At 39.8% G+C, this 57,671-nt stretch carries 57 protein-coding genes and 2 pseudogenes (1 of these 59 running past the window's edge); 30 read left to right on the forward strand and 29 right to left on the reverse strand.

Annotated features, from left to right (window positions below):
• The first annotated feature begins 374 nt into the window (after positions 1-374).
• A complete protein-coding gene (locus tag ACE1CC_RS05080; RefSeq protein ID WP_413269386.1) occupies positions 375-788 on the forward strand; it encodes a hypothetical protein in 414 nt (137 codons plus the stop codon).
• A gap of 55 nt (positions 789-843) precedes the next feature.
• On the opposite strand, the gene ACE1CC_RS05085 is transcribed toward ACE1CC_RS05080, so the two are convergent.
• The 3 genes from ACE1CC_RS05085 to murD form a co-directional block, all read right to left on the reverse strand.
• Positions 844-1,185 carry a hypothetical protein gene (locus ACE1CC_RS05085; protein WP_413269387.1) on the reverse strand — a complete coding sequence of 114 codons (342 nt, stop codon included), beginning with the start codon at positions 1,183-1,185 and terminating at the stop codon, positions 844-846.
• Positions 1,186-1,280: 95 nt separating this feature from the next.
• The gene (locus ACE1CC_RS05090; RefSeq protein WP_413269388.1) at positions 1,281-2,852 is read right to left on the reverse strand and encodes a PAS domain-containing sensor histidine kinase; all 1,572 of its coding nucleotides are present in this window, start codon (positions 2,850-2,852) and stop codon (positions 1,281-1,283) included.
• Between the two features lie 137 nt (positions 2,853-2,989).
• Positions 2,990-4,339, reverse strand: coding sequence for a UDP-N-acetylmuramoyl-L-alanine--D-glutamate ligase (murD, locus tag ACE1CC_RS05095; RefSeq protein WP_413269389.1), 1,350 nt, complete (start codon positions 4,337-4,339; stop codon positions 2,990-2,992).
• Between the two features lie 122 nt (positions 4,340-4,461).
• Here murD and ACE1CC_RS05100 point away from each other — a divergent pair, with 122 nt between their 5' ends.
• Complete coding sequence (locus ACE1CC_RS05100) at positions 4,462-4,713, forward strand: hypothetical protein (RefSeq protein WP_413269390.1); 252 nt, start codon at positions 4,462-4,464, stop codon at positions 4,711-4,713.
• Positions 4,714-4,812: 99 nt separating this feature from the next.
• Positions 4,813-5,094, forward strand: a complete 282-nt coding sequence (locus ACE1CC_RS05105) for a hypothetical protein (RefSeq protein WP_413269391.1) — start codon at positions 4,813-4,815, stop codon at positions 5,092-5,094.
• Between the two features lie 432 nt (positions 5,095-5,526).
• Here ACE1CC_RS05105 and pruA read toward each other — a convergent pair whose 3' ends face one another.
• Positions 5,527-8,499, reverse strand: a complete 2,973-nt coding sequence (gene pruA / locus ACE1CC_RS05110; RefSeq protein ID WP_459563803.1) for an L-glutamate gamma-semialdehyde dehydrogenase — start codon at positions 8,497-8,499, stop codon at positions 5,527-5,529.
• 590 nt (positions 8,500-9,089) lie between these two features.
• On the opposite strand from pruA, the gene ACE1CC_RS05115 reads away from it, so the two are divergent.
• Positions 9,090-10,037 carry an RNA polymerase sigma factor gene (locus ACE1CC_RS05115; protein WP_413269393.1) on the forward strand — a complete coding sequence of 316 codons (948 nt, stop codon included), beginning with the start codon at positions 9,090-9,092 and terminating at the stop codon, positions 10,035-10,037.
• Here ACE1CC_RS05115 and ACE1CC_RS05120 read toward each other — a convergent pair.
• A pseudogene (locus tag ACE1CC_RS05120) lies at positions 10,012-10,413 on the reverse strand (Uma2 family endonuclease). The gene ACE1CC_RS05115 and the pseudogene ACE1CC_RS05120 overlap by 26 nt on opposite strands.
• 541 nt (positions 10,414-10,954) lie before the next feature.
• Between ACE1CC_RS05120 and ACE1CC_RS05125 the strand changes: the two are divergent.
• From ACE1CC_RS05125 to ACE1CC_RS05150, 6 genes are all read left to right on the forward strand, one after another.
• Positions 10,955-12,904 carry a phosphatidylinositol-specific phospholipase C domain-containing protein gene (locus ACE1CC_RS05125; protein WP_413269394.1) on the forward strand — a complete coding sequence of 650 codons (1,950 nt, stop codon included), beginning with the start codon at positions 10,955-10,957 and terminating at the stop codon, positions 12,902-12,904.
• Between the two features lie 288 nt (positions 12,905-13,192).
• A complete protein-coding gene (locus ACE1CC_RS05130; RefSeq protein WP_413269395.1) occupies positions 13,193-14,677 on the forward strand; it encodes a flavin monoamine oxidase family protein in 1,485 nt (494 codons plus the stop codon).
• Positions 14,674-15,612: a 2-hydroxyacid dehydrogenase gene (locus ACE1CC_RS05135; RefSeq protein WP_413269396.1), complete on the forward strand. Its 939-nt coding sequence runs from the start codon at positions 14,674-14,676 to the stop codon at positions 15,610-15,612. The genes ACE1CC_RS05130 and ACE1CC_RS05135 overlap by 4 nt, the downstream gene beginning before the upstream one ends.
• Positions 15,613-15,690: 78 nt before the next feature.
• A complete protein-coding gene (locus tag ACE1CC_RS05140; RefSeq protein ID WP_413269397.1) occupies positions 15,691-16,827 on the forward strand; it encodes a D-alanine--D-alanine ligase family protein in 1,137 nt (378 codons plus the stop codon).
• A gap of 49 nt (positions 16,828-16,876) precedes the next feature.
• Complete coding sequence (locus ACE1CC_RS05145) at positions 16,877-17,728, forward strand: class I SAM-dependent methyltransferase (protein WP_413269398.1); 852 nt, start codon at positions 16,877-16,879, stop codon at positions 17,726-17,728.
• Positions 17,729-17,752: 24 nt separating this feature from the next.
• Positions 17,753-19,507: an ABC transporter ATP-binding protein gene (locus ACE1CC_RS05150; protein ID WP_413269399.1), complete on the forward strand. Its 1,755-nt coding sequence runs from the start codon at positions 17,753-17,755 to the stop codon at positions 19,505-19,507.
• A 235-nt stretch (positions 19,508-19,742) separates the two neighbouring features.
• Here the strand turns inward: ACE1CC_RS05150 and ACE1CC_RS05155 are convergent, their stop codons facing one another.
• The 3 genes from ACE1CC_RS05155 to ACE1CC_RS05165 all read right to left on the reverse strand — a co-directional run bounded on the left by ACE1CC_RS05155 (position 19,743) and on the right by ACE1CC_RS05165 (position 20,868).
• Positions 19,743-20,177, reverse strand: coding sequence for a type II toxin-antitoxin system VapC family toxin (locus ACE1CC_RS05155; protein WP_413269400.1), 435 nt, complete (start codon positions 20,175-20,177; stop codon positions 19,743-19,745).
• The gene (locus ACE1CC_RS05160; protein ID WP_413269401.1) at positions 20,177-20,473 is read right to left on the reverse strand and encodes a hypothetical protein; all 297 of its coding nucleotides are present in this window, start codon (positions 20,471-20,473) and stop codon (positions 20,177-20,179) included. The genes ACE1CC_RS05155 and ACE1CC_RS05160 overlap by 1 nt, the downstream gene beginning before the upstream one ends.
• A 68-nt stretch (positions 20,474-20,541) precedes the next feature.
• Entirely contained in the window at positions 20,542-20,868 is a 327-nt protein-coding gene (locus ACE1CC_RS05165; RefSeq protein WP_413269402.1) for a hypothetical protein, read from the reverse strand.
• Positions 20,869-21,208: 340 nt separating this feature from the next.
• Here ACE1CC_RS05165 and ACE1CC_RS05170 point away from each other — a divergent pair, with 340 nt between their 5' ends.
• The 3 genes from ACE1CC_RS05170 (at position 21,209) to ACE1CC_RS05180 (ending at position 22,262) form a co-directional block, all read left to right on the forward strand.
• Complete coding sequence (locus tag ACE1CC_RS05170) at positions 21,209-21,406, forward strand: hypothetical protein (RefSeq protein ID WP_413264399.1); 198 nt, start codon at positions 21,209-21,211, stop codon at positions 21,404-21,406.
• Between the two features lie 104 nt (positions 21,407-21,510).
• On the forward strand, positions 21,511-21,927 hold the full coding sequence (locus ACE1CC_RS05175) for an element excision factor XisH family protein (RefSeq protein WP_413269403.1): 417 nt from the start codon (positions 21,511-21,513) through the stop codon (positions 21,925-21,927).
• On the forward strand, positions 21,915-22,262 hold the full coding sequence (locus ACE1CC_RS05180) for a XisI protein (RefSeq protein ID WP_413269404.1): 348 nt from the start codon (positions 21,915-21,917) through the stop codon (positions 22,260-22,262). Before ACE1CC_RS05175 ends, ACE1CC_RS05180 begins: the two co-directional genes overlap by 13 nt.
• A gap of 2 nt (positions 22,263-22,264) precedes the next feature.
• Here ACE1CC_RS05180 and ACE1CC_RS05185 read toward each other — a convergent pair.
• From ACE1CC_RS05185 to ACE1CC_RS05200, 4 genes and pseudogenes are all read right to left on the reverse strand, one after another.
• A pseudogene (locus tag ACE1CC_RS05185) lies at positions 22,265-22,369 on the reverse strand (type II toxin-antitoxin system HicA family toxin); the annotation flags it as partial.
• Entirely contained in the window at positions 22,366-22,605 is a 240-nt protein-coding gene (locus ACE1CC_RS05190) for a type II toxin-antitoxin system HicB family antitoxin (protein WP_413269406.1), read from the reverse strand. The gene ACE1CC_RS05190 and the pseudogene ACE1CC_RS05185, both read right to left, overlap by 4 nt.
• Before the next feature lie 106 nt (positions 22,606-22,711).
• Positions 22,712-23,347, reverse strand: a complete 636-nt coding sequence (locus ACE1CC_RS05195) for a Uma2 family endonuclease (RefSeq protein WP_413269407.1) — start codon at positions 23,345-23,347, stop codon at positions 22,712-22,714.
• Positions 23,348-23,395: 48 nt separating this feature from the next.
• On the reverse strand, positions 23,396-23,992 hold the full coding sequence (locus tag ACE1CC_RS05200) for a Uma2 family endonuclease (RefSeq protein WP_413269447.1): 597 nt from the start codon (positions 23,990-23,992) through the stop codon (positions 23,396-23,398).
• Between the two features lie 59 nt (positions 23,993-24,051).
• On the opposite strand from ACE1CC_RS05200, the gene ACE1CC_RS05205 reads away from it, so the two are divergent.
• Positions 24,052-24,423, forward strand: coding sequence for an RpnC/YadD family protein (locus ACE1CC_RS05205; protein ID WP_413269408.1), 372 nt, complete (start codon positions 24,052-24,054; stop codon positions 24,421-24,423).
• 259 nt (positions 24,424-24,682) lie between these two features.
• Here the strand turns inward: ACE1CC_RS05205 and ACE1CC_RS05210 are convergent, their stop codons facing one another.
• From ACE1CC_RS05210 to ACE1CC_RS05220, 3 genes are all read right to left on the reverse strand, one after another.
• Entirely contained in the window at positions 24,683-25,501 is an 819-nt protein-coding gene (locus tag ACE1CC_RS05210; protein ID WP_413269409.1) for a prohibitin family protein, read from the reverse strand.
• Between the two features lie 33 nt (positions 25,502-25,534).
• Positions 25,535-27,433 (reverse strand): PAS domain S-box protein, encoded by a 1,899-nt coding sequence (locus ACE1CC_RS05215; protein WP_413269410.1) that lies wholly within the window; start codon positions 27,431-27,433, stop codon positions 25,535-25,537.
• Between the two features lie 492 nt (positions 27,434-27,925).
• Positions 27,926-30,196 (reverse strand): bifunctional serine/threonine-protein kinase/ABC transporter substrate-binding protein, encoded by a 2,271-nt coding sequence (locus ACE1CC_RS05220; protein WP_413269411.1) that lies wholly within the window; start codon positions 30,194-30,196, stop codon positions 27,926-27,928.
• Positions 30,197-30,370: 174 nt separating this feature from the next.
• Here ACE1CC_RS05220 and nfi point away from each other — a divergent pair, with 174 nt between their 5' ends.
• Together nfi and ACE1CC_RS05230 are read left to right on the forward strand one after the other, a co-directional pair.
• Positions 30,371-31,054, forward strand: a complete 684-nt coding sequence (gene nfi, locus ACE1CC_RS05225; protein WP_413269412.1) for a deoxyribonuclease V — start codon at positions 30,371-30,373, stop codon at positions 31,052-31,054.
• A gap of 49 nt (positions 31,055-31,103) precedes the next feature.
• A complete protein-coding gene (locus tag ACE1CC_RS05230; protein ID WP_413269413.1) occupies positions 31,104-35,564 on the forward strand; it encodes a PAS domain S-box protein in 4,461 nt (1,486 codons plus the stop codon).
• A 417-nt stretch (positions 35,565-35,981) separates the two neighbouring features.
• Here ACE1CC_RS05230 and ACE1CC_RS05235 read toward each other — a convergent pair whose 3' ends face one another.
• The 11 genes from ACE1CC_RS05235 to ACE1CC_RS05285 form a co-directional block, all read right to left on the reverse strand.
• Positions 35,982-37,091 carry a DUF3102 domain-containing protein gene (locus ACE1CC_RS05235; RefSeq protein WP_413269414.1) on the reverse strand — a complete coding sequence of 370 codons (1,110 nt, stop codon included), beginning with the start codon at positions 37,089-37,091 and terminating at the stop codon, positions 35,982-35,984.
• A gap of 331 nt (positions 37,092-37,422) precedes the next feature.
• Entirely contained in the window at positions 37,423-38,157 is a 735-nt protein-coding gene (locus tag ACE1CC_RS05240) for an HAD family hydrolase (RefSeq protein ID WP_413269415.1), read from the reverse strand.
• 151 nt (positions 38,158-38,308) lie between these two features.
• Positions 38,309-39,454: a 30S ribosomal protein S1 gene (locus ACE1CC_RS05245; protein ID WP_413269416.1), complete on the reverse strand. Its 1,146-nt coding sequence runs from the start codon at positions 39,452-39,454 to the stop codon at positions 38,309-38,311.
• A 294-nt stretch (positions 39,455-39,748) separates the two neighbouring features.
• Entirely contained in the window at positions 39,749-40,312 is a 564-nt protein-coding gene (gene nrdR / locus ACE1CC_RS05250; protein WP_413269417.1) for a transcriptional regulator NrdR, read from the reverse strand.
• 241 nt (positions 40,313-40,553) lie between these two features.
• Positions 40,554-40,652, reverse strand: coding sequence for a photosystem II reaction center protein T (locus tag ACE1CC_RS05255; protein WP_413269418.1), 99 nt, complete (start codon positions 40,650-40,652; stop codon positions 40,554-40,556).
• A gap of 261 nt (positions 40,653-40,913) precedes the next feature.
• Positions 40,914-42,449 (reverse strand): photosystem II chlorophyll-binding protein CP47, encoded by a 1,536-nt coding sequence (gene psbB, locus ACE1CC_RS05260; protein ID WP_413269419.1) that lies wholly within the window; start codon positions 42,447-42,449, stop codon positions 40,914-40,916.
• Between the two features lie 275 nt (positions 42,450-42,724).
• The gene (locus ACE1CC_RS05265) at positions 42,725-43,060 is read right to left on the reverse strand and encodes a hypothetical protein (protein ID WP_413269420.1); all 336 of its coding nucleotides are present in this window, start codon (positions 43,058-43,060) and stop codon (positions 42,725-42,727) included.
• 177 nt (positions 43,061-43,237) lie between these two features.
• Positions 43,238-43,732 (reverse strand): hypothetical protein, encoded by a 495-nt coding sequence (locus ACE1CC_RS05270; RefSeq protein WP_413269421.1) that lies wholly within the window; start codon positions 43,730-43,732, stop codon positions 43,238-43,240.
• 34 nt (positions 43,733-43,766) lie between these two features.
• Entirely contained in the window at positions 43,767-44,252 is a 486-nt protein-coding gene (locus ACE1CC_RS05275; RefSeq protein ID WP_413269422.1) for a DUF3368 domain-containing protein, read from the reverse strand.
• On the reverse strand, positions 44,245-44,496 hold the full coding sequence (locus ACE1CC_RS05280; protein WP_413269423.1) for a UPF0175 family protein: 252 nt from the start codon (positions 44,494-44,496) through the stop codon (positions 44,245-44,247). Before ACE1CC_RS05280 ends, ACE1CC_RS05275 begins: the two co-directional genes overlap by 8 nt.
• A 9-nt stretch (positions 44,497-44,505) precedes the next feature.
• Positions 44,506-44,823, reverse strand: a complete 318-nt coding sequence (locus ACE1CC_RS05285; protein ID WP_413269424.1) for a type II toxin-antitoxin system Phd/YefM family antitoxin — start codon at positions 44,821-44,823, stop codon at positions 44,506-44,508.
• 151 nt (positions 44,824-44,974) lie between these two features.
• Here ACE1CC_RS05285 and ACE1CC_RS05290 point away from each other — a divergent pair, with 151 nt between their 5' ends.
• The gene (locus ACE1CC_RS05290; RefSeq protein WP_413269425.1) at positions 44,975-45,169 is read left to right on the forward strand and encodes a type II toxin-antitoxin system HicB family antitoxin; all 195 of its coding nucleotides are present in this window, start codon (positions 44,975-44,977) and stop codon (positions 45,167-45,169) included.
• Between the two features lie 161 nt (positions 45,170-45,330).
• Positions 45,331-45,543 (forward strand): DUF433 domain-containing protein, encoded by a 213-nt coding sequence (locus ACE1CC_RS05295; protein ID WP_413269426.1) that lies wholly within the window; start codon positions 45,331-45,333, stop codon positions 45,541-45,543.
• A 1-nt stretch (position 45,544) separates the two neighbouring features.
• On the opposite strand, the gene ACE1CC_RS05300 is transcribed toward ACE1CC_RS05295, so the two are convergent.
• The 3 genes from ACE1CC_RS05300 to ACE1CC_RS05310 are packed head-to-tail and all read right to left on the reverse strand — an operon-like array spanning position 45,545 to position 47,632.
• A complete protein-coding gene (locus ACE1CC_RS05300) occupies positions 45,545-45,790 on the reverse strand; it encodes a DUF4926 domain-containing protein (protein WP_413269427.1) in 246 nt (81 codons plus the stop codon).
• Between the two features lie 28 nt (positions 45,791-45,818).
• Positions 45,819-46,508, reverse strand: coding sequence for a hypothetical protein (locus ACE1CC_RS05305; RefSeq protein ID WP_413269428.1), 690 nt, complete (start codon positions 46,506-46,508; stop codon positions 45,819-45,821).
• Positions 46,508-47,632 carry an AAA family ATPase gene (locus ACE1CC_RS05310; RefSeq protein WP_413269429.1) on the reverse strand — a complete coding sequence of 375 codons (1,125 nt, stop codon included), beginning with the start codon at positions 47,630-47,632 and terminating at the stop codon, positions 46,508-46,510. Before ACE1CC_RS05310 ends, ACE1CC_RS05305 begins: the two co-directional genes overlap by 1 nt.
• Positions 47,633-47,759: 127 nt before the next feature.
• On the opposite strand from ACE1CC_RS05310, the gene mnmG reads away from it, so the two are divergent.
• From mnmG to ACE1CC_RS05370, 12 genes are all read left to right on the forward strand, one after another.
• Positions 47,760-49,664 (forward strand): tRNA uridine-5-carboxymethylaminomethyl(34) synthesis enzyme MnmG, encoded by a 1,905-nt coding sequence (gene mnmG / locus ACE1CC_RS05315; RefSeq protein WP_413269430.1) that lies wholly within the window; start codon positions 47,760-47,762, stop codon positions 49,662-49,664.
• A gap of 148 nt (positions 49,665-49,812) precedes the next feature.
• Positions 49,813-50,052 carry a hypothetical protein gene (locus tag ACE1CC_RS05320; RefSeq protein WP_413269431.1) on the forward strand — a complete coding sequence of 80 codons (240 nt, stop codon included), beginning with the start codon at positions 49,813-49,815 and terminating at the stop codon, positions 50,050-50,052.
• Positions 50,053-50,307: 255 nt separating this feature from the next.
• Positions 50,308-51,777: a hypothetical protein gene (locus ACE1CC_RS05325; RefSeq protein ID WP_413269432.1), complete on the forward strand. Its 1,470-nt coding sequence runs from the start codon at positions 50,308-50,310 to the stop codon at positions 51,775-51,777.
• 141 nt (positions 51,778-51,918) lie between these two features.
• Complete coding sequence (locus ACE1CC_RS05330; RefSeq protein ID WP_413269433.1) at positions 51,919-52,491, forward strand: TIGR04376 family protein; 573 nt, start codon at positions 51,919-51,921, stop codon at positions 52,489-52,491.
• A gap of 134 nt (positions 52,492-52,625) precedes the next feature.
• A complete protein-coding gene (locus ACE1CC_RS05335; protein ID WP_413269434.1) occupies positions 52,626-52,961 on the forward strand; it encodes a cation:proton antiporter subunit C in 336 nt (111 codons plus the stop codon).
• The gene (locus ACE1CC_RS05340) at positions 52,958-54,400 is read left to right on the forward strand and encodes a cation:proton antiporter (RefSeq protein WP_413269435.1); all 1,443 of its coding nucleotides are present in this window, start codon (positions 52,958-52,960) and stop codon (positions 54,398-54,400) included. The genes ACE1CC_RS05335 and ACE1CC_RS05340 overlap by 4 nt, the downstream gene beginning before the upstream one ends.
• Complete coding sequence (locus tag ACE1CC_RS05345) at positions 54,385-54,774, forward strand: Na+/H+ antiporter subunit E (RefSeq protein ID WP_413269436.1); 390 nt, start codon at positions 54,385-54,387, stop codon at positions 54,772-54,774. Before ACE1CC_RS05340 ends, ACE1CC_RS05345 begins: the two co-directional genes overlap by 16 nt.
• On the forward strand, positions 54,771-55,031 hold the full coding sequence (locus ACE1CC_RS05350; RefSeq protein ID WP_413269437.1) for a hypothetical protein: 261 nt from the start codon (positions 54,771-54,773) through the stop codon (positions 55,029-55,031). The genes ACE1CC_RS05345 and ACE1CC_RS05350 overlap by 4 nt, the downstream gene beginning before the upstream one ends.
• A gap of 3 nt (positions 55,032-55,034) precedes the next feature.
• Positions 55,035-55,313, forward strand: coding sequence for a monovalent cation/H(+) antiporter subunit G (locus ACE1CC_RS05355; protein ID WP_413269438.1), 279 nt, complete (start codon positions 55,035-55,037; stop codon positions 55,311-55,313).
• Positions 55,306-55,890 carry a DUF4040 domain-containing protein gene (locus ACE1CC_RS05360; RefSeq protein ID WP_413269439.1) on the forward strand — a complete coding sequence of 195 codons (585 nt, stop codon included), beginning with the start codon at positions 55,306-55,308 and terminating at the stop codon, positions 55,888-55,890. The genes ACE1CC_RS05355 and ACE1CC_RS05360 overlap by 8 nt, the downstream gene beginning before the upstream one ends.
• Complete coding sequence (locus ACE1CC_RS05365; RefSeq protein WP_413269440.1) at positions 55,890-56,549, forward strand: Na(+)/H(+) antiporter subunit B; 660 nt, start codon at positions 55,890-55,892, stop codon at positions 56,547-56,549. Before ACE1CC_RS05360 ends, ACE1CC_RS05365 begins: the two co-directional genes overlap by 1 nt.
• Positions 56,550-56,634: 85 nt before the next feature.
• Positions 56,635-57,671 carry the 5' portion of a cation:proton antiporter gene (locus ACE1CC_RS05370; RefSeq protein ID WP_413269441.1) on the forward strand. 430 nt of this gene lie beyond the right edge of the window, so the window shows 1,037 of its 1,467 coding nt (coding positions 1-1,037); it begins with the start codon at positions 56,635-56,637; its stop codon lies beyond the right edge, outside the window.

Genomic DNA, 57,671 nt, shown 5'->3' on the forward strand with positions numbered 1-57,671 from the left:
TGTCCTACAAGATGCCTGTCCTACAAGATGCCTGTCCTACAAGATGCCTGTCCTACAAGATGCCTGTCCTACAAGATGCCTGTCCTACAAGATGCCTGTCCTACAAGATGCCTGTCCTACAAGATGCCTGTCCTACGGGACTAGGAAATATAGGAATGCTATTTAATTTGTAAACTCCTCCTTTTCTTCTCTTTTTCTTTCCTTCGCGTCCTTCGCGTCTTTGCGGTTCAAAAAAAATCTTTGTCACAAATCGATAAGATTGCTATAGATTTAAGATGAAAAGGGATCAAAAGAAGAATATAAATTTCTCCTAGTCCCCAGTCCCGTAGGACAGGCATCTTGCCTGTCATCCCGAATCCCCAATCCCTAAGATTATGGAAAGAGGTTTATTTTGGTTGCCTTTGCTGGCATTATTTATTTGGTTAGCTTGGGCGGGTTGGAATGAATACCAAAAGTTAGAGGCTTACCGGATTTGGGCCCAAAAGTTCGATCGCGCCAAGTATGATATTTATGCTGTACTTGGACAAAAGGGTTGTGATTTAACTTGGGGAAAACCGACGCGCCAGGAACCAGTAAATCTGCAAACTTTTTCGCTCAAAGATGTAGGAGATATTCGGTTAATTGTGGACGATCGCGCCTACAATTTAGCACAACCCCCAGAGAAAGGTCGTACTATTTCTTTGGAATTTCTCTTTTCTAATTCTCTTAATTCGGTGCGAATTCCCTTTACACAACTTGCTTTAGCGGTGCAGTGGGGAAATGCTTTACAGCAAGATTTGTCTGGTTAGTTAATCGACACAAAAAGAGGACTAAAGTCCTAAATTTAGTCCTAACTACGAACTGTTACTGTCCAGTGACTTTTTCTACAATTGATTTGGCTTCTTGAATTATTCCTTTATCTGGTTGAGTTTCTTCGTAAGCTTCTAGGTTTTCTTCGTATTCTTTTTCTATTCCTTTGGGATCGTTAAGGGCCTTAATTTCTTCTTCGTAACTTTTTTCCCGTGGAAGTTTTGGTTGATTAGAATTGTCAATTTGTGTTTGCATTGGCTGTCTCAGTGAGGGTGCTTCTGCTAAACTTTGCTGAGTTGGGAAAAGTACCAAAGCTGATACACTAAGGAAAACTATTAAAGTTGAAACCAAAACTTTATGCCAGGTTTTTTTTAAGGTATAAATAATCCGGCTCATACTAATCGACTCCTAATTTCTTTGTCCAAAATAATAGTATTTTTGATTTAAAAACCTGGCTTCTACCCAAAGGTACATTCAAATAGTCTCGAAAATTACAGATTGTTAACTAAGGGCAGTTTTACGGTGAAGGTTGCGCCTTTTCCTTCTCCTTCACTTTGGACGTAAATAACGCCGCCATGTAATTCTACGATATGACGGACGATCGCTAATCCTAGCCCTAAACCACCGTAACATCTAGTAGTTGAACCATCAGCTTGACGAAAGCGATCGAATACAAAAGGAAGAAATTCTGGTTTAATACCTATACCTGTATCTGTCACTTCAATGATTGCGAATTTGAGGAGAGAAGATGCACAAGAAAGTTTTTGTTTTTCCGTTGTCTTTTCCCATTCTTCTATTCTCAAGTTAATGTCAATGCAGCCGCCAACTGGTGTAAATTTAATGGCGTTGGCTAGTAAGTTCCAAATCACTTGTTGTAAGCGATCGCTATCTCCTAGAATTTTCTCGTTAACTTGATTTTGTCCAAAGTTCAGTTGAATTTCCTTGGCAACAATAGATGGTAGAGAAATGTTAATTACTTTCTCTATGATTGGAACAATATCTATTAAGCTAATTTGTAAATGTAGTTTTCCGGTGACAATTTGTGAAACATCAAGGATATCTTCTATTAATTGTTTTTGTGACCTAGCGTTGCGTTCGATTGTTTCTAAAGCTTTAGCGACAATGGTATCACTAAGTTTACCACTACGCAAGACTTGTGACCAACCAAGGATGGCGTTTAATGGGGTGCGTAATTCATGGGAAACTGTGGTTAAGAAATCATCTTTAATGCGATTTATTTGGGCTAATTCTTCGGCTTGTTTAATTAAAGCTTCTTGCATGAGTTTGCGATCGCTAATTTCTGTAGATATACCACAAATTCCATAAGGAATTCCTTCGCAATTATAAAGGGGACATTTTAAAGAAATAACTGTCACAGGTTGAGAGTTAATTATCGCAAATTCTTCAAATTCTAAAGCCTTTCCCAATTCAATTACTTTTTGCTCATTCCGACGATAAGCTGCTGCTGTTTCATCAGGTAAAAAATCATAATCTGTTTTGCCTAACACTTGTCCTCTAGAAACATTAAAAATCGTTTCACATTTATGGTTAAATAGTAAATATCTCCCATCTAAATCTTTAATATAAATTGCAGAATAAGAGTTTTCCACTATTGTTTGTAACCAAGATTGAGATTGCCATAAAGCTGCTTTTGTTTGCTCAAGTTTAGTGATACAATCAAAATATTGTTCTTGATATTGCGGGATTTCTACTGGGGTTTTTAAGGTATTTTGGCTTTTTAATAGAGTTACTGGAGTGATAAATAAAAAGCTTTGAATTAAGAAAAGAGAAGCTTGGATAAATTCTTCTCCGCCTAACAGTAAGGAGTTGATAGGAGGTAGGAAAAAATAGTTAATTGCTAACGCTGTTAATGCAGTAGCAAAAATTGCTGCTTTTAGGCCACCATACCAAGCAGTAATAATTACTGGGGAGAAAAACAGTACAAAAGCACTTGTTGTCACATCAATTACCTGATTCAGCAAATACATGAGTGACAAAACAAGTATCTCTATTAAGAGAGTAAATCCATATAGGTGAAAGCCGGAAGCAGCGATTTTTTGCATAAATCTCTCTGTAATAATTTGTGTTATTTCATCCCTTACAATTTATGTTTTCCTAAACACAGAGAGATTTTGCATCAATCATAAAGGTGATTTTTTATTCGGGCTTTATCTTCCTATGGGGAGATTGATTAATAAATTTATTGAAATGTTGCTTGGCAAATTCGTCGGAAATGTTCGCCTCTTTCTTCAAAACTTTGGTATTGATCGAAGCTAGCACAAGCCGGAGAAAGGAGTACAACTTTAGCCTGATATTGTTTTGCTAGTTCGGCGGATTTAGGAATAGCACGTTCCATCGTTTCAACTATTTCATAACTAGTATAGCCTATTTCATCAAGTCGTTTAGCAAAGGCGTTTGCAGCATCACCAATGAGTAAAACTGCGGCTGTTTTAGCTTTAATCATACTCATCCAACCTGTGTCATCTCCAGCTTTTGCTTCCCCACCTGCGATGAGTATTGCTGGGGCTAAAACGGCATTTAACCCCACTTCGGCAGCATCATAATTTGTGGCTTTACTATCATTAATAAAGTCAATTCCTTGCCAAGTGCAAATGTGTTCTAAACGGTGGGGAACTCCGGGGAAGTTGTTGATTGCTTTGGCGATCGCATCTTTTTCAATTCCCGCCAAACAAGCCGCCGCTACTGCCATTAAAAGATTTTGTTGGTTATGATCTCCCACCATTTTTAAAGCATTAGCTGGAAGAATCTTTTCTTCGGCAAAAATCACCCAACCATCTTCTATATAAGCACCTTTACCATTAATTAACTCAGCTTTTCCTTTAACATTTGTCCAGTAAGCATTGGGAAAACGATTTGGTGCATTATTCTGTAAATAAGGATCGTTACCGTTAAAAATTTGGTTCTCGGATTGCACTAATAAATGTGCCTTAATGTTAAAGTAATTTTCTAAGGTTTTGTGGCGACTTAAGTGATCGGGGGTAAAAGTTGTCCAAACACCAATGCGAGGTGCAACTGAGGCGGAAGACTCGATTTGATAACTGCTAATTTCGGCAATTACCCAATCTGGAGGAGTTTCGGCTAAGGCTAATTCACAAGCAGCAAAACCGATATTACCGCAAGCGGGGGCATTAAATCCAGCTGCTTGAAATATGGCTGCAATTAAAGCGGTAGTAGTAGTTTTGCCATTAGTTCCGGTAATAGCTACCCAAGGAATATTTCGCAGATATCGCCATGCTAATTCCATTTCGCCGATCGCTTCAATCCCTAATTCTCTGGCGCGGAGTAAAAGTGGTGCATCCCAAGGAACTCCGGGACTAACTACGATTAGTTTTGGTATTTCGGGACTATCTAATTCTAGGGAATAACCTAATTTAACGTCAATTCCTTCACTAATTAGTTGTTCTGATTGCTGTTGTAAGTTGGGGTTGTTGTTGCGATCGCTTACTGTAACTTGCCAACCTTCTCTTTTTAGCAGTCTTGCAGCAGCATTTCCCGATCTTCCCAAACCAATGATATGAGCAATAGGCATAAGTTAAAAGGTTATTCCCTGATTTTTCCCGTTTATAATATTACAACCTAATGCGCTTTTGCAATTCACTCTGTTGAAACTGAAGTGAAAACCTCTAACTTTTTTAGGGATAAGCTGTAACTATGAATACCAATCGTCCAAAAATTACCCCGATTCTCAGTACCATTTTCCAGCAATTAGCTTTGGTGTTGCTGCTGATTACCTCTGCAAATACTGTATTAACAGGATGTACAAATCCATTGCAAAAGCAGCCGGAATTAAAGGAAAACTCTTCTGAAGGAAAGTCGGTTAATCAACAACAGCAAAATAAAGATGATGATGATGATGATGAGAAGAAGGAAAAGTCACAAGGTAAAGATTCAGATGATGATTAATCAGTTTTTTGCCTACGTCTTAAGACTCTTGGCTGTTGCTATAACCCTCTTTAAATTGAGGAGAAAACCGCTAAGTTTTTTTCAGGATAAGCTATAACTATGAGTACAAATCATCCAAAGATTACGCCCATTATCAGTAGCATTTTCTACCTATTTAGTTTAATGTTGCTGCTGAATACCTCTGTAACTGGCGTATTAGCAGGAGAGGTAAATCCATTGTCAAAGCAGCCAGAGTTAAAGGAAGATTTTTCTGAACAAATGTTAGTCAATCAAGTAAATCGCAACAAAGATGAGGATGACAAGAGAGAAAATTCACGAGGTACAGATGACGATAATGATGATGACAATGACAATGACAATGATGATAAAAATGATGATTAAAAACCGCTCCTGACGCAGAGGACGCAGAGAAGAAATAGAGAAGAATGTAGAGACGTTTCATGAAACGTCTCTACATTTTTTTGACGTAAAAATTAAAGAGGAGTCATCAAGGCAGATTTAGGATTAAGGTAGGTCTAAATAAATAAGTGATAATAGTTATATTTAGATGGGGCGGGGCGGGTGCCCCCCCCCCAACAGATAAACGTTTGGTGTGGGGGGGGCAGACAACCCCCCCGGGGTGTTAAAATTAAAAAAAAATTTTTATTTTGTGGGGGGTGTTCACCCCCCCCGCCCCATTCTTAGATAACTATTATCACTTTATTTATTTGCACCTACTTAAACCGCAAAGAACGCGAAGGAAAGAAAGAGAAAAAAACAGGGTGAGCATTGCCCACCCCTACGGAGTTGATAGACTAGCAAGGGAAACTTAGATTATTCTGCCCCTTCGATCGGTGCGAAACCTTGACGTTGGATATTTTCCGTCACCACGCGGGGTTCCAGGAATTGTAGCAGATAATCGGGCCCTCCGGCTTTAGATCCGACACCAGAAAGTTTAAATCCTCCGAAAGGCTGACGCGAGACGATCGCACCTGTAATTCCTCGGTTAATATAAAGATTACCCACCTCAAACTCTGCGGTTGCTTGTTCGATGTGCGAAGGTGTGCGCGAGTACAAACCGCCAGTTAAGGCGAAGTTCGTACCGTTGGCAATTTGCAAAGCTTCCTGAAAATCTTTGGCGCGAATGCAGGCGAGCACAGGGCCGAAAATTTCCTCTTGGGCAATTGTAGCAGTTGGCGAGACTTCGCTGAAGATGACGGGGCCGATGAAATATCCCGCTTCTGAAGAAGGCATTTCTAAAACTAGTTTACTTTCTTCTTTGCCTTTGGCGATGTATTCCCGAATGCGATCGCGTGCCTTAGAATCAACTACAGGGCCGACTTTTGTACTAGGATCTTCAGCATTACCGACGTTTAAACTGCGGGTAACTTCCACTAAGCGATTCACAAAGGTATCGTACACCGAATCGACGGCAATTACACGCGAACAGGCGGAACATTTTTGTCCACTGTAACCGAAAGCGGAATGCACAACCCCGGCAACGGCTTGATCTAAATCCGCACTTTCATCGACAATGATGGCATTCTTGCCACCCATTTCCGCAATTACCCGTTTGAGATGTTTCTGACCGGGTTGTAAAATGGCAGCATTGGCGTAAATGCGACATCCGACTTCTTGCGAACCTGTGAAAGCTATCATGTTCACATCGGGATGCTTCACCATGTACTCGCCAACAATTGAACCTCTTCCGGGTACGAATTGGAAAACTCCCGGAGGCATTCCCGCATCGACGAGGATTTCTGCTAGTTTAGCAGCAATTACGGAAGAAACTTCCGCAGGTTTCAAAAGCGTGCAATTTCCGGCGACTAACGCTGCTACAGTCATTCCTGTGGCAATGGCAAAGGGGAAATTCCAAGGAGAAATTACCAATGCAATACCCAAAGGTTGATAAATGTAACGGTTAGTTTCGCCAGCGAGGTCGTAGTTGTATCCTTGATCTAAGCGTTCGATTTCGTTAGCGTTGTAACGACAAAAATCGATCGCTTCTGAAACTTCTCCATCTGCTTCTTGTAAAGGTTTGCCAACTTCTAATACAATCCAAGCACAAAGTTCGGCGCGACGTTGTTCCATTAAATCACCTGCTTTCCGCAGAATGTCGGCGCGTTCTTTGGCAGATTTTTTGCGCCATTGGGGAAATGCTGCTTTTGCTGCTTTCAGTGCTTGTTCTGCTTGTTCAACAGATAATAAACCGATTTTACCAACAATTTCCTTGGGATTGGAAGGGTTAACCGAATCAAAACTTTCGGAAGTATTTTCGTACTTCCCATTAACTAAAGGTAAGTAAGTTTTCCCTAATTGTGATCTCACAATGCGATAAGCTTCTTGTGCTTTCTCCCGCTTATTTTTGTCAGCATAATCTGTATCTGCCACATTGGGAAATGCGCGTTTTGCCGCCAAATCTGATACAGTATTATTAGGAGAAGGCGCAGCTAAGAGTTCTTCAATCGGACGGTCTTCTAAGTTTTGTCTGAGGAAAGAACTGTTAGCAGTATTTTCCAACAAACGGCGAATCAAATACGCCATTCCCGGAAGTAATTCCCCATAAGGACAGTATACTCTCACCCGATAACCTTTATCAGCTAAAGCTTTAGCTAACTTATCTCCCATTCCGTACAGCACTTGCATTTCAAAGCAACGCTTGGGAACATTGAGAGTTTCCGCAATTGCCATTGCGCGTGCTTGAGTTCTGACGTTATGACTACCAATTGCTGTATATATATATTGATAGTTTTCTAACAGCATTTGGGTGAGTTTTTCATAATTAGCATCAGTCGCCGCTTTATCATTATAAACAGGTTGTTGCCAATCTCTTTGAGCAGCTTTGATGGTTTCTTGATCCCAATATGCGCCTTTTACCAAACGAACTGTTACCGGATATTCGCGCAATTTCGCCCATTCTATTAAATCTTTCAGGTCTTTTTCACTATCACGCAAGTAACCTTGAATGGTAACACCAATATCGGTACGAGAACGAAATTCCTCTTCCAACAAAACTCGTTTTAAAATTGCCAGAGTCAAATCTTTGTAAGCATACTGTTCCATATCAAAATGAACAGCCGCTCCCAACTCTTGAGCGCGACGGAGTAAAATACGAATACGATCGCTAACTTTCTCCTCACTTCCCCGATCGTCCAAAGGGTCAAACTGGGAGTAAAATGCAGTTAACTTCACCGAAACTTGTACTTTGGGAATTGCTTGTCCGTCAGCTTCATCAATTTGAGGAATAGTTTTCCAACTCTTAGAAGCTTCCGTCAACTGCTGCATCAATTCCAAATACTTTTTCAGATACAGTTGTGCTTCCGACTCAGCAATTACCGCCTCACCAAGAAGGTCAATGGTAAAAGCCATTTTATCCTTTCTGAGACGTTCGATCGTCTTAATTACCTGCTGAACATTTTCCCCAGCAATGTACTTATGCGCCAACGCCTCCACCGCAGTCGAAACAGTTGTCGCCGCCAGCTGTCCCGGCATAGAATCAGCAGAAGCAAAATTTAACATTCCCTTCAATGCGCTGGGAAGTTCCACCGACTCATCACTGAGGTATTCTTGTAAATGACGAGCAACTTCAGTTTTGCTACGCAGTGCCGGAAGACAGTCAATGAAGCGAAACAGCTGCACGCGCAAACCTGGATTACTCATCGCCCATGCAAGCAGTTTATCATCCCAGCGCATTTGGTCGAGCACATGGCCAAAAAACGATCGATTTTCCTTAGTTGCTGCTAAAAGTTGTTTAGCAATCTCTTGGGTTTTAGGTTCGTAAGTGTTATTATTTTGTGCAACCACAATTGTGGACTCCTATTATCGGCAAAAATAGGGATAAAAATCCCGTATCCTCTATTCTTACGTTTTGGGGTGACATTTGCGATCGCATCCCCTCCCAAATATACCTCCACATCTGCGTTCATCTGCATTCATCTGCGTACTAAAAAAAGAACTCAAGCAAAAACAGATAGCTTACATATACCATCTGTGTTCATCTGTGTTCATCTGTGAACATCTGTGGTAAAAAAACACAGGCATCCCCTACTAACCTCTACATTTGCGGAATTTCTGTTAATTGCGGAAATATATTAAGTTCGGGGGCTAATTAATTTCAGTATTAATACGGTTGTGTTTTATGGGGTTGGCTAAGTATATGCAAAACATACTTTTACAGTTCCTATAAAAATTTTGTATGTTTTTTTATAAATGCAGCTAAAAAGTATTGACACTCTTCACTGAGCATAGTCTACAATTAAAATATATCAATAAATTGCAGCTACTAAACAATTTCAATTATTCGGCAAAGCTTATCCCTTTATCAAAATGGGATGTCGCTTTTGCATGGTCTAAATCAGGGATAGATTGTAGTGTCAGAGGAGTTTCTCAGTAAATAAATGTTAGCTTCTGATTCAACATTAATTGATCTTCCTAAAGATAGAGATTCAGCTTTTTGGCAACTATGGCAGCAACATCAAGATTATCTTTACCGTTGCTGTGTGAAGTGGATGGAGGGGAATACAGCGGAAGCAGAAGATGCCCTCAGTCGGGCGATGCTCAAAGCTTGGGAGAAGCTTAGAAATGGTAATCATGTTATCAATAATTTTAAGGCTTGGTTGACCCAACTTACTCGAAATCTCTGCGTGGATATTCATCGAGAACGCAACAGAAGTTCTCGGAAATTTGAAAGTTGGGAAGAAATTGCTCCTAAAAAGGAAGAAGAATTTGCTAGCCAAGAAGAAACACCAGTTCTTGCCGCTACGCGGCAAGAACTCGATTTATTTTTACGTAATATAATTGATGAGTTACCAGATAGATTGCGCCAGACTTTTGTTCTGCATTTTGAAGCAGATTTATCTTATCGAGAGATTGGCGAACAGCTGAATATTTCCTACGATAACGTTCGTAAACGAATTTCTCAGGCGCGGGAAATTTTGCGAAAGCGGTTGAGTGAAGATTTTGTTGGGGAGGATGAAACTAACTGTGATTTGTCTGAGTTTAAGTCAAAGGTTTCTCCCGAATCTCCCAAACAAAGGAAGTCTAAGAATACTGCACGAAAAGAACTAGTTGCAGAAGAGAATTTGGCATTATCTGAGGAATTAGAAAAAGCCGAAACTGTTGAGGATGAAAAAACCGATGTTTCTAGCTTTGAGGAACAAAATTCCAGTTGCAATTATACTGTAGGGACACGGCATCATCAAATCATGTCGGTCATCCAAAATTTTAATTATGCCGTGTCCCTACAAAAATGTTCACGTTGGCACACCAGTATCATAATTCTTAAAGACCCAGAAATCCGATTTCTGAGGGCGAATACTTTTAATAAAGAGATAGATTCAAGCTAAATCCGGGCAATACATTTTCACCTGATAATTCTTTAGGAAGATTTCGCACTTCTACCTCTTCTCCTTGGCGATAAATTTCTACTTGTTGTTGGGGGTTAATCAACCATCCCAATTGTACCACTGCATCCGTATCAGATCCCCGACTTCTTTAAGAAGTCGGGGATCTATAACCCAATTGCAGATTCCCAAATCGGCAATTAATTCCGCTTCTCGATTGGCGGTTTCGCCGCCAAAGGGTGGCATAATAATTAATTCTCCTGTAGCCGTTCGTTCAAACTGTAACTCGCGGTTATTTTGACATAACTGATAGAACTGTTAATTGTTCATCTGAGAGGTGAACAGTGTTGATGTTTAGGTTTAAGGTAGTGGCAACCATAGAGTTTAGTTTGAATAGTTTTTTTGACCTTGTTTTAACACTTGTTACGGGAATGAACTATAAAAGTGCCGCTCAAAATAGGGTTTGAGGGATTTGAAAAAATTTGTTTTGTGGAATAATTCACAAATTGGATTGGGGGAGCGTCTTATTTGTAGATGAGAAAAAACATCTTGAACAGCGTAAGTTACTTAATATGATTAAATTTCCAGATCTGAAGGGCGAGCCACCTTGCCTTCCACAGCCACAACAGGTAAAGACTGCATTAAGTGGGGATGATCAGCTAAACAGGGAAAAATCTCGTTGGCGAAGCTAACAGTGTGCGGTAGTTTATCCGACCATCCGACTTTTTCGACTTTACGATCCGACTTTTCCGACTGACGCGGGAGGGGGATAGAAGGCATGATGGAGATAAGGATGCAGTAGAGAAACGTTGATAGGATTTTGTGCCTTAAAAAGGAATTGGGTGCAATTTATCGTAGTCGCGGATATCACGAGTTGAGCTACGGTCAAATGAATCAATCTCACCTTTCGGAGGAATACTATGGAACTAAAATCGACAATATCTATTAATACCAACTGGCTGACAAAGAGCAAAGTAGCTTTAGTGTTATGGAACAATAAACTCTGGATGGCTCACCAAGGAACTGATAGCAAGTTGTATTTGGGGGCAATCAATCCCGATACCCTAAAGGTTGAACTTTTAGAGGTTAAGGAGGATTGGAAAACTAATCACGCTCCCGCATTAGAGGTTCACGATAACAAACTCTATTTGTTTCACGTAGGCATCGAGCAACCATATGTCTGGGTTGCAACCTTCGACTGTGAGCGCAAGTGGTCTAATTTGAAAACGCTTACTAAGAGAACAAGGATTGAGGAAATTCCAAGAACATCCGCGCAAAGGCACGAAGACAGAAAACGCGGAAGGACAGAAGTGAATAGGGAGGTGGAAACACTCATCACGCCCATCCTGGTGAATTGTGGACACGGAGAAATAATGGTGTTTACGGCACACTCAGATACATTAGATCAGTTTCTGATCTATGGTGATAATATTTCAGAGGTGATTCCTCCACCGATACAAAAACTGTTTTCTCGCACAGCAGCAATAGTATCGTATAACGGACAATATTATCGAGTGTTTCGCAAAGATGATGGAAGTTTGGTTTGGGATTGTCACCGCATGGTAGAAAGTAGTGCGATCAATTCACAGCCAGTTCCTCTTCTTCGCGGCATTAAAATGGCATCCGATACCGATGCTCCCGCGTTAGCTGTATATAAAGACCGTATATATTTAGCATTTAGAACAACAAACAACTCAATCTACATAGTAATATTAGATCCCAAACTGAACAAGTTCACACAATTAATGGAGATTCCAAACATAAATGATGCTCAAACCCAACCATCTTTGGTAATAGATAATGATCGAGTCTTCCTAGCATACGCGGGAAAAAATAATGAAATACGTTGTCTATTAATATCCCGTGTCTCGGCTAGAGTAATACAATCGTCACCTATTGTTGAGCAAATTAAACCATCAGGTGTGGAAAAAAAAGAACCAAATGACCGACGTAATTGGATGGAAAATCTTTATCCAATTATCCAGAATCGTTGTCTCAATGAAATCATTATTCCAGGAACGCATGATAGTGGATGCTACCAATTTCATTCAGTTTCAATCAAAACTCAAAGCAAGCCGATTTATCAACAGTTAGAAGCTGGAGTAAGATATTTTGACCTTCGGTTTGCCTGTCTTGAAGTAGGATATTGTATTCATCATGGTTTGGCGCTAAGTTTGGAGACAACTTTGACAAGCATCATAGGACTGTTCAAAATATTTCTGGAGACTCATCCAAAAGAGATAGTAATACTCCACATAACCCATTATCAAAATTTCAACAAAAATGATTACGAAAAGTTCTTAAGTGAAATATGTTATTCCTTGGGTTCATTTATGGCAAAAAGACCCGTAGATTCTAATAATCTGCCAACAATCAAAGAAATGGTAGACGCAAATCAACGGGTTATCATATCATCAGATTACAAGGACACACCAAACAAATACAAGCACTTAATATGGGATGATATCGAATCTCCTTACAATGAAGAAGTCTATATGACAGGTAATCCGGACAATATCGTCAATTACCTGAGTAAACTGGTGGAAGAAAAAGGGAGAGAAAAGTTGTGGGTACTTCAAGGCGTAATGACACTAGATCATGTCCGTACAATTAGCGGTGTACTAATCGACGATCTGATTGCTGTTTCAGCACCACTAAATATTGCAGCTACTATAGCGGGTGCAGAGGAAAGTATAGGAGGGGCATTAGACGTAAGCATTAAGAACTATGCAGAAAGAATAAACCCAATAATAGCAACCAATTTACTCAGCAATGCCTGGAGAGGAAAGTACAACATCTTCATCAGCGATTTTATCAGCAGTAATTTGATAGAGACAGCGATCAGAATCAATGAACATTTGGGAAACTGATAAGCCGCTGCAAATAACCGCATTACCCAAAATGTGCCAGATATAAAAGGAAGAGTGAGGATAAGCGAGTCATCAATTCCTCGAAAACGGAATCAAAGCAAAGTTTTCCGTGAATCCAATACACTGCACAAAAATTGTTTACGAATTGTAGGAAGGCGATCGCTCCACAACCTGATTAAATTTCCACGTCAAAAGAGCGATCGCCCCTTCACCTGATGAAATTCTCATATCAAAAAGGCTTACGCCTCTCTAGCAAACTTTTACTGTCTATTTAATATTCAACCTACTATGGGACTTAAAACTTTACTGATCGACAAAATAGATAAAATCCCAACAACTTCCAAAAATCTTCATGTTGTGATTGTGGGGGCGGGGATTGCAGGTTTATGTGCGGCTTATGAACTAGAAAAAAGAGGACATACCATAACTATCCTAGAGGCTGATCCTAACCATATTGGAGGAAGGGTGCGTACTTTACGCTTTGATAATGGCCTCTATGGTGAGCTTGGAGCTATGCGGATTCCTCAAAAACACGAACTCACTCTACATTATGTGAATAAATTCGGTCTGCCTTTACGAAAGTTTGTCGATCGCAATCCTGATGCCTATTATTATATCCGAGGACATAAAGAACGGCGCAAAAATGCCACTAAGCTAAATCAGTATTTCAAGCTAACCGGGTGGGAAAAAACAGCGACACCTAATGATTTGTGGCAAAAAGCTATTGGGGAAATTTTAAGCGCACTCTCAACCAAAGAACAGGCAGATCTTTTCGCTTTAGGTAAGACAACACAAGATATCGATCGGTTATCTATGCACCAGCTTTGTGAAAGAGCAGGGCTTTCCCAAGAGGCGATCGCTTTTTTGGCTATCACCCAAGGGATTGAAACTCTTATGCCAAATGCTGCTACAGAGCATTTACGTGAAGCTATCCAGGAACTCTTTAGTAATCAATTTTATGAAATTGTGGGAGGTTTCGATCTTTTCCCAACGGCTTTTGTTAAAAGGCTACGTTCAAAACCTGTTTTGGGTTGTGAAGTGGTGCGCTTAGAGCAAGATCCAATCAATAAGTGTGCTAGTGCTATATATCGGTATAAGGGCAAATTAAAAAAAGCAGAAGGTGATTTTGTTCTATGCACCCTGCCTTTCTCTGTCTTAAATCGTCTGGAAATTAATCCCGCTTTTTCTGCATTGAAACAAAGAGCCATTCAAGAATTAAAGTATCAACCAGCCACCAAGATTCTGGCTATTACCAAAAAGCGTTTCTGGGAGATAGACGATAAAATCTTTGGCGGTGGCACTTTTACAGATTTGCCCACAGGAATGACGTATTATCCTTCTGATAATGCTCAAGCAAAAAATCCGCTAGTTTCCCATAGCCCTAGCGTAATGTTGGCATCCTATACTTGGGGTGAGGTAGCACTTCAATTAGATCAACTTGATCCTGAGAAACAAAAAAATTGTGTAATCAAGAATCTAAGTCATCTCCACCCGCAAATTACTCAGCTAGATATGTTGCAAAAAATTACCAATTGGAGTTGGAATAATCATGAATGGTCTAAAGGGGCATTTGCTTTTTATTTACCCAGTCAACATTCTGATTTGTACGAAGCTATTATTGCACCTGAAGGACGAATTTATTTTGCTGGCGAACACGCATCTTTGAAGCATTCATGGATGCAAGGGGCTTTAGAATCAGCCTTGCAAGCTGTTCAAGAAATGTTAATTTTAGCAAGATCAGTGAATGATTGTCAAGGAATTTATACATTATGAAAATAGCTAATCTAACAGCTGATTTTTTAGATTTTTCAGCATCAGAAAAAAAACAAATAGAAGCACTAGGAGAATATATTGAATTTCCTTCTCCAAAAAATGAATCAGAATTGATTGCTAACATTAGTAACGCTAATTATGCTATTATTTCACCTTTAGAAAATTATATTATTTCTCATCATTTTTTTGATGCTTCACCGCATTTGAAAGGAATTTCTATTACTACGACTTGGTATCATTGGATCGATACTAAATTGGCTCAAAAACGCGGTATTATTGTTTCTAACCTTGGACGTTATTCAAAAGTTCCGGTAGGTGAATTAGCTATAAGCTTAATATTTGCTTTAGCTCGAAAAATTCCGGCTGCTGATCGAGCAACTAAAGAAGGTTATGGTCGATCATCTGGTTTAAAAGGTTTTGAGCTAAAAGGAAAAGTCCTTGGTATCATTGGTCTAGGTTCCATTGGTTCTTACATAGCTCAACTTGGTCAAAGTCTTGGGATGCAAGTTATTGCTTATAATCGAACTACTAAAGAAACCGAACTTTCTTTAGTATCGCTAGAAGAACTACTGCAAACAGCAGATGTCATTGTCATTTGTTTAGCTTTAAACGCTGAAACAGAAAATATCCTCAATTTAGAGAAGTTATCATTCGTCAAGCCTAATTCGATTATTGTGAATATTGGGCGAGAAGGTCTAATTGACCAAGAAGCTATTTATCAATTAGCACTACAAAATAAAATTGGAGGGTATGCTTTTGAAATAGATGAACCCAGAAAAATGCCAATTAAACAAGAACTAATCAAACTTGATAGCGTCATTGCTACGCCTTACATTGGTTGGTATACTCCTGAAACAATGCAACGTATTAAGCAAGTAACCATTGCCAATATTCGAGCAATGATAGAAGGAACACCGATTAATATAGTTGTTTAATTACTTACTCAACTTTTTGAATTTAAAATAGCTTCGAGTAAGTATAAAAATCTGATACACACTTATATGGAGGCAATTATGATGTTAGAAAATTTATCAATCCCTAGCAGTCAGATTTTTGTCTGGGCTTTTATTCCCTATAAAATTACACCCCAAGGATTAATTGGAGAATTTTATGACAATGAAGGTTATCGTCAAGATTTAGCAAACGTTTTTCACGAACTTGGCATTAAATGGAAATGGCAGCCAATTACCCTAGAAAATATGCAATCAGTAGTTGAGGAAGTATTAGCTTCTAATAAAGACTATACTCCGGTGGTGCTGAATTATTGTAATGGTTTTGATGAAGTTGATGGTTATCCAGGTCTTTCTGTAATCAAGTTGTTGGAAGAGAAAGGGATTATTTTTACAGGGGCAGATTCTAATTTTGAATATCTTACAATCTCTAAAATCAGAATGAAGCAGGCTTTGGTTGAAGCTGGTGTATCTACTGCACCTTATGAAGTAATTTCAGACATGAACTGTATTGCAGGAATTTGCCAGCGTCTTCCTACTCCTTTGATTGTGAAACCATCAATTTCTAGCGCCAGTCAGGGAATTTGGCTGAATTCTGTTGTTCAAAATGATGAACAGATCGGGTTACAAGTCCAGCGTTTGGTAAACAAACAGCATAAGAAACAATGCCCATTAAATAACATTTTTGTAGAAAGATTTATCAATGGCTCAGAGTTTGCTGTTTTCCTGATAGGAAATGCTAGACACCCAGATAATATCAAGGTTTATCCAGCAATAGAACGAGTGTTTCACCCCAACTTGCCTGAAACTGAAAGATTTTTATCTCATTATCGCTACTGGGGACAAAATGAAGGAGAAACTTCTTTATTACCAGAAGAAAAGTTTTGCTCTTACCAACTGGCCGAACCAGAACTGCATAAGAGGCTTGGCGAGTTAGCCAAACGTGCTTACTGTGCGATAGATGGCAATGGTTATGGACGGATTGATTTGCGTATGGATAAAGCATCCCAAGAAATATTCGTTCTGGAGGTGAATTCTAACTGCTCCATTTCTTCTAAGCCTCTGTTTGATTTTACCGATCCCAGTGCTACCTCTGTGGGTACTATCTTATACCTTTCCGGTATGGCGTTTACGCAAGTGATGATTGAGATTATTGCTGGAGCTTTTACTAGGCATAATAGTTTGTGTTTGCGGTATTAAAAATCAACATAAATCCTTGTGTTTCTGAGAATATAAATAGGAAATGATAATGAATATTAATTACAAATGGCTCATAGAAGCTGCTCCTGATTTGCCATCTTTTGAACAAGAAAAAGCTATATGGAATAAGATTCATGCTGAATATTCCAAATTCACTTTCAGTATGACTCAAAATCCTAAAATATGTGAAAAACTCATACACCCTTCTACTGATTATGATAGTTTTGTTATCCCTAACTCTCCTGAAACAAAAGTTTTGATTCCCGGTTGTGGTTCGGAGATTTACCTTCAAAAAACATTATTAGGCTTTTGTCCGCAGATTGGACAAATTTACTGTACTGATTTCTCAAAAACCGCTATCGAACAAGCTAAAAGAAATTGGCAAGAAGTTGATGGAAAAAACAGATTAAATAATCATCAATTAGTTTTTGAGGAAATTGATTCTACAAAGCTGACAAAACAAAAACCTGAATTGCAGGAGCAATTTAATTATGTCTTAGTTGTTAATTCGGTGTTATCAGGTGACGATCGAATAAATCGTCAGATGCTTGCTGAATTTTATCAAGTGCTTAAACCCGGTGGTAAATTATACGGTTTTTTTCCCACTATATTTTGGGATTTAGAAGTAGCCTATTTAGATAAATCTAAAGCACATTGGTTAACAGATGGAACAATTGACTTACCCCATAGTGCTTGGCATGATAAAGAATGGAAAGATCGACAAATCTATTATACTCCCTTGCGGTTGAATCGAATCTTTAAGGAAATAGGCTTTAAACGACTAAGTTTTGAAATTGATTTTGATGATTCTGCTACGGCAATGAATAATCTAAAAAATATTTATAATATTGAAGAGCCTGATATTTACAATTGGGAATTTATAGTGCGGCTTGAAAAATAACTGAAAATATATGAACATAATCAGATGAATCTAATTTGGTTTCTCAAAGAACTGAATAAATACATCGCCCCCTACCAATGGTTAGCTATTCTTCTGATCGCTCGTGGTCTTTTTGAGGCAGCTTTTGAATCCTCAATCAGAATGAGCTTAAAATTTATTATCGACGCAGCCATTATTCCCCAAAATTACCGTCTTCTGGTTTTAATTATCCTATTGCTGGGTGGAGCAGCAATTTTATTTGTATTCGTCGGTTTACTAGGAGATTTTTGGGCGACGCGGTTTAACATTTCAGTCATCAACAATATCCGCCACTCTATGTTCGTTCGCCTGCAAAACCTATCTATGGAGTTTTTTGGGCGACGTTCAGCCGGAGATATTGTCAACTGTTTTTCAGCCGATATCGAAAAAATAGAAAATAGCTTGGCTTACGGATTAATAATAATCTTAGAATTAGGCAGCATTCTATTTTCTGCTATTTTAATGTTTTCCCTCAACTGGCAGTTGGGTTTAATTAGTTGTATTGGTTTAACCTTCTGCACCCTAGCACCCGCCAAAATTGGTCAAACAGCGACAGAGCAAACCTATCAACTGAGAGACAAACAAGGACAAATTGCCAATGTCGTTCAAGAAAATATTGTCTCCCAAGCAGTTGTTAAAATGTTCGGCTTGCAGCCCCGAACGATTAACAATTTTTCCAAGGATTTGCAGGCTCTAAAAAAAGTTTATGTAAAAGCCAAGTTTTCCTCTTATTTAGTCCAAAGGATTCCCACTTTAGTCTTTGTATTTGTCCAGCTTGCCGTCATCAGTATCGGCGCAGTAATGACCTACAAAAACATAATTACAGTAGGTACGCTCGTCTCTTTTCAGGTTTTATTAGTCGGTTTAAATCTAAATATCCTCAGCTTTACTTTTTCCCTGCCCTACCTAATAGAAGGAATAGCCGCGATGCAGCGCATCTCCGTTCTGTTGGCTGAAGTTCCCCAAGTCCAAGACGCACCAGATGCCATTGAATTACCCCATTTTTACCGTGAAATTCGATTTGATAACGTTATCTTTAACTATTCTTCAGAGCGAAAAGGAGTTAATAACCTATCCCTAATCATCCACCAAGGCGATTTTGTCGTTTTTGTTGGACATTCAGGTGCGGGTAAAAGTACAATAGTTAACCTATTAACCCGACTTTATGACCCCGATAAAGGTAGCATTCTCTTTGATGGCATTGATTTGCGTTCCTGCACTCAAAAATCCCTGCGGGAGCAAATTGGACTGGTTTCGCAAGAAGTAATTTTATTTAACACTTCAGTCCGAGAAAATATCAGAATGGGATATTTAGAAGCCACCGATGAGGAAGTAGAAACCGCCGCTAAAGATGCGGAAATTCACGATTTTATTTTAACTTTACCTCAAGGTTACGATACCCCTGTCGGTGACAGAGGCGGACAATTATCGGGTGGACAACGCCAAAGAATTGCCCTTGCTAGAGCATTAGTGAGAAATCCTGCTATTCTCATTCTGGATGAAGCCACATCAGCACTCGATTTGACAACAGAAGCGGGTATTCTGGCGACGATCGATCGCATCGCCAAAGAACGCACAGTAATTATGATTACCCACCGCATTACCCATGCGTTGCGGGCTAATAAAATCTTTGTGCTGGAAAACGGAACCATTGTGGCATCAGGTAGCCATGCAGATTTGATTGAACAAAAAGGAATCTATGCCACACTTTGGCAACAAAGTAATCAAGGCAATAATCAGAAAGAAGTTGCTGTTTCCTAAGATGAGATCCCCCCTAGCCCCCCTTAACAAGGGGGGAATTTGTCTTAAAGTCCCCCTTGTTAAGGGGGATTTAGGGGGATCTCATCTGTGTTGCATTCTTTTTTCAAAGTGCGATCGCAAACAGGTAAATTAATGGGGATGCGATCGCTATTTTGTAGTTTTCTGGGAAATGCGATCGCTAAAATTGCAACCAAGTTATGAGATGTTAATGTATAAATTACGAGGCTCTATCGCCCTAAATCGGCACTTGCACCAATCGAGCCACATCATCACCCAATCGAGTAAAATCATGAGGATTTAAAGTTAATAATATATCAACTTCTGCTTTAAGCGCAGCCTGAGCAATTAAACTATCAAAAATCCCTCCTCCTGGTAAATTTAAACTCACCATTTTCGCCACCGTCTCTTCATAATCTTCAACAGTTAAAGCAACTTTCTTAAACTTATTCAAATTTTCCCTAATTAATTGTTGTGCTAACCCCGGATTAATTCTTGGAGTGCGAGGAAAGCGAGTAAGTACAGAATAAAGTTCAGCTATACTGTGAGTTGAAATAAATCCTTTTATTTCTTCTGTTCTAACTCGCTGTAACCAAGCAAAACATTTAGAGTGATGGGGATGTTCTTCCAGCATCGTTGCTACTAGCACAGATGTATCAAACAAAACTCTCATCACGGCATAAATTTCCTAATTCTTTCTTCTCGCATTTCTGGGACAAGATTTTCCCATTTAACTTCTTCTCCCGCTTCTCTTGATGCAGCTTTTACAACTAACACTCCTTCTACATAATGTACCATAGAATCATCGATCGCTGATGATTCCAAATTAGAATCTTTTTCAGGTGAGATTGTGTCCTTTCGTTTGCTGTTTCGCCATACCAAAAAATCAACAAAATCTAGAACTTTTTGAAGTTCACCTTCTGGCAGTCGTTCTAAATTTTCCGCTATCTTTTGTTTCAAAAATTGCATAAATTTATTAACCTTTACTAATCCAATCTCGAAAATCAGCTTTCCCCGTTCCTCAAAGCGACCCGAAATCATATTAACCCACAATAACCATCTTCATTCAGCCGAAAAGCAGTTAACCTCACTTTACCATTAGACGGATAATGCACTTTTACTTTTTGCATTAAACTATCGAACTTTTCATCAAGCAAATAGTTACCCGTTTCTGCATCAATAGCGATGAACCAATTGTAATGAGTTGGCATTAGTTGTGGGCGAATTTGCTCGAAAATTTGGCGACATTGCTTACCTAATTCTTCCCTTTGGGCAATGCGTTTGGCGCGACTTTCTGGACTGCTTTGGTATTCGGGAAAAATGCGACCTCGACGAACTTGACGTTTTTGGGTTGATTCTGTCATTTGAGTAAAGGGACGGATTAATTTTGAGATATTCTTATTGTATGGCTCAGAAATCGGGTTCTGCTCGTTCCCACGTTCTACCTGGGAACATAGAGGTGATAATGTTCGTAAGAGAATTGGAGTATTATACTATGTCATCCCGGCTCTTTCGGGTTAATGGGGAAAAATGTTCATATATGTTACAAACCAGGGAACGGTGCGTTAGGCACGGGAATTTATTGATGGATTGGAATGCTGAATTTATCGCCCGTGCCTAACACACCCTACGATTAAATAAGATTTTGTTATCACCATAAATCCGGTAGAGCCGTCATCCCCAGCAATTACTACCGTAATAGCTATGATGGAGTCTTTACCGAAAACTTTGCAAGAGCAAGTTGCAGAACATTTACGAGAATATATTGCCGATTTGGAAGATGAAATTAAATGGGATAAATCTTTTCAGAAAACGCAACAGCAACTAATTAAAGCAGCACGACGCGCCAAACAGGAAATTGCAGAAGGAAAAGCTAATTTATTAGATTACGAACAGCTATGAATTCTGCAACTCTTCAGTGTTTTGTAGTTTTTTGGGAAATGCGATCGCTCTCGATCGCTCAATGTGATACTTTTAAATTGCACCTCTAGATCGAATCGTCTATTGTGGCTAAAGATCGTTTTCATCAAGTTGTTAAGACGGCTCTTACTAAGGATGGGTGGAATGTTACTCATGATCCACTTAAGATTAAAGTAGGCGGTGTAGAGATGGAAATTGACTTGGGGGCAGAACGATTACTAGCAGCAGAGCGAGGAGATGAGAAAATTGCGGTAGAAGTCAAAAGTTTTTTGGCTAGTGCATCAGCAATTTCAGAGTTTCATACAGCACTGGGGCAATTTATTAACTATCGCGCTGCATTACGTCGTGAAGAACCCGATCGCACTCTCTATCTAGCCATCCCCGATCTAATCTATAATAGCTTCTTTCAACTTGATTTTCCAGCATCAATGCTGCAAGAAAATTCCGTAAAATTGATTATTTACGACATTGAATTGGAGCAAATTTTACAATGGAAGGACTAACGGATAAATTAACCAACTATCAGCAAATTGTCCAGCAATTATTGATGGATTATGCAGAAATTAAGCCAGCTTATGGTGATATTGAAGTTGAAACTATCTTTGATACACAGCGAAATCACTATCAAATTGTGCATCTGGGTTGGCAACATAAACGCTGGGTGCATCATTGTATAATACATCTTGATATTCGCAATGATAAAATCTGGATTTTTTACAATTCAACAGAGCATGATATTGCAGCAGATTTAGTTAATTTAGGCGTACCAAAACAAGATATTGTGTTAGGTTTTTATCCTCCTTTCATGCGAGAAATGAGTGATTATGCAGTGGGCTAAAAATTCTTGTAAATAGCATGACTCCCCTTTTGACGGTCAAGATAAAAACCTAAATTTTCGATGACTTTGATAAAGTCTTTAGCCTTGACGCTGGGAAAATTACTCATGCCAATATCCTTAAAGGCTTAACAATTAAATCTTCAGTAGGAATTGGCTGATTATCAGCCCTTAAACTTTCAATATATAATTCTATAGCTTCTGTGATATTAGCGATCGCTTCTTCAAAAGAATCTCCTTGAGAATGACAACCTTTTAGTATAGGACAAAAAGCGTGATAACCTCCATCTGATTCTTTTTCCAGAATAACTGTGTAATTGTAAATTTCTTTAGTGTTGTTATCCATAAGTTTTCAATTTGTTGGTAATCTACCTACTTTTAGCTGGGCATGATTCCATAGTAACTCACAATTAGTGTAAAGTGAGGCGAGTTAAAAGTGTGTTGGATCGCACTCATTCCCCCTCATCTTCGTGAAAATCTTCTGGATATTCTTCAACTTCCACTTCCGCAAAATCAACCTTATCATAAATATCTGCCAGAGGTACTTCCACCTGAAAAGAACTGAAAGTTAATACCGGATCTTCTTCATCATAAACACTATAAGACCAACGTTTATTTTCTTGTTTAGAATACTGTTCGATAAACATTAGATTCTGAGCGATCAAAATATATTCTTGAAAGCTAGGGATTGTTTGATAGAATCTAAATTCATCACCTCTATCATAATTATTAGTTGATTTCGATAAAACTTCAATAATTACTTGAGCATTGGTAATAGTATCTTTCCGATTATTGTAATATTCCGGTTGACCTGCGATTACCATTACATCAGGATAAGTAAAGCGTTTCACTTTCGGTATCCATAAGCGTACATCACCGATGAAGACTCGGTAATTTTGTCCTTTTAAAGCCAGACTTAAAGCGATGTAAATATTTCCAGCGATTTGATTATGATTTGTAGTTCCACCCGTCATTGGTACAATCTCCCCATCGTGATATTCACTTTTAAATTCTGCGGTTTCTTCTCTTGCTAAATATTCCTCTGGGGTGTAGTGTTGCCGTTCTGTTGACTGTAGAGTAGCGGTCATAATTATTTTCCCCCAACTTAATTCTTGCCTTGTGGCTATTTTAACATTTCAATGCCCTACATCTGCGGTTAGAAAATTCATAAAAGCATTCACCGCATCATATTGATCTGCCATGCGAGAATAGAACTCTAGCGATCGCAAATCCAATTCCGGCAAAACTTCACTATTACTCACTAATTCATATCCCGTTTCCCGCAAACAATAAACCGAAATTACACCATCTTGCCAAAACCAAACTTCCCGAACTCCCACTCGTCGATAAATTTCTAAAACGTCAATTCCCCCGCTAGTTACTATCACTTCAATTGCTAAATCTGGGACTGATTTGCGCGTACCCAAACAATAAGATTCATCTGGTTCTTTCCTTGCGCCTAACTCTTTTTTTCCGATCGTTGTACTCCCTCGTCCGTAAAAACGAATGTTTTTCATCCGCAGATAAATCTCTAAAAGCTGACCTAAAGTGTTTCTAGGTTCTTCGTGTTCTTCAGATAAGGGAGACATAATTTCTAAATACCCATCCAAATAAGTTAAACGTGCGCCTGTTCCTGTCAAATCTACATCCAACTTTTCCAGCGTTTCCCATGTTACATTTGAAAGCAAAGCTCCCTTTGTAACTAATCCTAATTGAGAAGTTGCGACAAACATACAAGTCACCTTTTGCGATCGCATTTCCAGTTTAACTCGTTCTCGAAATTTAAAATCTAATGACTCGACAACCACACGATCAATTTGCCAAACAATATTTAGAAGAACTCCTAGTGGAAAGGAAAGAAAATTTAACTGAAGATGAGAGGGAATTGATTATGAATTTAACACCAGCTTATTTGGAATGGCGGGAAAATACTTTACGTGAAGGAATGCGCGAAGGAATACAGGAAGGAATACGAGAAGGAAGTTTACAGGAACGTCGCCTTGTTGTGGGAAATTTGCTGAGACTAAGATTTGACTCTGTGGATGAGGAACTGGCGAAGGTAATTGAACCTTTACTACAGTTACCTCCAGAGGAGTATTCGCGCTTGATACTTCAATTATCCCGTGAAGAATTGTTGGCTAGGTTTGGTATTAGTACTAATTAATATACTGTTCACGGTCATAGAGTAGGGGCGAAGCATTCCGGCAATAATTTGTTGGTTATCGCCAAATATATGTACCGGAATGCTTCGCCCCTACAAATCAAAACAACAGTTTGTGACCGCGCCGAGTATATTAAGTCTTTGTCCGGTGTAGGGTGCGTCAGAAAAACTAAAACTTCGCTTAGTTTAACAATTTTAGATCTGACGCACCCTACTTGTTTACCCAACAGGAAAAGATTAGTTATGCCGTGACTTGGTGCGTTCACTGTTGAACTGTGGGTGGTAATTCATTGGGGGCAATATTAATAAATGGTAGCGCACCATTGCCACCTAAAACAGTGGGGAAATGTCCGTCCCATTTGTCGATCGCTCTTTTCTGCAAAATCTCTGCTGTTAAATTTTCTCGAAGTAATCTTTGCGCTTCTGCTTGTCCTTTAGCACGGTTAATTTCTGCTTGTGCTTCTTGGGTAGCTTTTAAAGCTAAAAACTCGGCTCTTTTGGCTTCTTGTTCAGCAATTTGTTTGGCTTCCACTGCTTCGCTAAACCTTTGAGAAAAGCGAATATTTACCAAAGAAATATCATCAACTGCGATGTTATACTGAGCTAATCTTGATGTCAATTGCTCGTCAATACCAGCTTTGACTTCCCCCCGTTTGGTAATAATTTGTTCTGCTGTATAAAGCGCCATCACTGCTTTTAAAATCTCTTCAATTGCCGGATTAATAATGCGTTGTACTACTTCATCTTCATCCCCAATTTGTTGAAAAACAATATTAGATTTATCTGGGCTAATATGCCAGTTAAGTGCTACATCTGTAAATACATCTTGCAAATCTTTAGAAGAAGCTTGGGCGGGAATTTGATGTTTTTGCACTCGGACACTGAGAGTTTTTACGGTGTTAACTATGGGGATAATTGGGTGTATTCCTTCAGTTAATACCTGCTCTTGAACTTGCCCAAATTTCATGACAACGCCTCGTTCGCCAGCATTAATAATTACAAAAGGTTTAAAAAAAATTGCGACTACTAAAAGCAATATGGTGATACTTGCCAAGATGTAAGAACTATGGGAAGATTTCATTGGCTATTTACCTGACTTTTTTACCTGTTATTGCTAATATAGCGAAGAAATGCTGGGGCGAAAGATGATTTTAAAAGATGTCCCATTACTAGAATCTATGGTGAGATTACCGCCAAGCTGTTCAGTTAAGTTATAGACCAACTGTAAACCTAATGATTCTGTTTCTTCAAGTTGAAAATCTGCTGGTAAACCAATTCCATTATCACTAACTTTTAAGTATAATTTCTCTTGACCAAGTAACTTAAATTCTATATTTATTTCTCCAGATTTGCCATCAGGGAAGGCATATTTTAGGGAATTGGAAAGTAGTTCGTTAATAATTAACCCACAGGGAATTGCTGTGTCAACATCTAAAAACAACTGAGCTACAAAAATATTTAATTTGATATTGTTGGCTTTTAAAGCATAAGAGTTAACTAAGTTATCTGCTAATTGGTGAATATATTCGGATAGAGAAATTCTAGCTAGATCGGAAGATTGATATAATTTCTCATGGATTAAAGCCATAGCTTTGACACGGTTTTGACTGTCGCCAAATAATGCTAATGTTTGTTGATCGTTGATATATCCAGATTGCAGTTTCAACAAGCTAGAAATTACCTGCAAGTTGTTTTTAACTCGGTGGTGAATTTCTTTGAGTAATACTTCTTTTTCTTTTAAGGAGGTTTTGAGTTTATCTTCGGTTTCTTTGCGATCGCTAATATCTGCCCAATAACCCAAAATTTCTAAAGGGTTTCCTTGCTGATCTCGAATTAATTTTGTCTGGTCATATACCCAGATATATTTACCATTTTTATGGAGAAAACGATATTCGTGGTTGTGATAATTATGCTCTAATAAATGTAATAAATTAGCGAATACACCAGGAGCATCTTCTGGATGAATGTGAGTTGCCCAAAAACCTGAATCATTAACAAATTCTTCGGCTTCATAACCAAATAAGGAGCGAACATTTTCGCTGATAAATGTCGCGCCATAGTCCCCAAAAGCTTTGCAACTGTAGATGACAACGGGATTAGAGGAAAGTAAAAATTTTAGCCTTTCTTGAGATAATTGCAGTGCTGTTTCTGCTTGTTTGCGATCGCTAATATTCTTCACCATACTCACAGCAAATTGCGGTTTACCATGCTCATCTCGCATTAAGGAAACTGTCAAATTTGCCCATACTATCTGTCCGTTTTTGTGATAAAAGCGTTTTTCCATTTGATAATGATCGAGTTCACCAAGAATCATCTTTTGATAAAGCTCTTGATTTTTATCTCTATCATCGGGATATGTAAAATCGCTAAATGTCTTTTGGCGAAGTTCTTCATTGCTATAACCAAGGATGTTTTGCAAGGCGGTATTGCTAACTACAGGTTTTTCTTCCATGTTAACTAAAGCAATACCAATTGCTGCTCTTTCAAAAATTGCCCGAAATCTCGCTTCGCTTTCCCGTAATGCTGCTTCAATTTTTTGCCGATCGGCTATTTCTAATTGCAATTTTTCATTAATCTGTTTTAAAGTCGCTGTCCGCTCATCTACTCTTTTTTCTAATTCTTCGTAAGCTTTTTGTAGGGAATCTTCCGCTTCCTTGCGTTTGGTAATGTCATTTTGAATGCCGATAAAATGAGTGATTTTTCCATCAGCATCTTGCACAGGGGAAATTGTTAGCTCATTCCAAAAAGCTGTGCCATCTTTGCGATAATTTTTCACAATAACACAACATTCTTCCCCTTGACGGATAGCTTGGCGAATTTGCTTGATCGCATTGGGATCGGTGTCTTTTCCTTGTAAAAGTCGGCAGTTTTTTCCTATTATTTCCTCAGCTGTATAACCTGTGGTTTTTTCAAAGGCAGGATTACAGTAAATAACTGGTAAGTTAGGCCCACTCGCATCGGTAATCACTATTCCATTGATTGCTGCTGCCATTGCCCTTTGGTAGATTCGCAAGATTTCTTCAGAACAACTCGATCTTTTCTGCGCGATATCTGAGCTGATCAACGGGTAATTACATACTGTTCTTATTTCTGCATCATTCGTCATTTATTTATATGAGCATCGAAATTTTAATCATATTTAATTTAATCTTAAGTTTTTTCGTCGCATCTGCCTATCGGTAGAAACACGGGCGAAGTTGCCAAATTTTACTTTTGTCATACTTACGTAAATATTCTTTATCTAACTTCATCTATTAATACACGGAGAAAAGCTAAAAATTTTGTTTCTCTTTAATAAAAACAACTTTGCCAGGGAAAAAGACTTTTATGAGTCTCTAGATAAGGACACAAATTTTAACATAAACTTAGTTATAAATTATCTGAGTCATTACTGAGATCTTGCACTCAAAGGAGGTGGAACCTCCTAGATCCTCGTTCCTCGTTCCCCGGTTCAACAAATGGAACGAAGAATGGAGGCTCTGCCTCAAGGTGCTCTGATCTCAGATTAGTTTAATGGAGTGAACTGATAACCGTTTTCTGGTTTTTCGGGAGTTTTGGGAGAAATGATTACTAGTTGTACAGAGGCTTCCCGATCGCCTGTAGCCCGAAAACTCACATCTCCAGTAGCTCCAGAAATTGTAAAATCTGGTGCCGCAAGCGATCGCTGTACGCCTTTGCGGGTAGGATTTTTACCAATAGCAGCTATTAAAGCTTGGGTAGCATCATAAGCAAAAGCCGTGCGCCAATTGACATTTAGACCCCAAATTTGTAAGCCCTTTTTCTGAAAATATTCGCCTTTTTTTCCGTTAATATTTCCCGGAATTGCTAACACCATTCCGGCGGCAGCTTCGCCACCAATTTCTAAAGTTTTATCCCCGTAAAAGCCATCCCCGGCTAATAAATTTAAGCGGCGACGGTTGATTTGTACAACTTGCAAAGCGCGATCGGTTACATCACTACTAGGTACTAGCATAATCACTTCTGCACCTTTTTCAATTGCTTGTTCGACAGTAGCTTTAGCGTTAAAATCAGGTCTAGCCAAATCAATTTCGGTTAAAACTTTACCTCTTCCGGCATAGAACAAAGCATTTTTAAATTCATCTTTTAAAGATTTACTATACAGACTAGCAGAATTATAAAATATTACCACTTTTTCTTTTTTCAACTGAGTTAACATATAATTACTTAAAGCTCTGGCGGTGAAGCGATCGCTCGGCATAGTGCGGAAAATATAACCACCAAATCCCGAAAGTTGCACCGCTGAACTAATCGGAGCAATTGCCACTAATTCTGCTTCTTGATAAACTGATGCAGCTGCCAAAGTTGTATCACTAATTCCATGCCCTACCACACCTAAAATTTCGGGATTTTTCACTAATTCTTGGGCTACAGATTGAGCAACTTTTGGTTGATTATCATCATGAGCAATACCCACTTTAAGGGGAATTCCATTAATTCCACCAGCCGCATTAATTTCCGCTTGTACTTGGGCTACACCGCGCAACATTTCCAAAGCACTCTGAGAACTAGTAACTAATGGTACAACTGCGGCAATACTGTAAGCTTTAGCATTACCAATGCGGGCATTATTCAAATAAATTAAAGTTTCTGGATCGCTACGATTAACTTTTCTGGCATTTTCCAAAGCCGAAACTGCTTGTTCATAAGCGCCAGATTTAATTAAATCTATTCCTTCTTGTTTATAAGGGTTAATTTGCCAGGGAGTTAAACTTTTAGTGCCGAAACTAATCCGATCGGCAGCAGAATCCGATTGATTACTTGGGTTAAATAAAGAATTAGGATGGAAATTTACAGATAAGGTAATTAAACTTTTCCCGAACAAAGCAACTAAGAAAATAACTGCTGCTACTCCAGTAGCAATCACTAATAATCGCTGGATTTTTCCTAAAGATTGTTTAATTTCTGAAGGTAATTCTGTTTGAGGTACCGGACTAGAAATTTTTCCCAAAGCTTCTAATACTTGAGAGACTGACTGATAGCGATCGCTCCAATGATAACGCACCATCTTATCTAAAATAGCTGCCAAATTTGGGCTAACTTGAGCGTGATTTTGCCAGATAATTTCATGATTTTGGGGGCTATTGGGTAGTTGCAAAGGCTGAAGTCCTGTTAAAGCTTTAATCGCAATCATTCCCAAGGCATAAATATCGCTATTAAACCTGGGTTTTCCCGCCAATTGTTCGCAAGGCATATAACCTTGAGTACCAATTCCCACCGTTAATTCCATCTGATCTTTTGGCTCACCTGCCATTTGAGTTTCGATCGATTTAACGGCACCAAAATCAATTAAAACTAACTTCCCATCCGAATTCCGGCGAATTAAATTACTGGGTTTAATATCGCGGTGAATTACGCCTTGGTTATGCACATAACTAAGAATTCCTAACACATCTTCTAACAAGTTTAGTACATAAGCTTCTGATTGTTTTTTCCCCGTGCCTAATTCATCACTCAGGGAACGTCCTTGGATAAATTCTTGGACTAAGTAGAATTCTTTATCTTCTTCAAAGTAAGCCAATAGTCGGGGAATTTGGTCATGTCGTCCCAACTTTTCTAAAGTTTCTGCTTCTGTATAAAAAAGCCGTCGAGCGACAGTTAAAAAACTTGTATTCTGATTGGTAGGACGAAAGCGTTTGACTACACATCTCGGATAACCTGGACGTTGCCGATCTTCAGCGATGTAAGTTTCGCCGAATCCTCCTGCACCCAAAACTTGAATTATTTGATATCTTGCCCCTAACAGTTTTCCCAACATAGCTTAAATTTAATTAATTTAATTGTTAAGTTTGAGGAATATATTAAGCTTGATTCTAAGTATGATTAATCAATCATCGCATTTTATATTTGGGATTTAGGATTTGGGGTGTATCGCTCTTTGGTTCTAGTCATATTTCCAAGGCTAAACTTAAAAATAAAAGGGTATTTAAAGATGAAGATAAATCAACGTCATGATTGGCCTTTGACAGCGGAAGAAGCAATTATTATTCAGCAGCAGCTAGCCTCAGAGGTGATTACTTCGGATCAATTGACTACTGTACAGCACGTTGCGGGAGTTGATGTAGGATTTACGGAGTCTGGAAGCATAACGCGAGCCGCTGTAGCAGTTTTAAGTTTTCCTGACTTGCAGTTGCAGGAGTATACTCTAGCCTACCGTCCTACCACTTTTCCTTACGTTCCCGGATTTCTCTCTTTTAGAGAGGTTCCCGCTGTCATAGAAGCACTGGAAAAACTCAGTATTACACCCGATTTGATCTTATGCGATGGTCAGGGAATCGCACATCCCCGTCGATTCGGTATTGCAAGTCACTTAGGTTTACTTACGGATATTCCGGCGATCGGAGTGGCAAAATCTTTATTAGTTGGCAAACACGATGAATTGCCAGAACAACAGGGCGCTTGGCAACCTTTAGTATATCGTGGCGAGACAATTGGTGCTGTTTTACGGACACGCACCAGAGTAAAACCTGTTTATGTTTCCAGCGGACATCGCATTAGTTTACCTACAGCCATTGATTATGTTTTGCGTTGTATTACCAAATATCGTTTACCAGAGACAACTCGTTGGGCAGATAAATTAGCCTCCAATCGTGGCTCGATATTACCCGCAAACTAAAGCTGATTTTTAACACTCAAATTTTTTAACTTTACGTTATATTCTTGTTATGGAGAACCAGGAAAATAGCTCGCTAATAAATTACCATCCCTTGACTGCTACAGCAGAGACTACAGTAGATGTAGCGATCGCCTTAATGAACCAAAATTTTACTAGTTATTTGGTAGTATTGGCTAACGCTGAACCAGACAGTCCTGTAGTTGGCTTATTTACAGAACGCGAAATAATACAATTAATCGCTTCCGGTGTTCAATTGAGTAACTTATCTCTAGCTTCTGTAATTAATAAAGAGTTAATTACCATCAATGAAAGCGCAGTGAAAGATTTGTTATTCGTTAATTATTTAGTGCAAAAACATCAAATTAATTATTTACCTGTTGTTGGTAAAATAGGTAATTTAATTGGTATAATCACTCAGCAAAGTATTCAAAAGCACTTGCTAGAAGCAATGAATACCACAGAAATTAATCCAAAGCTTACTGCTTTACAAAATTTAGTTGAGCAGCAAGCAATAGAATTAAAAACTTTAAATGACAAATTAAAAACGACAATTCATTATCGTCATTTAGCCGAACAAAAAATTAAGGCTACCGAAGAGAAGATGCGTACTGTCTTCGAGGCAATGACAGATTTAGTAATGATTATTAATCTCCAAGAAGAACGGATTAAGAATGTAGAATTTATTCCCACAAATTTCAATAATTTAGCGCATAGTAATGAATTAATTACTCGGATATTAGAAATTTTACTAACAGAAGAAATTTTTATTACTAATTGGCTAGAAGAAATTAAAAAATCATTAATAAAAAACCAAAATATTAACATTGATTATAATCTAAACTTAGCTGACAAAGAATATTGCTTTACTGCTACTATTTCTCCTATTTCGGAAAAATCTGTGTTGTGGGTAGCCAGAGATATTACGGCTCGCAGACAAGCTGAGCAAGCGTTGGAAAAAAGCGAAGCGCGGTTCCAAAAATTAGTCGCTAATATACCGGGAGCAGTTTATGAATTTGTCATAAATTCCAATGGTGCGATCGGTTTTGAATATATGAGTCCATCGATCGAAGAAATTTACGAATTCCCACAAGAAGAAGTATTAGAAAATCCCCAAATTATGTTCGATGCTTTTGATCCTGAAGATTATCAAAGCTACCAAGAAGCTGTGGCGATTAGTAGCCAAAATTTAGCACCTTTTTCCCACGAATGGCGGATATTTACAGCTTCGGGAAAGTTGAAATGGGTGCAAGCAAAATCGCGACCAGAACGACGAGAAAATGGTGATACTGTTTGGTACGGTGTATTATTTGATGTGAGCGATCGCAAAATTGCCTCTCAAGCATTACAGGAGAGTCAAACTAATTTAGCAGATGCTCAAAGAGTCGCCCATATTGGTAGTTGGAAATTTGATGTAATTAAAAGAAAAGTTACTTGGTCAGAAGAATTATTCCACATTTTTGGATTAGATCCCACTAAACCAGAACCAACATTTGAGGAACATTTGCAATTAATCTATCCAGAAGATCGCGATGCTTGGTATCAAAAAGTTAATGATAGTTTGCTGACTGGAAAATCTTACACAATAATCAATCGAATTATTCGTCCTGATGGAGAGATTCGTTACATTGAAGGGAGGGGAGAAGCTATTCTTAATGATGCCCAAGAAGTTATCCAATTATATGGCACAGCAATGGATATAACAGAACGCAAGCAAGCAGAAATAGCTTTGCGGGAAAGTGAAGAAAAATTCCGTGCCATTTTCGATCGAGGAATTCAATTTGTAAGTTTATTGCAACCGGATGGAACGATTTTAGAAATTAATCAAACCGCACTAAATTTTGCGGAAACTACTAGAGAGTCAGCGATATGTAAACCATTTTGGGAAACTAAATGGTGGACAATTTCGGAAGCAACTCAGTCAGAGTTACAATTAGCGATCGCAGCAGCAGCAGCGGGAGCTTTTATGCGTTATGAAGTAAATGTAATTGGGAAAAATAATCAGATAGTCACTATTGATTTTTCCCTACGTCCAATTTTCAATCAACAAGGAGAGGTAACTTTATTAATTTCCGAAGGAAGAGACATTAGCGATCGCAAAGCCTTAGAACAAAAACTCGCCTTAAGAGAAGCTTTGCTCAATGCCTTTTTCTACTCAGCACCAGTAGGATTATGTATTACAGACGAAGAATTTCGCTATATAAAAATCAACCAACAATTAGCAGAAATTAATGGCTTACCTGCATCAGAACATATCGGCAAAACCTTCCCACAAGTCTTACCTGGAATTGCCTCTAGTTTAGTTCCTTTATATCAGCAAGTTTTAACCAGAAATGAAGCAGCACTTAACCAAGAATTTAGGGGAGAAGTTCCCAGTCAGCCGGGGGTTTTACGTGATTGGATAGTTTCTTTATTTCCCATTTTGGGAGAAGATGGACATTCTCGCAACGTCGGAGCAGTTGTGGTAGAAGTTACAGAACGTAAACGAGCCGAAAAAGCTTTGCAGGAAAGCGCCAAAAGAGAACAAGCACTCACCCAAGTAATTCAAAAAATTCGCCAAACATTAGAATTGTCGGAAATCTTTAGCGCCACAACCACTGAATTGCGACAACTTTTAGATTGCGATCGCGTCACCATTTATCGCTTTCATAATGATTGTAGTGGGGAATTTGTCGCTGAATCAGTAGCAGATGGTTGGATTTCTTTGTTAGAAGCACAAAACCAAAATCCTCAACTAACAGCTTGTATCTTAAATAAACAAGAATGTGTCATCAAAAAATTAAATCAAAGCGAAAGAGAAAACCGTACCACCAATTACTTAGCCGTAGCCGATATCCATCAAAGCGAACTTACTAATTGTCACATTGAAATTTTAGAGCAATTCCAATCCAAAGCTTATTTAACTATCCCCATTTATTCTGGTAATCAATTCTGGGGCTTACTCGCAGTTTATCAAAATTCTCGCATAAGACAATGGCAAGAATCAGAAATTAAGGTAGTACTTCAAATAGGCACTCAATTAGCAGTTGCCTTACAACAAGCTGAACTACTCTCCCAAACACAAAGGCAATCTTTAGAACTGATGAAAGCTAAAGAAGCCGCCGATGCTGCCAACTATGCTAAGAGTCAGTTTCTTGCCAAAATGAGTCATGAACTGCGTACACCCTTAAATGCAATTTTAGGATTTAGCCAAATTATGGTGCGGAATAAATCTGTTTCCTCAGAACACAGAGAACATTTAGAAATTATCAACCGTAGCGGCGAACATTTACTCAATTTGATTAATGATATTTTATCAATGGCTAAAATTGAATCAGGACAAATGAGCTTCAATGAAACCTGTTTTAATTTACATCAAATGCTAGAATTACTCAAAGATATGTTCCGCTTAAAAGCTCAACAGAAAGGCTTGAAACTGAACTGTGTAATTGCTCCCGAAGTCCCCCGAAATATCAAAACCGATGAAAGTAAATTGCGTCAAGTTTTGCTTAATTTATTAGGTAACGCCATTAAATTTACTCAAACTGGCTATGTAACTTTAACAGTTTTTTTAGCACAATTAGAAGCCCAGTCAGCAGAAGATGTGCAAATAGTTTTTACAGTTACAGATACAGGCCCAGGAATTGCCCCCAATGAAATTACCACATTATTTCAACCATTTTCTCAAACCCAAACAGGTCGCCAAACCGGACAAGGAACTGGTCTAGGTTTAGCCATCAGTCAACAATTTGTCAAACTAATGGGTGGAAAAATTGTTGTCGAAAGCCAATTAGGTATCGGTTCTATTTTTACTTTTAATATCAAAGCTAAGTTAGCACCTGAAACCGAAAAAAATATTAGGTTAAATACTCAAGAAGTTATATGTTTAGAACCAAATCAACCAACTTATCGAATTTTACTGGCTGAGGATATCAAAGAGAATCGGCAACTACTAGTCAAATTATTAGTACCTTTAGGATTCGAGGTGCGAGAAGCAGAAAATGGTCAACAAGCCGTGACAATCTGGGAAAGTTGGCAACCCCATCTGATTTGGATGGATATGCGAATGCCAGTCATGGATGGCTATGAAGCTACTCGACAGATCAAAGCTCATCCTCAAGGAAAAAACACAGTGATTATTGCTCTTACTGCTAGTGTTTTTGAAGAACAACAACCAGCTATTTTAGCGGCGGGATGTAATGACTTTATGCCTAAACCTTTTCGCTCAGAAGTTTTATTAGAAAAAATAGCTAAGCATTTAGGTGTACGCTACATTTATGCCGATAATTCGCACCCCATTACTGAGCATTCCCTGATTCCCACCTTAACACCAGAAGATCTCAAGGTAATGTCTCAAGAATGGATTGCCCAATTACATCAAGCCGCTGCCGCAGTTGACGATCAACTAGTTATAGAATTAGTTGAGCAAATCCCGGAAACTTACATTAAGTTGGTAAATATTTTAATAAATTTAGTAGAGAATTTTCGCTTGGATATTATCTTGAAAATAACTGAATTATGCCTTAAAGAATGACCGTATTTTAAGTTAAAAGTTAAAAGTTAAAAGTCAAAAGAACGATAATTTTTTGGAATCTTTATCTCAACGGATACAAGCCTGAGATAAGAGCACCTTGAGGCAGAGCCTCTGTTTTTCGTTACCAGGTTGAACCTGGTAACGAGACGAAAGGAGGTTCTACCTCACAGGCTGCAAGATCTGAGAAGCCCCTGAATTTATCTAAGTTAAAAGTTAAAAGTCAAAAGAAAATTCTCTTTTTACTTTTTACTTTTATGTTTTTACTTTTTACTTGGTTGACATATTTGCTCTGAAAACTACTTTCCCGTTAACCTGTCGGTATAACGGGAGTATTGTTGCTTTATTGAGGATTTTCAATGCTAGGTTGATTTACGCATTGCGGCACTAGTTTAGTGAATGCACCCTTGAGAAAAATGTTCAAAAATCAATTTTCTCTGCCTTCAATCCTCCAGCTTTCCAATCAGCAATAATTTCATTAACTCGTTTAGGATCTGGTTCAGCAAATATCGCCAGCCGATCTAAACGATTAATGGTTGAGAGAATTTCTGGATAGGGCAAGTAACAAACAATTACTGTTTCTCCCAATTCTGTGTAAAGCAAAATAATTGATTCCAGAGTGTCTTCAAACAGCCGAATATCTTTAGACTGCGGTAGGTTTTTTGTGACAATAATTCGATTTTCGGCCTGAATGGTTGACTGCCAATCTTTGCCCGCCGGAAAACCTAATAATAATCCCGGATGATCAGGAACTTTTTGGATAAATTCTGCGGAATTAGGATCGCCACAATACAGTAAATGTCTTCTACCTAACTGCCACCATATTCCTGTTGATTCGCGTTTGACAACAGTGGTAGATGGCTGATGAGAAATTGGCACATTTGAGGTTGTTGTTGTTACAGAAATGGGAATTATTCGTTTAATTTCCGGTAATTCAACTTCTTTCTCTTTCTTTAATATCGTCACTGGTTCTTTGGCGGGACGAGTGGCGACAATTTCTACTTTTGGACGCGATTCATTGGCAGGTAATTGAACCGGAATAGGCTTTAATGCTGGAACTGATTGCACTGGTGGAACTGATTCTGTTTTAGATTTATTGCCCGGTAAACTATGTTTTTGCCTAATTTCTTTGGCGATCGTATAAGTGATTGGTTCCCCTGCTTCCGCACGAGCGATCGCTTCCGAACGCGCACTTGCTGGCGTTGACGGTGCTGCTAGAACATATAAGGCAGATGCGGCAAATTTGTCAATTTGATAAGTTTTTCTGAACGAATTAGCTACCTGCATGAATCTTGCCGCTGTGGGATAGCTCCACTCAAATTCAGCTGCTATCCAATCTAAGAATCTCCCGTGGGCGAGTTTCTCTTTAACTAAAATCAACTTTTGTCCGATCTCGATGATATCTTGTGCAGTGCGCTTCATGAGCGCTCGAATTTCTCCAGTTTGTTGCTGAATGAATAAACTGGTTTCTGCATCAAGCATGGTGTAATCAAACACTTTTTGCAGTGAAGAATGTGCTGAGGCTGGCATTGGCTACTCTAAAATAACGTTAATTGGCTGATGTGTGTATCAATTTATCTTGTAGCACATCAAACACAGTATTTACCTCTGTCTAGAGTTGGATATGATAATAGATTCTCATCAACAGAGTTATACAATTGTTAAATATATCACAGAACAGGCATATCGCAAAAAAGGCGATCGAAAAACTCTTGATTACTTAATTACACTATTGTTTTGGTAATCTGTTCAGAAATCAAAAAATCCACCTAAAGTTTAGGTGGTTATGTAATGTTTAGTTTTATACAAATTATCTGGTTTTTACTCAGTCTAGAGAATATCTAAAAATCAGTTATATTGTCTAAAAAAACTTTAGTTCATCTAGTTGTCCAATAGTTACATCTGCGATCGCCAAATGAGTAGCTTGAGAGTTTCCCCAACAAATCCCAATACACCCAGCAGCACCAGCTTGACGCGCCATTTCAATATCGCTGACAGCATCACCCACCATCAAAGTAGCACTAGGTTCTATTCCTAATTTTTCACAAGCTTGCCAAAATAAAGTCGGGTCTGGTTTACTCGGCCCCTCATCAACTCCCATTGCTAATTGAATATAATCAGTTAGCTGATACCTTTGGACAAATGCTTGCACTTTTACTGTAGTATCAGCTGAAAGAATGCCTAATTTTAAACCAGCTTGAGAAAGTAATTGCAAAACTTCTAAACTTCCCACAAATAAAGGTGAAGGTGCAGCATTTTGGAAATGTCGATCTGCTTGTGTGAAAGCGCGACGTGCGTCAGCCAAAGCTTCCATCCATCCCCTACCAGTTTGGGCCACATAAGCCGCTGCCGCAATTTCATTTTCCCGCCGACTTCCCACCGCCATTAAACCAGTCGGATCGATTTGATTACCATTAACACCAAATGCCATCAACAACGGTTCGCCAACTCCGGGAATTTGAGCATCCAACAAGCGCGATCGCTTTTGTGCTAAGCTTCGCAAAAACTCCGCAGAATTTTCCAAAGTCCCATCCTTATCAAAAATTATCCCCTGAATCTCAGGAAAAATTACTTCTCCACAACGAATACTTACCACAATATTTCCCTCCTGGGCCCTGTTAGTTAATTAAATTATTTCCCCCCATCCCCCCATCCCCCCATCTCCCCACCTCTTCTTCCCCGTGCCCTGGAAAACAAAAAAAGAGGGTATTTCCCTCTCAGTTTGTCGGCTTGTTTTTTTAAATCAATTATTCGTCTTCAGCTGAAGATATTGCTGCTTCTGCAACCGCTTCCGGTTCAGTTTTAGCCGCAGCACCTACAACAGCTGGAACAGCTTCCACTTCTTCCTCAGCAGAGGGAATATCTTCTTCGGCTGTTACTGCATCCACAACATCAGCTTCCTCAGCAGGCGGAATATCTTCTTCGGCTGTTACCGCCTCCGCATCCGCTTCCACAGCTACCGCTGCTTCCGCTGCTGGTGGAACTTCACCTAGCAGTTTCGCCCGTTGTTGTTCGCGGTATTTCGCCGCCATTTCCTCAGCCATTTCGTAAACGCGATCGCGATTACGGATCATATCCCCTGGTTCGGGCTCTAATTGCTTAGTAGAAAGCGAAATTCTTCCTCTTTCCGCATCCAAATCAATGATCATCACCTTAATTTCATCATTGACATTGAACACACTATGCGGCGTATCGATATGTTCGTGAGAAATTTCCGAAATGTGTAGCAACCCACTCACACCACCAATATCGATAAAAGCACCATAAGGTTTAATACCGCGTACTGAACCAATTACCACTTCACCGACTTCTAAACGGTTCATCTTGCGCTCAACTAATGCGCGTCTATGACTCAGAACTAAACGATTTCTATCTTCATCTACTTCTAAAAATTTTAGTGGTAATTCTTCCCCTACCAAATCTTCTTTAGGCTTACGGGTACTAATATGAGACCCGGGAATGAAACCACGTAAACCTTCAATTCTAACTAATGCTCCACCACGATTAGTAGCAAAAACCTGAGAACGCACGGTAGCATCTTCAGCTTGTAACTGGCGCACCCGTTCCCAAGCACGCATATACTCAATGCGACGAATCGAAAGAGTTAATTGTCCATCTTCATTTTCATCTGTAAGAATGAAGAACTCGCGAGTTTCGTTGGATTGCAGCACTTCTTCAGGAGCGTCTACTCGGTTAATCGACATTTCCTGAATCGGAATATAAGCCGCCGTTTTAGCACCAATGTCAATCAGAGCGCCCCTTGGCTCTATACTAAATACAGTACCAGCTACAATATCACCAGGATTGAAGTGATAATCGTATTTGTCGAGTAGAGCGGCAAAATCGTCGAGAGTAAAACCAATATCGGCAGTTGTTGTTTTCTGATTGACCATGCGAATCGAACCTTGTCCTTGTTAATTTTTGTAAAAATTACGCCTCCTGTCGATGTATACGCACGTTTTTAATGTGCCGTTTACACCTTCATCCCTCCAAATCTCATCATATTAGCAGTTCCAGCTAAGGGGATTTAGAGTCCAGACATATTATTTTAACTTAACTAGCGCCAGTGAAACTAGTTTTTCCTATTTTCTTGGTTTTACGCCCAGACATAGCAGAATACTTTCTCTGTAACTGCTGAGATTGACAGCAGCAGAGAATATCTCCTGCATAAAAAACTTGATTAAATTTTAAGAATGGGCGATAAAAGTGACAGTTTTTTCGGTTTCCTCAGTCTTTAAGCCAGAATTTTCGGCACTTGGAGTATTTGTTGTCGAGATTCCTTCTTTGTGTGCTGTAATATTGTCGTTGCGGAGTTGATTTAAGGTATAAATAAAATCAGCAATGCCACGAAACTGACGATAAACTGAGGCAAAGCGCACGTAAGCTACTTCACTTAAATAGCGGAGTTTTTGCAACACTAATTCGCCAATTTCATTACTGGTAACTTCCCGCACTTCTCGCTGTTGCAATTCAGCTTCTACCTCATCTGTCAGTTCTTCTAAACGCATTTGGGGAATGCCAGTTTTTTCGCAAGCTCGCACGATTCCTCTTAAGAGTTTAGAGCGATCGAAACCTTCTCGTCTCCCATCTCGCTTAATCACCGTCACCGGAACAAACTCAATTTGTTCATAAGTCGTAAAGCGACGCTTACATCTAAGACATTCTCGACGACGGCGAATACTTTGTCCGCCTTCTGCTGAACGTGACTCCAGCACACGATTATCTGGGTTATTACAGAAAGGACAGCGCATTTTCTAAAATCCTTTTATACTTAAAAAAGTTTTGCTAAGCTAATTGTGATTTAAATTGCATTTCCCTATCTCGATCGCAGAGCGAAAAAATGCCTTCCTTATCCTAATTAGCCGATAGCCCCTCAATCGAGATTTTGACATAAAACCTCTGTTTTTAGTAAAAAAAGCAAATTCAGCTGTTACCACTTTGGATAACAGCTGTTTGCCAATTTTAAACTGTAACCGTTACAGAACGGAGGAGTTATTTCTTCTCGATCCGGGGAGGTTCCCGAAAAGCGATCGCAAAGAACAGCACACCCAAGGTAACGGCAAAGATCAGAACGTAAGCAATACTTTCCATATCAAAAAATCCTGACTATCCTGCCAATTAACAGTCTACCAACGAGTCACAAACAAAGGTCTAACGCCTTCACAAAATAGATGAAATTTAGTTAATCGTTAGACCTTGGTGAAAGTCCGCCAACCAGGGGAGCATCCCCTGGTTGGTAAATATATCTGTAGGGGCAAAGCATTCCGGCAGTAAATCTTTGTTTCTCATCAATAGCTTATCTACCCGAATGCTTCGCCCTTACAAAATTGGGATGCTCCCGCCAACAAGAGATTAGATAGCTTCTTTCCGGCGGGTAGACTTGTCACCCACTTTTTGATAGAAGCCCCATTCCACTTGCTCTTCAGACAGATCTGGATCGACACCCGCAAACACATCACGGTAGATGGTACGAGAACCGTGCCAAATATGACCGAAGAAGAACAACAGCGCAAATACAGCGTGTCCAAAGGTGAACCAACCGCGAGTGCTGGTACGGAACACACCATCAGAACCTAAAGTTTCGCGATCGAACTCAAAAGGTTCGCCCAATTGAGCTTTCCGCGCATATTGCTTCACATCAGCAGCATCGGTGAAAGTCTTGCCATCGAGTGCGCCACCCAAGAAGCTAACAGTCACACCAACTTGCTCGAAGCTATATCTAGATTCAGCACGACGGAAAGGAATATCAGCACGAACAATGCCATCCTTATCAGTCAGCACCACTGGGAAGTTTTCAAAGAAGTTAGGCAAGCGGCGAACACTCAATTCGCGACCTTCCGCATCTTTAAATACTGGATGACCTAACCAACCTTGAGCTAGACCATCACCGTTGTTCATTGGGCCAACGCGGAACAAACCACCTTTAGCTGGGCTGTTACCTACGTAATCATAGAAAGCCAATTTTTCGGGAATTTGTTCGTATGCCTGAGCCAGAGTTGCACCATCAGCTACGCTAGCTTGCACGCGACGTTGGATTTCTTGTTGGAAGTAACCCTTATCCCACTGATAACGGGTCGGTCCGAATAATTCGATCGGAGTGGTAGCATTGCCGTACCACATAGTACCAGCGACCACAAAGGCAGCAAAGAAAACCGCCGCAATACTGCTAGAAAGCACGGTTTCAATGTTCCCCATCCGTAAAGCTTTGTAGAGTCTTTCCGGTGGTCTAACTGTCAAGTGGAACAAACCAGCAATAATACCTACAACACCTGCTGCGATGTGGTGAGCCACAACGCCACCAGGGTTGAAGGGGTTAAATCCGGCAGGTCCCCATTCTGGTGCTACGGGTTGAACGTGCCCGGTTAAGCCATAAGGATCGGAAACCCACATACCAGGGCCAAATAGACCTGTGAGGTGGAAAGCACCGAAACCAAAGCAAAGTAAGCCAGATAAGAACAAGTGAATGCCAAACATTTTTGGCAAATCAAGCGCAGGTTCGCCAGTGCGGGGATCTCTGAATAGTTCCAAATCCCAGTAAACCCAGTGCCAAACGGCAGCTAGGAACAGCAAACCAGATAGAACGATGTGAGCGGCAGCAACACCTTCAAAGCTCCAGACACCTGGATTAATATTTACTTTGTCGGGGATGATGCTCCAACCGCCCCAAGAGTCCGTTACTCCTAAGCGTGCCATGAAGGGCATGACGAACATACCCTGCCGCCACATAGGATTAAGAACGGGGTCGCTGGGGTCGTAAATAGCTAGTTCGTACAGGGCCATCGAACCAGCCCAACCTGCCACTAAGGCAGTGTGCATAAGGTGTACAGATATTAATCTGCCTGGGTCATTCAGGACGACTGTATGTACTCGGTACCAGGGTAGTCCCATTGACTACGCTCCTCCTCGATGAGTGATGTCGGATCAACGAACTTTTGTGCAGTTTGTTAAGGTTTTGTTTGCTGCGGCTGTCCAGGAAATCTCGATAAAGTTTCCTTTAATTAAGATACCTTGGGCAGTTTAACAATGAGTTTAACAAAATGAGAGTATTTAAAGAAGTGTAACTTTTGAGTGCGCCTATTGCAAGCATATCTATGCGCTGTATTGTTGACAGCACTTGAACTCACAGCCAGCTTCACTCCCCAAGTTACAGTTTTAAGTTTAAGTTACAATACGACCGATTGAATATTTTTTACTTGACAAACTGTTTCGGCGGCACTCAGCCGTTCTAGCACTTGGTCGCCGCTAATCAGTCGCTTGAGTACTACTTGTCCGATCGTATTCGCTGCCCGTTCAATTTGATCTGCGGCTACAGGTTTAACTTCGACGGTTAAAATGGCATCTTCGACCCTATACAGCCACAATTGTTCGTTTTGCTCAACAAAATAAAGGTTTAAGCGTTGAATATGCGGTTTACGTCGCCAGTTTGCGTCGTTCCACAGTCCCTCGGACGACCACACGCGCCCATAAGTCCAACCATCAGAAAGAAAAAAATATTTCACTGATATTCTTTGTATGAGTTAACTTAAGTTGATGAAAGCCCGATCGCAGGAGTTTCTCCCAAGAAGGCGATTCGATTATATGGCGAACCCATCCAATTTTTCAAATTCTTGTTGGTTCTGAGGGCACCCTTTTTCAGAAAGCGATCGCACTTCCCAACATAACCCAGTTAATTTGTACTATCTAGCTGGGGCGATCGTAGTTGTAATTGTATGCCACCTAGCTCCGTCAACTTCAACTTTAACTAAGCAACCATTACGAGTTGCACTTTGTCGCTTTAAAACCGTACTTCCAGCATTACCACCCAAATTTACCGGAGGAGTGAGCGATCGAGAACGATAAGTTTGCTCAATTAAATTCGCTGAAAAGCTTGTATCTTTGATTTGACAAACATTATTTAAAAGTGTAGCTAAAATTCTTGTATAAGGCCAGGTTTCATCATCTATCCCATTGTAAACCATATTCAATTCCACCTTTTTTGGATAAATGGCAACTGTAGGCTCTCTAGAAGTATTAAATTGGTAAGCAGATAAACTTCCCGACAAAGTAATTGATTTAGTTAATTCTGGAGGGAACATTGCTGGAATTCCTCCGGGTTGTTTAAACTCAGAATTAGCAACTTCCGCATTTAGCATTACAAAAGTGAACGATAAAATAGCCAACAGATATTTCATATTGATCACCTACAAATTCTGGTACACTTCATCTCTATTCTCCAGCAAGTCTCAGTACAGAAGCACGAGTAGATGAATCTAGCCGAAAGCCGAGAGAATCAAGTCGATCGAGAACTGGCATTATTTCACTCAAATATCCCGATTGTTTTCCCTTCAAAATAACACCGAGAGTTCCCGTAAATTGCACTCCTAAAGTCTTAGCGTAGCGTCTGGCAAGTCCATCATCTAAAATAACTAAAGAATCAGGAATTTCTACTGCTAAAGCGATCGCTTCTTGTTCCCCAGCACCTAGAATATCTGCCACAGGTGATAAAATCAATAAGTCTCGTGGTTGGCGAATATTCACCCAAGGTAACACAGTTATATCGGGAAGAGAAACGCCTAATCTTCCACCTTCAGCCAACTCATTAACAACTGCTTGTGGCAAGATAACTTCACCGTACAACATTGGCAGTAAATCAAGCAATTCTGTTTGATAAAGGTATTGTATTGGCGATGTGTTACTAATCAGATTAGGCACGCTCTAAATCCTCTATCAATTCTGCTTCACTTAACCGAAAAGTATCTACTCCATATTCTGCCAACTTACTTAAAAATACTGGTTTGGGAATTCCTGCCATAACTGCTGCTGCACCAGAAGAAAGTCTTCCTAATTCATAAAACTTAATCGCTGCTGCCAAACGCATCTCATCTCGCATTTGTTCGGGAGTCAACTGGAGTGCTGACAAAGTTTCCTCTGCTAAAGATAGGGTAACTTGGTACATTTCTAACACCTACAAATTTTGATAAACTTCATCATTACTGTCATTGAGAATGCTTTCTATGGTAAAGTCTGTGCCGTGCAATTTATTGTAATTGGCTATGACTTCTTCCAGCGTAACAAATTCTTCGTGTTCCTCCATAGCACGCCGCATCATTTTTGCATCTCTGGCATCTTCTAAAGTTTCTAATCGCTTTAAATCCTCATAGCTAATAATCGCTGCTACTGCTTTACCTTCTTGTTCGATTACAACTCTGTCGCCGCGATCGCCTACACTAGTTATAATCTCTGTTAATCGATTTTGAGCTTGGGTTGCATCTACTTTTGTCATACTTACACCTCGTTAGATAATCAATTTTAACAGATGGGATTATCGAGTGCGATCGCTCTTTTGCCATTTTGCTGAAATTAAATATATAATTAGACAAAATTGGATATTTTCCTGGAAATAATCAGCGAATTTGAGGCAAGGTAATCTAAAGATGCGCTATAAAGTAAAGTTAGAAAAATCCGAAGAAGGCTATGCGATTTGGTGTCCGGCTTTACCCGGTTGTTGGTCGCAGGGAGACACAGAAGAAGAGGCTTTAGAGAACATCAAAGATGCAATTCAAGCTTATTTGGAAACGGTTGAAGAATTAACTAAAAATGCAGAATATCGTTATGTGGAAGTCGGATAATATTGCATCTATTTTTGTTATACTTACAAATCGTTATATAATCAATTTTAACTGATAGGATTATCAAGTGCGATCGCTCTTTTATAATTATTATTTCTATAGTTATAATCCATAGCTCATTCCTTATATAATGAAGTTAAGTCAAATTAGCAAATAAATTAATGGAAATTGCACCTTACATAACTATAAACCCCGACATCCATCATGGTGCGGTTGTAATTATGGGAACGCGAGTACCTGTATCTATTGTCATCGGTTCTTTAGCTGGGGGAATGAATTTTGAGGAAGTAATGCAAGAATATGAACTAACAAAAGAACAAGTAGAAGCAGCACTAGCGTATGCAGCAGAATTGGTAGCCAAAATAAATTTCTAAATTAAATAGTAACTGCGTCCCTTCGCACAGAAGGTATATCTCCATGAGTAGGTGCGCGTAGCATACTCCCTGGCAAAGTTACCACAGCAATTGTAGAACCTAACATATCAAAGAATTCCACACTATAACCTGTTTCTAATCCGGGAACATCGTGTCTTTCAACTACTGTACCGATATCTCCTACACGAAGGTTGTCTTCCACTACATCGCGCACAAGTACAACATCTGTATATAATTGAAAATCCATATTACCTCCCTTTGTTCTAATTTGGCTATTAACTTTGCAACTGTGACTTAATCATTTTACAAAAATCTATAAAATACTGGAAACTAGGTAAATGCTCTGAGTGAGCTTCCGTTCTTTTTCTTAATTCCTGTAGATAATACTCTTGCAAAACAGCACCAGGATTTTTCTTTGAATAGCTAATACGTTTTTCTTCAAATAATGCTTTCAAATAAGCCTCATGAAACTGAGCATGAGTGTTAAAATTCTGATACTTACCCATTTTTTCTGGGCAATCTGTTTCTACATTATAATAACGAGTGTAATTTAAAAGAGGTGGACTTTGAGGATTTCTTGAATAAATCTTTCTATTCCCTAGAAACCAAGTTTCTATACAACGATTTTGCACGATCAGAACCATTTGAGTATTACCCATTTCAATTTTTTCAGCTTGCAAAAAACCATCAACTTCCTCTCTAATATCATTAACACTACTCTCTTCAGCATCCAAACAAACAACAAAGTAATTATACTTTCCTATTGAACGAATATCTTCAATAGCATTAGGAATATGATCGTAAATAATTGACGGATAACCTTCACCACTAAACAAATAATAGTTATTTCTATCTACTTCATCGTAACTTTGGACTCGTTGGAGTTCTGGTAACAGGTAAGCAAGCCAAGCTGGATAAACTTTTCTTTCTGTTCTTTTCCCTTCTACAAGGAAGTAAATATTCATCAAACTTTTATTCCTTCTGCATATTCTTCAAGATTAATTAATTGCATAAAAGCTTGATGTCTCGATTTTCCCAAGTTAAAATCCTTGGCATCTCTTGCAGTAACTACACCACCTTGACGAGTGACTATTTTCCAATGCTCCATACTAATTTTATTGATAATATAGGGATGATGACTAGTTATGATAAACTGTAAATTACGATTTTCTAAAAGTAACTCAGTCAAAACATCAATACAATTTACTCCTAAACTATTCTCAAATTCATCAATTAGAATTACGCTACCATCAGCACAGAGGTAAAGTTCGCTAATGTGCATAAGCGTTCTAAACATTCCCGAAGATATTCGATTTTGAGCGATCCAATCATTAACACCTATTTCTTTTATGTAAACTATAGGATTATCTGCGAGAAATGAAGGTAAATCTTCCCCTTCAATAGGTTTTATTTGAATATCTTCCACTTGAGGAAATATTTCTATGAAATTATTTTTAATTTTTTGAAATGTATCGGGAACATAATGATAAACTAAAGCCAACTTAATTTGCACTGGAATATTACTCTGTTGGATTTTTTCTAAACAATCATATTTTCTTCTAAAAGCAGTATAATTTAAAAATATACTGTTAGTGATTCTTTGATCATGATCGGTGTAAACTATGTGATTAAAAGCATCCTGAATAGGAGCTATATCTTCTTCTTCGCTAAAAATTTGTACAACACTTTGAGATGGAGATAGTTTTGGTACAGGGTTATTCTTAAATTTTGTTTCATTATAATTTCTTTCTACAATCAGCGTTTCATCTGTCCATAAGTATTCCTCACTAATTCTAAATTTAGATTTTTCTGTTTGTTCATCCTCAATAATAAATTGTGTTTCTTTTTGCGTTTCAAATTTGCCTTTCCATCGGCAGGACAAGTTGTTTGTATTCAAGAAAGAAACATCCCATTCTACTCCATTTAAGGAGCCACCTTTGGCAATTTTCCGTAGAGCAATTATTGACCTAAGAATTTGAGTTTTACCTACTCCTGACACACCAACTAACAGAGTTAAATCTGAGAAATGGATAGGATTAAAGCGCCACTCTAATTCATGATCGTAATAAGTTAGTTCCTTAATTTTCATTTCTTGTTTCCAGAAACGGTAAAATGATTATAACAGGATTTAAAATGCAAAGAGCGGATGTAAATGCTAAAGTCGAATATGAGTCCTTGCTACTCAAACCCTGACTTCGATCGCACTTAACCCCATTATGTCCGTACAATTCCAAAAAGAATTTGATATTGTTGTTGTTGGTGCAGGACACTCCGGTTGTGAAGCTGCACTTGCTACCGCACGACTTGGTTGTAGTACCTTACTTTTAACTCTTAATCTTGATAAAATCGCTTGGCAACCTTGTAACCCCGCAGTAGGTGGCCCAGCGAAGTCTCAATTAACACATGAAATAGATGCGCTTGGGGGCGAAATCGGCAAAATGACCGATCGCACTTACCTACAAAAACGAGTGCTAAACTCTTCTAGAGGGCCAGCAGTTTGGGCTTTACGCGCACAAACAGATAAGCGAGAATATGCAGCGGTAATGAAGCGAATTGTCGAAAACCAACCTAATTTGACAGTCCGCGAAAGCATGGTGACAGATTTAGTTTTGGGGAAAAATGAAGAAATAATTGGTGTTGAAACTTACTTCGGCGTAGCGTTTGGATGTAAAGCAGTAATTCTCACCACTGGTACTTTTTTGGGTGGGAAAATTTGGGTGGGAAATAAGTCAATGTCCGCCGGACGTGCGGGAGAATTTGCCGCAGTTGGATTGACAGAAACTTTGAATCGGTTAGGTTTTGAAACGGGAAGGTTAAAGACAGGAACTCCGGCGAGGGTTGATAAGCGATCGGTCGATTATAGTAAAATGGAACCACAACCGGGAGATGCTGAAGTTCGCTGGTTTAGTTTTGACCCGGAAGTTTGGGTAGAAAGAGAACAAGTTCCTTGTTATATGACAAGGACAACCGCAGAAACTCATCGTTTGATTCGGGAAAATTTGCATTTGTCTCCGGTTTATGGCGGTTGGGTTGATGCTAAAGGGCCGAGATATTGCCCTAGTATTGAAGATAAGATTGTGCGATTTGCCGATAAGGAAAGTCATCAGATTTTTATTGAACCGGAAGGACGAGATATTCCAGAATTGTATATTCAAGGATTTTCTACTGGGTTGCCAGAAGATCTACAATTATTAATGTTGCGGAGTCTTCCTGGTTTGGAAAACTGCGAAATGTTGCGTCCTGCTTATGCGGTGGAATATGATTATTTACCCGCGACTCAGTGTTACCCAACTTTGATGACTAAGAAAATTTCAGGGTTGTTTTGTGCGGGACAAATTAACGGAACAACGGGTTATGAAGAAGCAGCAGCGCAGGGTTTTGTGGCGGGTGTAAATGCGGCGAGATTTGCCAGAAATCAGGAGATGATTGTTTTCCCCCGCGAACAAAGTTATATTGGGACTTTGGTAGATGATTTGTGTACCAAAGATTTGCGAGAACCTTATCGGATGTTGACAAGTCGATCGGAATATCGGTTAATATTGCGATCGGACAACGCCGACCAAAGACTCACACCATTAGGAAGAGAAATTGGGTTAATCGATGACCGTCGTTGGGAATTGTTTAACCGGAAACAGGCGAATATTGCAGCGGAAAAAGAGCGATTGTACAGTCAGCGGATTAAAGAACATGATGAAGTGGGAAAAGCGATCGCAACCGACACCCAACAAGCAATCAAAGGTTCCATTACCTTAGCAGACTTATTGCGTCGTCCCGGATTTCATTATCTTGATTTAAACAAATACGGATTGGCGAACCCCGACTTAAACCAAGCAGAAAGAGAAGGCGTAGAAATTGACCTAAAATATTCAGGATACTTGCAACGTCAACAACATCAAATCGACCAAATCGCTAAACACGAACATCGCAAACTTCCCCCAGATTTGGATTATTCGACTATTGAAACACTTTCCAAAGAATCTCGCGAAAAACTGACCAAAGTCAAACCTTTAACCATTGGACAAGCAGCGAGAATAGGCGGAGTTAACCCAGCAGATGTTAACGCTTTGTTAGTGTATTTAGAACTTCGTTCCCGCCAGTTAACCACAGCGGTTACAGAATAAAAACTAGGTACGTTGTTGCGCTGAGAGCGCCCTTATCGAGATTAGTAATAAGAGTGCTAAAGCACAACAACGTACTAATTGTGATAAATTCTCCGGCAATAATGTCATCAGTTGCGTATAATGTCTGGGGTTTTAGCCAGCATTTTTTATGGATACATACTTAATTCAATTCGTCTATTACGCATCTTTTGAACATCAAAACAGTGATAAAGCACCTACTGAAGATAAGGAGTGGGTGAAAGCTTATCGGATAATTCCCAGAGTAGGAGATTGCGTATTTAAAGATGGAGAATGGTTTCAAGTAGAAAGGGTTTTTTTGTACCAACCATCGGGAAAAGGCATAGATGCACAGGCGCAATGTTCTTTTTATGGTAGTGATAAGCTGTGAAAATTAAGGTGATGGTTTTTACCAATTTGACTTGAATTTAGAAGCAGGGACGATAAACTTTCCCACTACCAAAGACCAACAACCAACAACCAACAACCAACTCTGAGAAATCTGCTGTAAGCTAAAGCTGATTAGCAAGCGTATAATTGGTTGGGTTCTAGCAATATTTTTTATAGAAACTTTAGCTTCGCACCTAGCGTCATCCGCACCTTTAAACGCTATCGTTAAAATCAGCAAGGAGTGAATGAGCCATCTATGCCACAGGAAGTCAGTACTAACCAGACTGCGGTAAAGTCTTTAGAAGGAAAATCAGACCAACCTTGGTCAATGGATGCGAACGCCAATCGTTTGATGGACGATATTTTCGCAGATGTGGAAAGAATACTCGAAACTGGTAGTGAAACGCCGACTATACCAGCTGAACCCGCAGAATATGTTTCTTTCCCAACAATGGCTGTTCCGTCTGTCACCATTCCAGCCGAAATTGCCTCTCGTTCAACAGTAGCAGAAGAAATTACTAAACCAGAAACAACTCCCACCCAGCGCCAGCAGTCAGGGAAGTCCCTGGAACAATGGTTGTTGATTGGTGCTTGTGCTTCTTTAGGAATTACTTTGTTATTGTGGGTTTTAGGTCAAGGTAGACTCAATTCGTTATTGGGGAATAATTCAGCTTCAACCACGAAAGCGACACAAGCTTCACAGAAGGACTTAGCTTTTGTAGATTATATGCAGCGATCGCTAGAAAGTATCGATCAAAAAGCAGAAGATCGCAAGCAAGTTCCTGTAGTTCCCCCAGCACCTCCACCAACTCAACCACCATTACCTGTGTTAGTTCCCGGTAATCTACCCCAAAATACTAGCCGTCCTAATGTTTTAGAACGAGTTTACATCCCAGTTTATCCCCAACCCAGAATTATTTACACCAATCCTCCCTCTCCAGCAGCAACATCTTCCCCCCAAGCAGCTGCGCCAAGTCCAGTAACTTCCCCAACTCCAAAAGCAACTTTCCCAACTCCAAAAGCAACTTTCCCAACTGCAAAAGCAACTTTCCCAACTGCAAAAGCAGTTTCCCCAACTCCAAAAGCAACTTCCGCAACTCCAAAAGCAGTTTCCCCAACTCCAAAAGCAGTTTCCCCAACTGCAAAAGCAACTTCTCCCAGGGCAAAAGCAACTTCCCCAACTCCAGCACCAAGTCCGAAACCTGAAGCTAGACCTACTTCCCGTCCTGTAGCAACCGCGCCAACTGTTCCCAGACTTAGTGCTGCTTTACCAACTCAAACCGCTTCACCTTCACCCACTGCTAAACCGACAACTGTTGCTGCTAAACCAACCCCTGCCCCAACTCAAACCGCTTTACCTTCACCCACTGCCAAACCGACAACTGTTGCTGCTAAACCAACCCCTACCCCTACCCAAGCGGCATCAGAATCTCCTAGAGTAGTAGCAGTTGCTCCTTCACCCACCGCAGCGCCTACTTTTAGAAATCGCTCTCCACAGGCTACCGCTTCTACTCCTGGTAATCAGTATAGTTTGCGCGGAGTTTTAGTTTTGGGAGAAAGGTCAGCGGCTATCTTTGAAGTTGGTGGTGTTTCCCGGCGAGTTTATGTTGGGGAAAGCATTGGTTCTAGTGGTTGGACTTTGGTAGAAATTAACAACGAAAATTCCGAAGCTGTCATCCGCAGAAATGGCGAAGTCCGATCGATTTTTGTCGGACAACAGTTTTAAAAGTTTTGAGTTTGTAGGGTCGGGTTTAGTAATTTATTTTCGCTGACAAACAGAGAAATTTTTACAAAACCCGCCCTGAGAAAGTTTTGAGTGGTAAATTCAAAATTCAAAACTTATAAGTTATAAAAAGGAGTTTAGGCAGTGGGTTTATTTGAAGATTTAAGTCGTTTTTTAGAAAGTCGCTTAGAAGAATATCTTCGCAGTAATCCCCATTTGGAATTACAAGCTTTAGAAGAACAATTGCGGGAACAAGAAGAAGACACAAAACGGTTAATTGCTGAGTTGAAATTGCAGGAAAAAAAGGTTGAAGAGCAAATTTTTAATACTGCACAGGAAGTGCAACGCTGGCATATCCGCATTGAAAAGGCGAAAGCGGCAAATAGAATGGATTTAGTCAAGCCTGCACAGGAACACGAAGCTTCTTTATTGCGCCAAGGAAATCAGCTTTGGGGACACATGAAAGGGGTAAAAGAACGCATTAGTAAAACTCAGGAATTGTATCAACAAATTCAAGTGCGAAGGCAGGAAGTGCGGGCAAAAGCGGCGCAAGTAGAAGCGGCGCGTGCTAGTGCAAAAGCGGGAACACAAAATGTTGGTTGGAATCAAGGGAGTACTTTTAAATCTACTGGGGGAATGGATTCTTTGGAAGCGGAATTTAGCCGTTGGGAAGCTCAAGAAGAATTAGAGCAAATGAAGAAAAATATGGGACGCTGATGATTGAGATTTGAAATGGTTATGGTTGGAAATGGTTATGGTACAGATCTTCGTAGGTGCGTTATATAGGTGGATCTTTGATAAAATAATAGCGATCGATCTCTTACCCAACCCTTAACCACCAGGCAGTTCTAGTGTTAGAAGCGTGTGTATTAGCAACAATATTCTGTGGATTTTTCGGCATCATCCTGAAAAAGAACTTGATGATGAAGATCATCTCTATGGATGTCATGAGTACCGGGGTGATCGCCTATTACGTGCTGATTGCATCACGAGAAGGTTTGTTTACACCAATTTTGGGTAGTGTCAAAAAAGGTGCTTACGCCGATCCAGTCCCCCAAGCGGTAATATTAACAGCGATCGTAATCGGCTTTTCGATTCAGTCATTAATGCTGGTTGGTGCCATGAAACTGGCGCGGAATAATCCAACCTTGGAAACTAACGAGATCGAAAAGAGCAATACACCATGAACACCTTTACGATCGTATGGATCGCACTCCCGTTTTTTGTCGGGTTCTTCATCTATCTAGTCCCATTACTCGATCGCTATCTGACTCTAGGGGTTGCCCTAGTTTCGGGTATATATGCCGCGCTGCTATTCGCGGAAAAAACACCAGTCACACTGCAATTACTTAATAGTTTCGGTGTGGTGTTAGTTGCTGACCAATTGAGCGCCTACTTTATATTGACAAATGCGCTGGTAACAGCAGCGGTAATCTTCTATTGTTGGAATACCGGGAAGACAACTTTTTTTTATACGCAAGCCGTTATTTTACATGGCAGCGTCAATTCCGCTTTTATTTGTGCGGATTTTGTGAGTTTATACGTGGCGTTAGAAGTAATTGGGATTGCCGCGTTTCTTTTAATCGTTTATCCTCGGACGGATCGATCGCTCTGGGTGGGCTTGCGCTATCTCTGCGTCAGCAACGTAGCATTACTGTTTTATCTAATCGGCGCAGTACTCGTCTATCAAGCACATAATTCCTTTAGTTTTACAGGTTTGCGCGACGCACCCCCCGAAGCCCTTGCCCTAATTTTTCTGGGACTCTTGACAAAAGGCGGAATTTTTGTATCGGGATTATGGTTGCCGATGACTCACTCGGAATCGGAAACGCCTGTATCGGCACTGATGTCAGGAGTTGTGGTCAAAGCTGGTGTTTACCCATTGGTGCGTTGTGCGTTAATGGTGCCAGAGGTTGAGACGATCGTCAGACTTTTCGGCGTGGGAACTGCACTTTTGGGAGTGTTCTATGCAGTCTTTGAAAAAGACACTAAGCGGATGCTGGCGTTTCACACGGTTTCTCAGTTAGGCTTTATCCTCGCCGCCCCGCTTGTCGGGGGCTTTTATGCGCTGACACATGGACTAGTCAAATCGACACTCTTTTTAATTGCAGGTAACTTACCAAGTCGCAACTTTAAGGAACTGCAACATCAGCCGATTAGTACGCCGATCTGGATTGCCTTAGTTATAGCCAGCTTCTCAATCTCTGGATTTCCCTTGTTGTCTGGCTTTGGGGCAAAGGTGTTGACATCGAAGAATCTGTTGCCTTGGCAAGCGATCGTCATGAATGTTGCCGCCTTGGGAACAGCAATCTCATTTGCTAAATTTATCTTTTTACCGCCAGGGGGAAAAGTAAATCATACAAAGCCAGGGTTCTGGGTGGCAGTAATCACGTTAATCGGTGGGCTGTTTATAGCCAATATTGTCTATTACGAAGCTTACACCGTCGAAAATATCATCAAACCCCTGGCAACGATCGGCTTTGGATGGTTGGCGTACTTGCTGATTTTTCAACGCTTAGTCATCAAGTTACCCCGTGTACTGGAGCGATTCGATCATCTGATCGGTGTGATGGCTTTGATTTTAGTCTTTTTGTTCTGGAAGGGGTTTGCATGGTTGGGTATTTAAATCTGATATTGCGATTGTCAATTTGGTTTTTGCTCACCGCCAATTTTAGTTGGCAAAATATCATAATTGGAATCATTGTGGCATTTATATTGCCCGGTCTTCAGAGAACTCCGGTAGTATTGCAGGATTGGCTAAGGGTGTTTCGTGAAATTCTGGTGGCGATTCCCCAAGCATACATGGAAGCATTTGAAATCATCCTTCGTCCTCATAACGAAGAAGAAGTCACAATGGAGCGAGTTAAACCAGAACGGACAGCAACATTGATTTTCTTGGATATCTACTTAATCACTTTTACGCCAAAGAGTATTGTTTTGAAATATCACAGAGATGGCTGGTACGAAGTTCACTGGGTACGTAGGAGGAATAACAGATGAATGTGGTGCTAATAGCAATGATTCTAGCTCTGCTTATACCCATCTACGAAGCATTGAAAGATGATAATATTTGGCAAAAGATGTTGGCATTTTCCAGTGTGGCGACTAAGACATCAATTATGATTCTGGTCATATCTGTCTTACGTGATGATTGGATGATCGGTGTGGTTGGGATAATTATCTTGAGTGTGGGAAATGCGTCGTTAATGTTGCTGGCTCATGTGCTTAAACGAATCAATCAAGTGTCGAATTATTAATTTATGATCAACCTGTTAAGTTATATCTGTATTGGCGTAGGGATCTTCTTTTGGTTTTGGGGAACTTCTCATCTGGTGGGGAAGCGATCGGTATTATTTAAGCTACATAGTCTTTCGGTTGCTGATACTCTGGGATCGATGGCGATCGTCGTTGGGCTATTCTTGCAAAGACCTAACGAATGGCCCCTGCTTCTTTTGGGAATCATCTCTCTGGCAATCTGGAATACAGTACTCGGATATGTGTTGGCATACTGTTCCAGTAACGAGGGTAGCCATGAATAATACAGATACTTATATTTATGCACTCGTTGCCCTGTTGCCTTTGTCTGCGTGCATGACGGTATTTGAGGTGAATCCGTATCATGCTCTGGTAATTCGTGGCATCCTGGGAGCAGTGGCAGCAATGGTATATGCTGTTTTCGGTGCGGCAGATGTGGCTTTGACGGAAGCTTTGGTGGGCACAATGTTGGCGATTACCCTGTATGCGGTAGCGGTGCGAAGTTCAATGGTAATGCGTCTGGGTGTGGTGAAAGATGTGGAGATGGAGTCAGAAGAAGACCTGAATTTTAAGCGCTTGATGGAGGAGTTGCGAAGGACTTTTAGTAAACGCTTTATGCGTCTTGAGATCGTTCCTTATCAGGAAAAGAACGACTTACAACAGGCGCTAATGGAAAGGGAAATTCATGCAACTTGTGTTCGATTTGTGCGATCGGAACCCGACGATCAAGAAGAAGAAAACAAACCATTTCATACTGCAACTAGAGTTAAACGCATCTATGAAATTATGGAAACCGAACTCTCGTCATCAGAAACTAGTTTGACTTATGTAAACATACCAGATTCCGGGGAGAAGCATTGATGAAATGGGTCTATATTGCAGCGGGAATTGCCCTGTTTTTCAAAATCCTACTGATGCCTAATCCAATTCTGCAATCATCGGTGCCGATCGTGGATTCGATCGTCCAAGATAGTGGAGTTCCTAACGCAGTTACGGGAATTATTTTCCGCAATCGGCTTTATGACACGATCTTTGAAGTGGTAGTTTTTACGATCGCAATCATGGGTTGTTATTTTCTGATGGCAAACGAAAAGCCCCAAAGCAAAGTTTATCGGTTTACAGATGAACCTTCAATTGTTTTAGCACGTTTGGGAGCCACGATTTCGGCGTTAGTGGGCATTGAATTGGCAATTAGAGGGCACTTGAGTCCGGGTGGTGGTTTTGCGGCTGGAGTGGCGGGAGGAACTGCGATCGGACTTGTAGCAATCACTTCATCCCCGGAATGGATGCAAGCAATTTATCAACGTTGGCAAGCTGCTACTTTAGAGAAAATTTCGGTTCTAGTTTTCGTTGTTTTATCAGCAATTACTCTGGCTGGATTTGAGTTACCACACGGAGAATTAGGCGAACTTTTCAGCGGTGGTATTATCCCCATACTCAATATTTTAGTAGCAATAAAAGTGGCTTTAGGTTCTTGGGCAGCTGTGTTAATTTTTATTCGTTATAGAGGATTGTTGTAAAATTCAGCTATTCCCTATATCAATGGCGATTGAAATCGCTTCGTTTCAAACAAAGTCCGCCTACGAAAACTAAAGAATATATACCATGATTACTATTACGATCGCATGGATAATACTCCCATTTTTTCTAGGGTTCATCATTTACTTAGTCCCTAAAATCGATCGGTATCTAGCACTTTTCGTAGCCCTGGTTTCGGCTGGATATGCGTTGCGGCTATTTGCAGAACGATCGCCACTCACATTGCAATTACTAAATAGTTTCGGTGTGACATTAGTCGCCGATCAATGGAGTGCTTATTTTATATTGACAAATGCACTGGTAACAATGGCTGTTTTCCTCTATTGTTGGAATATTGGGAAAACGGCTTTTTTTTATACGCAAGTTACTATTTTACATGGCAGCATTAATGCTGTATTTATTTGTGCAGATTTTATCAGTTTATATGTGGCATTAGAGGTAATTAGTATTGCCGCGTTTCTGTCGATCGTTTATCCCCGAACGGATCGATCGATCTGGGTGGGTTTGCGCTATCTGTTTATCAGCAACACGGCAATGCTGTTTTATCTAATCGGGGCAGTGCTAGTCTATAAAACCCATCATTCTTTCGCTTTTACAGGTTTGCGCGGGGCACCAACTGAGGCGTTAGCTTTGATCTTTTTAGGACTATTAACAAAAGGAGGAATTTTTGTCTCAGGGTTATGGTTGCCCTTGACTCACTCGGAATCAGAAACTCCAGTATCAGCAATGCTTTCCGGTATTGCGATCAAAGCGGGAGTTTTTCCCTTAGTGCGTTGTGCGCTAATGTTTGATGAAGTTAGTCCGATCGTCAGGATCTTCGGAGTAGGCACAGCACTTTTTGGAGTGATTTATGCAGCATTGGAAAAAGATACCAAGCGGATATTAGCATTAAGTACAATTTCCCAGTTAGGCTGGATTCTGTCGGCACCAGAAGTAGGCGGCTTTTATGCCCTGGCACATGGATTGGTAAAATCGACTTGTTTCTTGATTGCAGGTAATTTACCAAGCCGAAATATTCAAGAATTACAACAACAGCGGATTAATACAGGGCTTTGGATTGCTTTAGTGATGGCAAGCCTTTCGATTTCGGGTTTTCCTTTATT

Origin of the sequence: Floridaenema aerugineum BLCC-F46, from assembly GCF_041929345.1 — a bacterium.
Lineage (GTDB): Bacteria > Cyanobacteriota > Cyanobacteriia > Cyanobacteriales > Aerosakkonemataceae > Floridanema > Floridanema aerugineum.

Bases quoted from the DNA above. Each gene is read 5' to 3' on its own strand.
- ACE1CC_RS05080 (WP_413269386.1), top strand. From the start codon at position 375: ATGGAAAGAGGTTTATTTTGGTTGCCTTTGCTGGCATTATTTATTTGG.
- ACE1CC_RS05085 (WP_413269387.1), bottom strand. From the start codon at position 1,185: ATGAGCCGGATTATTTATACCTTAAAAAAAACCTGGCATAAAGTTTTG.
- ACE1CC_RS05090 (WP_413269388.1), bottom strand. From the start codon at position 2,852: ATGCAAAAAATCGCTGCTTCCGGCTTTCACCTATATGGATTTACTCTC.
- murD (WP_413269389.1), bottom strand. From the start codon at position 4,339: ATGCCTATTGCTCATATCATTGGTTTGGGAAGATCGGGAAATGCTGCT.
- ACE1CC_RS05100 (WP_413269390.1), top strand. From the start codon at position 4,462: ATGAATACCAATCGTCCAAAAATTACCCCGATTCTCAGTACCATTTTC.
- ACE1CC_RS05105 (WP_413269391.1), top strand. From the start codon at position 4,813: ATGAGTACAAATCATCCAAAGATTACGCCCATTATCAGTAGCATTTTC.
- ACE1CC_RS05115 (WP_413269393.1), top strand. From the start codon at position 9,090: ATGTTAGCTTCTGATTCAACATTAATTGATCTTCCTAAAGATAGAGAT.
- ACE1CC_RS05125 (WP_413269394.1), top strand. From the start codon at position 10,955: ATGGAACTAAAATCGACAATATCTATTAATACCAACTGGCTGACAAAG.
- ACE1CC_RS05130 (WP_413269395.1), top strand. From the start codon at position 13,193: ATGGGACTTAAAACTTTACTGATCGACAAAATAGATAAAATCCCAACA.
- ACE1CC_RS05135 (WP_413269396.1), top strand. From the start codon at position 14,674: ATGAAAATAGCTAATCTAACAGCTGATTTTTTAGATTTTTCAGCATCA.
- ACE1CC_RS05140 (WP_413269397.1), top strand. From the start codon at position 15,691: ATGATGTTAGAAAATTTATCAATCCCTAGCAGTCAGATTTTTGTCTGG.
- ACE1CC_RS05145 (WP_413269398.1), top strand. From the start codon at position 16,877: ATGAATATTAATTACAAATGGCTCATAGAAGCTGCTCCTGATTTGCCA.
- ACE1CC_RS05150 (WP_413269399.1), top strand. From the start codon at position 17,753: ATGAATCTAATTTGGTTTCTCAAAGAACTGAATAAATACATCGCCCCC.
- ACE1CC_RS05155 (WP_413269400.1), bottom strand. From the start codon at position 20,177: ATGAGAGTTTTGTTTGATACATCTGTGCTAGTAGCAACGATGCTGGAA.
- ACE1CC_RS05160 (WP_413269401.1), bottom strand. From the start codon at position 20,473: ATGCAATTTTTGAAACAAAAGATAGCGGAAAATTTAGAACGACTGCCA.
- ACE1CC_RS05165 (WP_413269402.1), bottom strand. From the start codon at position 20,868: ATGACAGAATCAACCCAAAAACGTCAAGTTCGTCGAGGTCGCATTTTT.
- ACE1CC_RS05170 (WP_413264399.1), top strand. From the start codon at position 21,209: ATGATGGAGTCTTTACCGAAAACTTTGCAAGAGCAAGTTGCAGAACAT.
- ACE1CC_RS05180 (WP_413269404.1), top strand. From the start codon at position 21,915: ATGGAAGGACTAACGGATAAATTAACCAACTATCAGCAAATTGTCCAG.
- ACE1CC_RS05190 (WP_413269406.1), bottom strand. From the start codon at position 22,605: ATGGATAACAACACTAAAGAAATTTACAATTACACAGTTATTCTGGAA.
- ACE1CC_RS05195 (WP_413269407.1), bottom strand. From the start codon at position 23,347: ATGACCGCTACTCTACAGTCAACAGAACGGCAACACTACACCCCAGAG.
- ACE1CC_RS05200 (WP_413269447.1), bottom strand. From the start codon at position 23,992: ATGTTTGTCGCAACTTCTCAATTAGGATTAGTTACAAAGGGAGCTTTG.
- ACE1CC_RS05205 (WP_413269408.1), top strand. From the start codon at position 24,052: ATGACTCGACAACCACACGATCAATTTGCCAAACAATATTTAGAAGAA.
- ACE1CC_RS05210 (WP_413269409.1), bottom strand. From the start codon at position 25,501: ATGAAATCTTCCCATAGTTCTTACATCTTGGCAAGTATCACCATATTG.
- ACE1CC_RS05220 (WP_413269411.1), bottom strand. From the start codon at position 30,196: ATGTTGGGAAAACTGTTAGGGGCAAGATATCAAATAATTCAAGTTTTG.
- nfi (WP_413269412.1), top strand. From the start codon at position 30,371: ATGAAGATAAATCAACGTCATGATTGGCCTTTGACAGCGGAAGAAGCA.
- ACE1CC_RS05230 (WP_413269413.1), top strand. From the start codon at position 31,104: ATGGAGAACCAGGAAAATAGCTCGCTAATAAATTACCATCCCTTGACT.
- ACE1CC_RS05235 (WP_413269414.1), bottom strand. From the start codon at position 37,091: ATGCCAGCCTCAGCACATTCTTCACTGCAAAAAGTGTTTGATTACACC.
- ACE1CC_RS05245 (WP_413269416.1), bottom strand. From the start codon at position 39,454: ATGGTCAATCAGAAAACAACAACTGCCGATATTGGTTTTACTCTCGAC.
- nrdR (WP_413269417.1), bottom strand. From the start codon at position 40,312: ATGCGCTGTCCTTTCTGTAATAACCCAGATAATCGTGTGCTGGAGTCA.
- ACE1CC_RS05255 (WP_413269418.1), bottom strand. From the start codon at position 40,652: ATGGAAAGTATTGCTTACGTTCTGATCTTTGCCGTTACCTTGGGTGTG.
- psbB (WP_413269419.1), bottom strand. From the start codon at position 42,449: ATGGGACTACCCTGGTACCGAGTACATACAGTCGTCCTGAATGACCCA.
- ACE1CC_RS05270 (WP_413269421.1), bottom strand. From the start codon at position 43,732: ATGAAATATCTGTTGGCTATTTTATCGTTCACTTTTGTAATGCTAAAT.
- ACE1CC_RS05280 (WP_413269423.1), bottom strand. From the start codon at position 44,496: ATGTACCAAGTTACCCTATCTTTAGCAGAGGAAACTTTGTCAGCACTC.
- ACE1CC_RS05285 (WP_413269424.1), bottom strand. From the start codon at position 44,823: ATGACAAAAGTAGATGCAACCCAAGCTCAAAATCGATTAACAGAGATT.
- ACE1CC_RS05290 (WP_413269425.1), top strand. From the start codon at position 44,975: ATGCGCTATAAAGTAAAGTTAGAAAAATCCGAAGAAGGCTATGCGATT.
- ACE1CC_RS05295 (WP_413269426.1), top strand. From the start codon at position 45,331: ATGGAAATTGCACCTTACATAACTATAAACCCCGACATCCATCATGGT.
- ACE1CC_RS05300 (WP_413269427.1), bottom strand. From the start codon at position 45,790: ATGGATTTTCAATTATATACAGATGTTGTACTTGTGCGCGATGTAGTG.
- ACE1CC_RS05305 (WP_413269428.1), bottom strand. From the start codon at position 46,508: ATGAATATTTACTTCCTTGTAGAAGGGAAAAGAACAGAAAGAAAAGTT.
- ACE1CC_RS05310 (WP_413269429.1), bottom strand. From the start codon at position 47,632: ATGAAAATTAAGGAACTAACTTATTACGATCATGAATTAGAGTGGCGC.
- mnmG (WP_413269430.1), top strand. From the start codon at position 47,760: ATGTCCGTACAATTCCAAAAAGAATTTGATATTGTTGTTGTTGGTGCA.
- ACE1CC_RS05320 (WP_413269431.1), top strand. From the start codon at position 49,813: ATGGATACATACTTAATTCAATTCGTCTATTACGCATCTTTTGAACAT.
- ACE1CC_RS05325 (WP_413269432.1), top strand. From the start codon at position 50,308: ATGCCACAGGAAGTCAGTACTAACCAGACTGCGGTAAAGTCTTTAGAA.
- ACE1CC_RS05340 (WP_413269435.1), top strand. From the start codon at position 52,958: ATGAACACCTTTACGATCGTATGGATCGCACTCCCGTTTTTTGTCGGG.
- ACE1CC_RS05345 (WP_413269436.1), top strand. From the start codon at position 54,385: ATGGTTGGGTATTTAAATCTGATATTGCGATTGTCAATTTGGTTTTTG.
- ACE1CC_RS05350 (WP_413269437.1), top strand. From the start codon at position 54,771: ATGAATGTGGTGCTAATAGCAATGATTCTAGCTCTGCTTATACCCATC.
- ACE1CC_RS05355 (WP_413269438.1), top strand. From the start codon at position 55,035: ATGATCAACCTGTTAAGTTATATCTGTATTGGCGTAGGGATCTTCTTT.
- ACE1CC_RS05360 (WP_413269439.1), top strand. From the start codon at position 55,306: ATGAATAATACAGATACTTATATTTATGCACTCGTTGCCCTGTTGCCT.
- ACE1CC_RS05365 (WP_413269440.1), top strand. From the start codon at position 55,890: ATGAAATGGGTCTATATTGCAGCGGGAATTGCCCTGTTTTTCAAAATC.